At 49.0% G+C, this 57,671-nt stretch carries 51 protein-coding genes (1 of these 51 running past the window's edge); 21 read left to right on the top strand and 30 right to left on the bottom strand.

Annotation, left to right across the window (positions count from 1 at the left end):
- Positions 1–1,420 carry the 5' portion of a sugar porter family MFS transporter gene (locus ACFQ45_RS07750; protein WP_377366433.1) on the bottom strand. The gene continues 71 nt to the left of window position 1, outside the view, so 1,420 of the gene's 1,491 nt are visible here — the first part of the coding sequence; the start codon lies at positions 1,418–1,420; its stop codon lies beyond the left edge, outside the window.
- A 534-nt stretch (positions 1,421–1,954) separates the two neighbouring features.
- Between ACFQ45_RS07750 and ACFQ45_RS07745 the strand changes: the two genes are divergently transcribed.
- Both ACFQ45_RS07745 and ACFQ45_RS07740 read left to right on the top strand, forming a co-directional pair.
- Positions 1,955–2,851 (top strand): aldo/keto reductase, encoded by an 897-nt coding sequence (locus ACFQ45_RS07745; RefSeq protein WP_377366432.1) that lies wholly within the window; start codon positions 1,955–1,957, stop codon positions 2,849–2,851.
- 126 nt (positions 2,852–2,977) lie between these two features.
- Positions 2,978–3,985 carry an LLM class flavin-dependent oxidoreductase gene (locus tag ACFQ45_RS07740; protein WP_377366431.1) on the top strand — a complete coding sequence of 336 codons (1,008 nt, stop codon included), beginning with the start codon at positions 2,978–2,980 and terminating at the stop codon, positions 3,983–3,985.
- Here ACFQ45_RS07740 and ACFQ45_RS07735 read toward each other — a convergent pair.
- Positions 3,982–4,890, bottom strand: coding sequence for an alpha/beta hydrolase (locus ACFQ45_RS07735; protein ID WP_377366430.1), 909 nt, complete (start codon positions 4,888–4,890; stop codon positions 3,982–3,984). The two genes, ACFQ45_RS07740 and ACFQ45_RS07735, sit on opposite strands and share 4 nt — an antisense overlap.
- Positions 4,877–5,914 (bottom strand): helix-turn-helix transcriptional regulator, encoded by a 1,038-nt coding sequence (locus tag ACFQ45_RS07730; RefSeq protein ID WP_377366429.1) that lies wholly within the window; start codon positions 5,912–5,914, stop codon positions 4,877–4,879. The genes ACFQ45_RS07735 and ACFQ45_RS07730 overlap by 14 nt, the downstream gene beginning before the upstream one ends.
- A gap of 210 nt (positions 5,915–6,124) precedes the next feature.
- On the opposite strand from ACFQ45_RS07730, the gene ACFQ45_RS07725 reads away from it, so the two are divergent.
- Positions 6,125–8,242, top strand: coding sequence for a TonB-dependent siderophore receptor (locus ACFQ45_RS07725; RefSeq protein ID WP_377366428.1), 2,118 nt, complete (start codon positions 6,125–6,127; stop codon positions 8,240–8,242).
- 52 nt (positions 8,243–8,294) lie between these two features.
- Here ACFQ45_RS07725 and ACFQ45_RS07720 read toward each other — a convergent pair whose 3' ends face one another.
- Both ACFQ45_RS07720 and ACFQ45_RS07715 read right to left on the bottom strand, forming a co-directional pair.
- Positions 8,295–9,674, bottom strand: coding sequence for a sensor histidine kinase (locus tag ACFQ45_RS07720; protein WP_377366427.1), 1,380 nt, complete (start codon positions 9,672–9,674; stop codon positions 8,295–8,297).
- Between the two features lie 15 nt (positions 9,675–9,689).
- Positions 9,690–11,246 (bottom strand): HD domain-containing phosphohydrolase, encoded by a 1,557-nt coding sequence (locus ACFQ45_RS07715; protein ID WP_377366426.1) that lies wholly within the window; start codon positions 11,244–11,246, stop codon positions 9,690–9,692.
- Positions 11,247–11,570: 324 nt separating this feature from the next.
- On the opposite strand from ACFQ45_RS07715, the gene ACFQ45_RS07710 reads away from it, so the two are divergent.
- Together ACFQ45_RS07710 and ACFQ45_RS07705 are read left to right on the top strand one after the other, a co-directional pair.
- The gene (locus tag ACFQ45_RS07710; RefSeq protein WP_377366425.1) at positions 11,571–12,605 is read left to right on the top strand and encodes an MBL fold metallo-hydrolase; all 1,035 of its coding nucleotides are present in this window, start codon (positions 11,571–11,573) and stop codon (positions 12,603–12,605) included.
- A gap of 128 nt (positions 12,606–12,733) precedes the next feature.
- Positions 12,734–13,282 carry a YaeQ family protein gene (locus ACFQ45_RS07705; protein WP_377366424.1) on the top strand — a complete coding sequence of 183 codons (549 nt, stop codon included), beginning with the start codon at positions 12,734–12,736 and terminating at the stop codon, positions 13,280–13,282.
- On the opposite strand, the gene ACFQ45_RS07700 is transcribed toward ACFQ45_RS07705, so the two are convergent.
- The 4 genes from ACFQ45_RS07700 to ACFQ45_RS07685 all read right to left on the bottom strand — a co-directional run bounded on the left by ACFQ45_RS07700 (position 13,276) and on the right by ACFQ45_RS07685 (position 15,716).
- The gene (locus ACFQ45_RS07700; RefSeq protein WP_377366423.1) at positions 13,276–13,593 is read right to left on the bottom strand and encodes a hypothetical protein; all 318 of its coding nucleotides are present in this window, start codon (positions 13,591–13,593) and stop codon (positions 13,276–13,278) included. The genes ACFQ45_RS07705 and ACFQ45_RS07700 overlap by 7 nt on opposite strands.
- A gap of 2 nt (positions 13,594–13,595) precedes the next feature.
- Positions 13,596–14,018, bottom strand: a complete 423-nt coding sequence (locus tag ACFQ45_RS07695) for a hypothetical protein (protein ID WP_377366422.1) — start codon at positions 14,016–14,018, stop codon at positions 13,596–13,598.
- 26 nt (positions 14,019–14,044) lie between these two features.
- Positions 14,045–14,347 carry a hypothetical protein gene (locus tag ACFQ45_RS07690; RefSeq protein WP_377366421.1) on the bottom strand — a complete coding sequence of 101 codons (303 nt, stop codon included), beginning with the start codon at positions 14,345–14,347 and terminating at the stop codon, positions 14,045–14,047.
- A gap of 136 nt (positions 14,348–14,483) precedes the next feature.
- On the bottom strand, positions 14,484–15,716 hold the full coding sequence (locus tag ACFQ45_RS07685; protein ID WP_377366420.1) for an NAD(P)/FAD-dependent oxidoreductase: 1,233 nt from the start codon (positions 15,714–15,716) through the stop codon (positions 14,484–14,486).
- A gap of 231 nt (positions 15,717–15,947) precedes the next feature.
- On the opposite strand from ACFQ45_RS07685, the gene ACFQ45_RS07680 reads away from it, so the two are divergent.
- Entirely contained in the window at positions 15,948–16,379 is a 432-nt protein-coding gene (locus ACFQ45_RS07680) for a DUF7282 domain-containing protein (protein ID WP_377366419.1), read from the top strand.
- A 42-nt stretch (positions 16,380–16,421) separates the two neighbouring features.
- Here ACFQ45_RS07680 and ACFQ45_RS07675 read toward each other — a convergent pair whose 3' ends face one another.
- Positions 16,422–17,297 (bottom strand): DMT family transporter, encoded by an 876-nt coding sequence (locus ACFQ45_RS07675; RefSeq protein WP_377366418.1) that lies wholly within the window; start codon positions 17,295–17,297, stop codon positions 16,422–16,424.
- Between the two features lie 125 nt (positions 17,298–17,422).
- Between ACFQ45_RS07675 and ACFQ45_RS07670 the strand changes: the two genes are divergently transcribed.
- The 3 genes from ACFQ45_RS07670 (at position 17,423) to ACFQ45_RS07660 (ending at position 20,967) form a co-directional block, all read left to right on the top strand.
- Positions 17,423–18,073: a 2OG-Fe dioxygenase family protein gene (locus ACFQ45_RS07670; RefSeq protein ID WP_377366417.1), complete on the top strand. Its 651-nt coding sequence runs from the start codon at positions 17,423–17,425 to the stop codon at positions 18,071–18,073.
- 171 nt (positions 18,074–18,244) lie between these two features.
- Positions 18,245–19,261 carry an amino acid ABC transporter substrate-binding protein gene (locus tag ACFQ45_RS07665; protein WP_377366416.1) on the top strand — a complete coding sequence of 339 codons (1,017 nt, stop codon included), beginning with the start codon at positions 18,245–18,247 and terminating at the stop codon, positions 19,259–19,261.
- A gap of 20 nt (positions 19,262–19,281) precedes the next feature.
- Positions 19,282–20,967 carry a GGDEF domain-containing protein gene (locus ACFQ45_RS07660; protein ID WP_377366415.1) on the top strand — a complete coding sequence of 562 codons (1,686 nt, stop codon included), beginning with the start codon at positions 19,282–19,284 and terminating at the stop codon, positions 20,965–20,967.
- Here ACFQ45_RS07660 and ACFQ45_RS07655 read toward each other — a convergent pair.
- Entirely contained in the window at positions 20,954–21,550 is a 597-nt protein-coding gene (locus ACFQ45_RS07655) for a DUF2057 family protein (protein ID WP_377366414.1), read from the bottom strand. The genes ACFQ45_RS07660 and ACFQ45_RS07655 overlap by 14 nt on opposite strands.
- A gap of 205 nt (positions 21,551–21,755) precedes the next feature.
- Here ACFQ45_RS07655 and ACFQ45_RS07650 point away from each other — a divergent pair, with 205 nt between their 5' ends.
- The 3 genes from ACFQ45_RS07650 to ACFQ45_RS07640 all read left to right on the top strand — a co-directional run bounded on the left by ACFQ45_RS07650 (position 21,756) and on the right by ACFQ45_RS07640 (position 23,877).
- Positions 21,756–22,421, top strand: coding sequence for a 7-cyano-7-deazaguanine/7-aminomethyl-7-deazaguanine transporter (locus tag ACFQ45_RS07650; protein WP_377366413.1), 666 nt, complete (start codon positions 21,756–21,758; stop codon positions 22,419–22,421).
- A 154-nt stretch (positions 22,422–22,575) separates the two neighbouring features.
- Entirely contained in the window at positions 22,576–23,409 is an 834-nt protein-coding gene (gene yghU, locus ACFQ45_RS07645) for a glutathione-dependent disulfide-bond oxidoreductase (RefSeq protein ID WP_377366412.1), read from the top strand.
- Positions 23,410–23,523: 114 nt separating this feature from the next.
- Complete coding sequence (locus ACFQ45_RS07640; protein ID WP_377366411.1) at positions 23,524–23,877, top strand: FlxA-like family protein; 354 nt, start codon at positions 23,524–23,526, stop codon at positions 23,875–23,877.
- A gap of 27 nt (positions 23,878–23,904) precedes the next feature.
- Here the strand turns inward: ACFQ45_RS07640 and ACFQ45_RS07635 are convergent, their stop codons facing one another.
- Entirely contained in the window at positions 23,905–24,417 is a 513-nt protein-coding gene (locus ACFQ45_RS07635; RefSeq protein WP_377366410.1) for a M48 metallopeptidase family protein, read from the bottom strand.
- Between the two features lie 239 nt (positions 24,418–24,656).
- Between ACFQ45_RS07635 and ACFQ45_RS07630 the strand changes: the two genes are divergently transcribed.
- Complete coding sequence (locus tag ACFQ45_RS07630; RefSeq protein ID WP_377366409.1) at positions 24,657–25,403, top strand: DUF481 domain-containing protein; 747 nt, start codon at positions 24,657–24,659, stop codon at positions 25,401–25,403.
- 65 nt (positions 25,404–25,468) lie between these two features.
- On the opposite strand, the gene ACFQ45_RS07625 is transcribed toward ACFQ45_RS07630, so the two are convergent.
- The 8 genes from ACFQ45_RS07625 to ACFQ45_RS07590 form a co-directional block, all read right to left on the bottom strand.
- Positions 25,469–26,338, bottom strand: coding sequence for an NAD(P)-dependent oxidoreductase (locus tag ACFQ45_RS07625; RefSeq protein WP_377366408.1), 870 nt, complete (start codon positions 26,336–26,338; stop codon positions 25,469–25,471).
- Positions 26,339–26,462: 124 nt separating this feature from the next.
- Positions 26,463–27,086 carry an SGNH/GDSL hydrolase family protein gene (locus ACFQ45_RS07620; RefSeq protein WP_377366407.1) on the bottom strand — a complete coding sequence of 208 codons (624 nt, stop codon included), beginning with the start codon at positions 27,084–27,086 and terminating at the stop codon, positions 26,463–26,465.
- A 39-nt stretch (positions 27,087–27,125) separates the two neighbouring features.
- On the bottom strand, positions 27,126–29,117 hold the full coding sequence (locus tag ACFQ45_RS07615) for a methyl-accepting chemotaxis protein (protein WP_377366406.1): 1,992 nt from the start codon (positions 29,115–29,117) through the stop codon (positions 27,126–27,128).
- 194 nt (positions 29,118–29,311) lie between these two features.
- Positions 29,312–30,424, bottom strand: coding sequence for an ABC transporter ATP-binding protein (locus ACFQ45_RS07610; RefSeq protein WP_377366405.1), 1,113 nt, complete (start codon positions 30,422–30,424; stop codon positions 29,312–29,314).
- A gap of 10 nt (positions 30,425–30,434) precedes the next feature.
- Positions 30,435–31,394, bottom strand: coding sequence for a carbohydrate ABC transporter permease (locus ACFQ45_RS07605; protein ID WP_377366404.1), 960 nt, complete (start codon positions 31,392–31,394; stop codon positions 30,435–30,437).
- Between the two features lie 5 nt (positions 31,395–31,399).
- Positions 31,400–32,266, bottom strand: a complete 867-nt coding sequence (locus ACFQ45_RS07600; RefSeq protein ID WP_377366403.1) for a carbohydrate ABC transporter permease — start codon at positions 32,264–32,266, stop codon at positions 31,400–31,402.
- Positions 32,267–32,333: 67 nt separating this feature from the next.
- A complete protein-coding gene (locus tag ACFQ45_RS07595; RefSeq protein ID WP_377366402.1) occupies positions 32,334–33,692 on the bottom strand; it encodes an ABC transporter substrate-binding protein in 1,359 nt (452 codons plus the stop codon).
- A 42-nt stretch (positions 33,693–33,734) separates the two neighbouring features.
- On the bottom strand, positions 33,735–34,727 hold the full coding sequence (locus ACFQ45_RS07590; protein ID WP_377366401.1) for a LacI family DNA-binding transcriptional regulator: 993 nt from the start codon (positions 34,725–34,727) through the stop codon (positions 33,735–33,737).
- A gap of 304 nt (positions 34,728–35,031) precedes the next feature.
- On the opposite strand from ACFQ45_RS07590, the gene ACFQ45_RS07585 reads away from it, so the two are divergent.
- Entirely contained in the window at positions 35,032–35,985 is a 954-nt protein-coding gene (locus ACFQ45_RS07585) for a sensor domain-containing diguanylate cyclase (protein ID WP_377366400.1), read from the top strand.
- Here ACFQ45_RS07585 and lhpI read toward each other — a convergent pair.
- Entirely contained in the window at positions 35,969–37,642 is a 1,674-nt protein-coding gene (gene lhpI, locus ACFQ45_RS07580) for a cis-3-hydroxy-L-proline dehydratase (protein ID WP_377366399.1), read from the bottom strand. The two genes, ACFQ45_RS07585 and lhpI, sit on opposite strands and share 17 nt — an antisense overlap.
- 147 nt (positions 37,643–37,789) lie before the next feature.
- Between lhpI and ACFQ45_RS07575 the strand changes: the two genes are divergently transcribed.
- The 3 genes from ACFQ45_RS07575 (at position 37,790) to ypfH (ending at position 40,286) form a co-directional block, all read left to right on the top strand.
- Positions 37,790–38,503, top strand: coding sequence for an AraC family transcriptional regulator (locus tag ACFQ45_RS07575; protein WP_377366398.1), 714 nt, complete (start codon positions 37,790–37,792; stop codon positions 38,501–38,503).
- Between the two features lie 97 nt (positions 38,504–38,600).
- Entirely contained in the window at positions 38,601–39,536 is a 936-nt protein-coding gene (locus ACFQ45_RS07570) for a DMT family transporter (RefSeq protein WP_377366397.1), read from the top strand.
- Between the two features lie 129 nt (positions 39,537–39,665).
- Positions 39,666–40,286: an esterase gene (ypfH, locus tag ACFQ45_RS07565; RefSeq protein WP_377366396.1), complete on the top strand. Its 621-nt coding sequence runs from the start codon at positions 39,666–39,668 to the stop codon at positions 40,284–40,286.
- Here the strand turns inward: ypfH and ACFQ45_RS07560 are convergent.
- Positions 40,283–40,942: a glutathione S-transferase family protein gene (locus tag ACFQ45_RS07560; RefSeq protein WP_377366395.1), complete on the bottom strand. Its 660-nt coding sequence runs from the start codon at positions 40,940–40,942 to the stop codon at positions 40,283–40,285. The genes ypfH and ACFQ45_RS07560 overlap by 4 nt on opposite strands.
- A 120-nt stretch (positions 40,943–41,062) precedes the next feature.
- On the opposite strand from ACFQ45_RS07560, the gene ACFQ45_RS07555 reads away from it, so the two are divergent.
- Entirely contained in the window at positions 41,063–41,908 is an 846-nt protein-coding gene (locus tag ACFQ45_RS07555) for a LysR family transcriptional regulator (RefSeq protein WP_377366394.1), read from the top strand.
- Here the strand turns inward: ACFQ45_RS07555 and ACFQ45_RS07550 are convergent.
- Complete coding sequence (locus ACFQ45_RS07550; protein WP_377366393.1) at positions 41,905–42,804, bottom strand: LysR family transcriptional regulator; 900 nt, start codon at positions 42,802–42,804, stop codon at positions 41,905–41,907. The two genes, ACFQ45_RS07555 and ACFQ45_RS07550, sit on opposite strands and share 4 nt — an antisense overlap.
- 109 nt (positions 42,805–42,913) lie before the next feature.
- Here ACFQ45_RS07550 and ACFQ45_RS07545 point away from each other — a divergent pair, with 109 nt between their 5' ends.
- Entirely contained in the window at positions 42,914–43,639 is a 726-nt protein-coding gene (locus ACFQ45_RS07545) for a sulfite exporter TauE/SafE family protein (RefSeq protein ID WP_377366392.1), read from the top strand.
- A 46-nt stretch (positions 43,640–43,685) separates the two neighbouring features.
- On the opposite strand, the gene rarD is transcribed toward ACFQ45_RS07545, so the two are convergent.
- From rarD to ACFQ45_RS07525, 4 genes are all read right to left on the bottom strand, one after another.
- Positions 43,686–44,582 (bottom strand): EamA family transporter RarD, encoded by an 897-nt coding sequence (gene rarD, locus ACFQ45_RS07540; protein WP_377366391.1) that lies wholly within the window; start codon positions 44,580–44,582, stop codon positions 43,686–43,688.
- 130 nt (positions 44,583–44,712) lie between these two features.
- Complete coding sequence (locus tag ACFQ45_RS07535; RefSeq protein WP_377366390.1) at positions 44,713–47,076, bottom strand: ATP-binding protein; 2,364 nt, start codon at positions 47,074–47,076, stop codon at positions 44,713–44,715.
- Between the two features lies 1 nt (position 47,077).
- Positions 47,078–47,905 carry a substrate-binding periplasmic protein gene (locus tag ACFQ45_RS07530; protein WP_377366388.1) on the bottom strand — a complete coding sequence of 276 codons (828 nt, stop codon included), beginning with the start codon at positions 47,903–47,905 and terminating at the stop codon, positions 47,078–47,080.
- The gene (locus ACFQ45_RS07525; RefSeq protein ID WP_377366387.1) at positions 47,902–48,627 is read right to left on the bottom strand and encodes a response regulator; all 726 of its coding nucleotides are present in this window, start codon (positions 48,625–48,627) and stop codon (positions 47,902–47,904) included. Before ACFQ45_RS07525 ends, ACFQ45_RS07530 begins: the two co-directional genes overlap by 4 nt.
- Positions 48,628–49,179: 552 nt before the next feature.
- Here ACFQ45_RS07525 and nhaC point away from each other — a divergent pair.
- Positions 49,180–50,700, top strand: coding sequence for a Na+/H+ antiporter NhaC (gene nhaC / locus ACFQ45_RS07520; protein ID WP_377366386.1), 1,521 nt, complete (start codon positions 49,180–49,182; stop codon positions 50,698–50,700).
- 80 nt (positions 50,701–50,780) lie between these two features.
- Here the strand turns inward: nhaC and ACFQ45_RS07515 are convergent, their stop codons facing one another.
- Entirely contained in the window at positions 50,781–52,094 is a 1,314-nt protein-coding gene (locus ACFQ45_RS07515; RefSeq protein ID WP_377366385.1) for a Na+/H+ antiporter NhaC family protein, read from the bottom strand.
- Between the two features lie 230 nt (positions 52,095–52,324).
- A complete protein-coding gene (locus ACFQ45_RS07510) occupies positions 52,325–54,241 on the bottom strand; it encodes an FAD-dependent monooxygenase (RefSeq protein WP_377366384.1) in 1,917 nt (638 codons plus the stop codon).
- 96 nt (positions 54,242–54,337) lie between these two features.
- On the opposite strand from ACFQ45_RS07510, the gene ACFQ45_RS07505 reads away from it, so the two are divergent.
- Entirely contained in the window at positions 54,338–55,258 is a 921-nt protein-coding gene (locus ACFQ45_RS07505; RefSeq protein ID WP_377366383.1) for a LysR family transcriptional regulator, read from the top strand.
- Between the two features lie 72 nt (positions 55,259–55,330).
- On the opposite strand, the gene ACFQ45_RS07500 is transcribed toward ACFQ45_RS07505, so the two are convergent.
- The gene (locus ACFQ45_RS07500; protein WP_377366382.1) at positions 55,331–57,670 is read right to left on the bottom strand and encodes a glucose/quinate/shikimate family membrane-bound PQQ-dependent dehydrogenase; all 2,340 of its coding nucleotides are present in this window, start codon (positions 57,668–57,670) and stop codon (positions 55,331–55,333) included.
- Position 57,671 lies beyond the last annotated feature (1 nt).

The following is a 57,671-nucleotide window of genomic DNA, read 5'->3' as shown; positions in this document are numbered from 1 at the left end:
CCAAGATCTGCTCCATTTTCTCTAGAGACACACCTTTGGTCTCAGGCAAGAAGCGACCGACGAACCAGTATGCGCACATCATAATACCGGCGAATAACCACATAGGTGCCGCACCGTTGAAGTTTTCCACCAAGTAGGTGTTTTCGTTCAAGATTGGGAACAGCAAGCTGATCAAGAAGTTACTGACCCACAAGATCGTCACCGCAATGGACATACCAAGTGAACGCATTCGGTTCGGGAAGATCTCTGAAACGATGATCCAAGCCCCTAACGCCCAAGAGAAAGAGAAGAACACCATGAAAATCAGCATTCCTATCAATGTGAGGTAACCATATAAAGTAGCGCTTTCAGGTCCCACTTGACCACTTTCGTACAAGAAGTAGGAGGTAATCAACAGACCTAGAATACAACCAAGGGAGCCAATTCGAAGCAGTGGAACACGTCCGACGCGGTCCATCATAAAGGAACCAATCGCTGTACCCACCAACTGAATAACACCAATCCAAATGGTCATGAACAATGCGGTTTCTGCATCCCCTGTGACACCTTCAAGCAAGACTGGCGCGAAATACATCATCACATTCACACCACTGGCTTGCTGGAACACAGCGATCATACAGGCGATCACAGCCACCAACCAAAAGCGGCTTTCCCGTAACAAATCACTGGCTCGAGACTGGTGCTGTTTGCATTCTTGTTGCTCTTCGATACTGCGCTCGATGGCCTCTAGCTCTTTGTCTGCATAGGCCTCACCACCGATCTTTTTCAAAATCTTGTGGGCACGCTTCTGGTTACCCTGCATCACCAACCAACGGGGAGACTCAGGGATCAAAAACACCACCATGCAGAACAAGGCACAAGGAATCACCTCAGAACCGATCATGATGCGCCAGCCAACCGTATCAATCCACTCGGTAGCGGCGCCTTTAGCGATCATAAAGTTACCGAAGAAAATCACCACCTGACCAAACACGATGGCAAAGTTCTGCATCCCCACGGCACGACCACGAATACTCTTTGGCGACACCTCACTCATGTACATAGGCGACACACTTGACGCGATACCCACTGCCAAACCACCAATCAAACGATATACGATGAAAGAGGAGAAGGTTGTCGCTACCGCAGCACCCACTGCGGAAATGGTAAACAGCACCGCAGAGAGGATAAGGGTTTTCTTACGCCCTAAGCGTCCCGCTAACCAACCGGATGTGAGGGCACCAACGATACAACCAATGGCCACATTTGAAACCGCCCAACCGGTTTCAAATGGGGTCAGCTCGAAGTATCGAGAAATAGGATTTACCGCACCGGAGATAACGGCCGTGTCGTAACCGAATAACAAACCACCTAACGCGGCAATACCGCAGATCAGTAGTAAGTAACGAATGTTGTAAGCTTTGATTTTTTGATTGTCCATAAGATCACTGTTTAGTTATTAAAAGAAGGTAGAAGATCAACGAGGGACTGATTTAAATGGGGGCTGGATCGAAAAGTAGCTCGTATAACAAGCCTGCAAAGGCGTACTTTTTTACGGGATGGTAAGGATTGTTAGCAGAAGGCAAAATGCAACTCCAAATGGCTAATGACACTTTAAGGCTATCACAACCTTTTGACATAAATGCCGCATTTGATCGATTTCCAATCAAAAACTATCATCATTAAATAATTAATATACGCTTAGATGACCAGACAAGCACATTTCTTACACATTAATTCACCCCTGCTATCCTTTCCATAAGTCTCAATTGAGACACTTTCCAACGTGAATTTTCCCAAGCCTCTTCGGGCCCCTTTGGGGATCAGGCCATTAGTTTGTGCAAAAAATAAGAATAAGCCCAATAAACGCCCATTTCATTGCCTTTCAAGCGTCAATTTCTGAGCTAGGCAGTGGCGATTTGAGTTGCTAGAGTAGGCGCAAATACATAATAAAACCCATTAGGAGAGCGTTCGTATGACGCATCAATATCATCCACTTGGATTTGAAGGATCACGTATCGCGCAGGGCTATTGGCGATTAAACGAGTGGGGCATGAGCGACCAAGAGTTGGTCAGCTTTATCGAACAAAGCATTGCGGCTGGCATCACCACGGTGGATCATGCAGACATTTACGGGGATTACCAATGCGAAAGCTTATTTGGTCAGGCTCTTAAACTAAAGCCATCCCTAAGAGATCAACTTCAGATCGTCACGAAATGCGGGATTTTACTGCCCAGCAAACACCGCCCAGACATCAGCAGCCACCGCTACGACCAAAGCACCCAACACATTATCCAAAGCGTTGACCGCTCATTACAGAACCTAAACGTCGACAACATCGAGCTATTACTGCTGCATCGCCCCACACCTTTAATGGACGCAGATCATATTGCCGAAGCATTTGAGCATCTCTTCACCGTGGGCAAAGTCACCCACTTTGGTGTGTCTAACTTCACCCCACAACAGGTTGATTTGCTGCAATCTAGACTGCCTATGCCTTTAGTCGTAAACCAAGTGGAATTGTCGCCTTTAGAACTCAAGCATTTCAAAGATGGCACCTTAGAACATGCCCAACAACACGCGATCACACCAATGGCTTGGTCACCATTTGCTGGAGGGGACTTGTTCAAGCTAGAGGGCATTGACCCGACCTTGCATCAAGCCATGACACAAATCGCTGAGACTCATAATGCCAGCCTAGATCAGATCGCCCTCGCTTGGCTTATTCGCCATCCATCTGGTATTGCACCTGTCATCGGCTCAGGCAAAATTGAGCGGGTCAAGGCCGCACAACAAGCACTGACGATAGAACTGTCCGATAAAGAATGGTTCGAAATCTGGGTCGCATCCCAAGGCCATCCCGTCCCATAACCCATAGTTATATCCATTGGGGAGCAAGGACAAATAAGTCAAAATCAAGACAGTCAAAATTTGTGCCTTGCGATCCCCGCTACCTGCCCTCATGGTGACATCATATTGATGACACTGGAGAGGATTATGTCCATCCCATTTTCTATTCTTGATTTGGCACCCGTAGGGGAAGGCCAAACCATTTCAGACGCGATTGAAAACAGCAAAGCCGTGGCTCAAGCGGCAGAACAAAACGGCTACCAGCGAGTATGGCTTGCAGAACACCATGGCATGCGGGGGGTGGCCAGCGCCGCCACCGCTGTTTTATTAGCGGCTATTGGTCAAGCCACCAGCAAAATACGTATTGGCTCAGGGGGCATTATGCTACCCAACCACGCGCCATTGGTGATCGCAGAACAGTTCGGCACTTTGGCGGCCATGTTTCCTGATCGAGTTGATCTCGGGTTGGGGCGTGCGCCAGGCACCGACATGGCCACCGCCCGCGCTTTACGACGCACCTTAAGTGGTCATGTGGATACTTACCCGGACGATGTGGAAGAGTTGCAGGCATATCTAGCAGACAAAAATACGGTGAACCCATTGATTTCAGTACCGGGTCAAGGCACCAATGTCCCTATTTGGTTACTTGGTTCGAGCTTGTATTCGGCACAGTTGGCGGCCCATATGGGATTGCCATTTTCCTTTGCTTCCCACTTTGCACCAGACATGTTGTTGGAAGCCATTAGTGTTTATCGCGCCAACTTCCGCCCGTCTGCCCAGCTAGACAAACCTTATGTCTCCGCTGGGGTGATGGCATCTGTGGCAGAAGATCAGCGGGAAGCGGAGTACCTGTTTACCTCAGCGCAAATTAAGTTCTCTCACCTGCGCCGCAATGCCAACTTACCGTTTGCCAAGCCTGTGGAAGACTTGCAAAGCGCGGTGGCGGCGGCAGAAATGCCCATGATCAATCAAACCTTACGCTACGCGATGGTGGGGTCACCGGAAACAGTCGAGACCAAATTACAACAATTCATTGAGCAAACAGGTGTGGATGAGATGATTTTCTCCTTCCCTATCCACGATCCTGTGGCACGGGTCAAAGCCATTGAATTAACCGCCGGCATTGACTCAATCATGCAAAAACAAACCTATTAATTATGGGATTGTGCGTCCGCTGCGGGGAGCAATTCCCGCAGTGCGATGGCTAACGCTGGGATAGACACTGTGCCATGATCCATGGCCTCTAACACAAAGCGCTTACTGCGAACGCCTTGCTGCAATAGCCAATCATTGGCTACATTTGAATCCTGCAACATAAAGTCCTTTTCTTCTGCGCCAACAACCATCACCACTTGTTTGTCTGCAATCACAGAAGTCTCCACTTTTTGCCAAGGAGTTTTAAGGTAGCCTTCATTCCACCATAGGGATGGGCTTATGGCACCGTAGCCTGAAAAGGCATTGGGATGCTGTTGCAAGGCATAAAGGGTAAACAGTCCTCCTAGAGAATGTCCAAACAGGATCTGTTGTTCCGGATTAATGGGGTAACGCTCCGCCAGCCAAGGGCGCAAAGTGTGTGTCATGAATTGCAGCACATTCTCCGCGCCACCGTAACGAATGTCTTTATAACGAGCCATGTGTTTCAGCGGCACGGCGGGAGGCTCCGGGGTCGGTGGCGTCAGGTCGTACCAACGTCGTTGATAGTCGTAAGCCCCATCAATGGGATACCCCACAGCAACAATGATAGCGGGCTGTTTGGGACTTTTCAGGGCATGACTCAATTGGCGCGACAAGTCCACGGCGGTGGTAAAGAAGGCATTACCATCCATTAAATAGACCACCGGAAAGCCGGCGGCAGGCACTTCCCCTTCTGGCACAGAAATAAATAGACGATGATTAGGGTCGCCTTCCGCTAACGGCCAATCAAGATAAAAGCTATTGGGCACGCGGATCTCATCATGACTGCGCACTGGGCCAGCAAACACCTGACTCATTAATGTTCCTACTATGATAACAAAGACAATCGCTTTCCAAATCCAGCGACGGGTTTTACGACTTAACACATGGGACTCCTTCTGACGCTGAATAGCGTGTTAACAAGCTATTCAGAGAGCGCTGATGCACTTCTGTGGGAGGCACACCAAACTGTCGTTTGAAGGCGACGGTAAAATTATTTGGATGACTATAACCCGCAATATGAGCAGCCTCCATGATACTGGCCTCTCCTCGATGCAAGGCTTGGCAAGCTCGATTGAGACGCTGCTTGCGCAAATACTGTGTGAGGCTCATCCCTAGATGCTCTCGCGCATAGCGCTGCAAGGTAGCAGAACTCATCCCGAGATGGTTGCCGATCATATCTAAACTTAATGACCATGACGCTTCATCCGAAAGATACTGAACAAAACGCTGCACCTGGCGACTCACCGAACGCACAGGAGTCTGGTTAGCCTCTTCTATAGACGCTAACCACTCTCCGATTAACGCTATCCCAAAACCTTCACGCACCAAGCGCCCTTTGGGGCTGGTATCCTGTTGCTCGAGAAGCTTGCGAGCTTGTAACCATAAATGACGTGGCAATACCCAGTTTTGAATCGACAAATGTTCCTTTAGCCGTTGTAGCAAGTTCACATCACTGAATCCGTGGGAGGCAAACCACTCAGGTGTCACCGCCACATACAAGCCATAACGACGATCTCCGTCACGGATACTCATGCGGCATTTCTCATCACGGCTAATGGTCATTACCTTAGCTTGCTGAGAGTCTTTTTCTAAGGTTAAGGTTTGCTCGCCAAACTGAAAGCGCGTCTCTCCTTCAAAAAAGATGGTCACTTTTAAACACGCCGATACCTCTGCCTCCACAGTAAAGTCCTGCATTGCCAAAGCATCCACCAAATGCACCAACATGCCGCTAGCACTTTTTTCCGTTAGTACCGTTCCCCGTAGCACGGGATGGGAGCTACTAACGGACTGGGGCGTAGCAAAGCGTTTTGCTGGCACTCGAATACGATGATGCTCAAGATGTTGTGCTTGAGCAGCTAAGTCACTCGGCGCCACAAAGTGGTCTTGACTGGTAATTGGGGGAGCCATAATAAGTATCCTCGGAGCGTGAGTGTCAGCAAATCACTCACCTGTGTATAGCGATAACAATGGAATTGATGCTTAGTCATAGCTAGTTGAGCTATTTGCATAGGCATGAATGATTCCGCATGTGGAATAATGATCCCAACAAAACATAAATGCAAATCATTATCCTTTGCATTTGTAAATTTACGACTATTCCATCGTTGAGGAACCCCTATGCGTTCGCTGACCTTCCTAAGTGCCACCTTGTTAATTCCCTTTTCAATGACCGCCATTGCGGAAACTGTTACCACCTCTACCCGCCTACCTGCCTTATCAGTGGAAGGTAATGCGCTATATGGCATGGAATCATCTGAAGAAACGGAAGGTTATGGGGTTGAAGCCGCGACCATAGGTACTAAAGCTCCTGCGTCTTTAAGAGATATTCCACAGTCCATTACTGTGATCACCAATGACTATCTTGAAGATCGCGATCTAACACACCTTGATGATGTGGCAAAAGTCACTCCGGGGTTACGTACTTTGTCTAACGACAGCGGCCGCTCGTCCATTTATGCTCGAGGCTACGAATACGATGAATACAGCATCGATGGCCTGGCAGCGCCGATGCAGTCTATTAACGGCACTTTGCCTTCATTGTCTGCCTTCGACCGAGTAGAAATCATGCGTGGGCCTTCTGGTCTTTTTAATAGCTCTAGTGAACTGGGTGGCGTTATCAACCTAGTCCGCAAACGAGCGACTTACGAAGACCAAGCCAGCATTTCCGCGGGCGTAGGTAGCTGGGGACGTAATGAACTGGGCGCCGACGTGTCTGGCCCATTGAACGAAGACGGTACGGTACGCGGTCGAGTGGTACTGTCCCGTGAAGACATGCCTAACGAAGTGGATGGCAATGAAAACCTAGACCAAAGTGTCTACGCTACCCTGGAAATGGACCTAGATGAACGCACTGAATTGTCCCTTGGGCTCCTTCATCAGAAAAAAGACATCACCCCCGCTAACGGCTATCCAGCCTACAGTGACGGCACTTTAGCGGACTGGGATCCTTCCACCTTCCTTGGGGCAGACTGGAACGACTTTAACAACACCACGACCGATGTGTTCGCTGATTTGACCCGTGAATTCAGCAATGGTGGCTATGGGCGCTTTGCCCTACGTGCGTCTGACCGTGCCACAGATTACTACTATGCTTTCACTGGCTCGGCCCTAGGGAGCGATGGTTCAACGTCTTTAAACACCACTCAGCGTGACTTCGAGCAACAAACCCTTTCCATGGACGCGAGCTACAGCCAACCGTTTAGCACCTTTGATACGGTGAGTGAGTTTGTAGTGGGAACGGACTATAAGCATTACGACACTGACTACCTAAACGGCGCGACACGTAACTATGTCAGCAGTATCAATGTGAATACCTTTGATTCCTCATCTGTGGCTTACACAGCACCCACTTACTCTACCCGCGTGCAATCGGAAGAAAGCGAACTAGGTACCTACGGTAAACTAACCTTCCGCCCGGTCGAATCTTTAGCCTTGATCGCAGGGGGGCGCTTTAGCTGGTACGACCTAGAAAGCTCTGAGACGACCTTGTCTTCCGGTGCAGTCAGTCAATCTGAATACAGTGATGATGGTCGCTTCACAGCATACGGCGGTACTGTTTGGGATTTGGACGATCATCACTCTGTCTATGCCAGCTACTCTGAAGTGTTTAAACCACAAACGGATTTGGATGCCAATGGTGAAATGTTAGCTCCTCGAGAAGGCGAGCAATTTGAAGTGGGTATTAAAGGCAGCTACGACAATGGCCGTCTAAACAGCCGCGTGACCGTATTCCAACTAACGGATAGCAATCGTGCTGCATCGGTTACTGGCGAAAGCTATTCAGAAGCCACAGGTAAAGCCCGTGTAACCGGTGCTGAGCTGGAGCTTAGCGGACATTATGGTGCTATTGAGATGATTGCAGGGTACACCTACCAAGAAACAGAAAACCTAGCGGGCGATGAAAATACTCTGTTTATGTTGATGCCTGAGCACACCGTCAATCTATGGGGTAAATACACCTTACAAGGAGGAGCTCTGGTAGGTACTGAGCTGGGGCTTGGGGTAACAGCCATGAGCGATTTCTCTTTAACCCGTGGTAGTACCACTATCACAGCGCCTGAGTACGCGGTGGTTGATGCCAGCATCAGCAAAGACGTGACAGAGCACCTTAACCTTTCTCTTAACGTTAATAACTTGTTTGATGAAAAGTACTACTCTCGAGTGGGCAGTGTGGCGACCTTTAACTTCTATGGTCCAACACGTAACGTGATGGCTAAGGCAACTTACAACTTCTAAGCCAAAAAAGGGGGATCTCTGGAAAAGAGATCCCCCTTTACGTTTGCTCCAATCAATGGGTACCGTGATGCAGCATGGGCAGCTTAATTTGAAAATGCGCACCGCCGCTAGTGGCAGGCAGAACCTTGATCTCCCCACCTAATTTTTGCGTCACTAGGTTATAAGTGATGGACATCCCTAAACCTGACCCGCCATTTGCTCGGTTGGTGGTATAAAACGGCTCAAATACCCGACGGCAAATATCTTCATCCATCCCCACCCCATTATCACGGTAATCTACTACCACTTGTTCCCCCACCTGCATGGCACTGAGGTAGATATCATTTTCATCGTTAACAGAACGAAATCCGTGAATACAACTATTGCTGATAAGGTTCGTTAGCACCTGATCAATCGCCCCTGTGTAAGTCACCAAAGATAAATCTTCAGGTATGGTGGAAATGACCGTCGCGTTCTTTTGCTTATAGATGGGATTCAAACTGGTAATCAAGGAGTCTACGGTAGATTTGAGGTTCACAGACTCTACCACACTAGAACTTTGGTCCACTGCGGTTTTCTTAAAGTCAGACACCAACTTAGCCGCCCGCTCTAGGTTTGACGTTGCTATCTGATACGCACTGTCGAATTCACTCAAAAAGGTGATAAAGCCATTTTCATCCAAGGAACCCGTTTCATAGGCTTTACGCAGGGTGTGCACTTCCTCTTTGATATGACTTAACGAGGTGATCGAGACTCCAAGAGGTGTATTCACTTCATGGGCCACACCAGATACCAAACCACCTAAAGCCGCCATTTTTTCCGACTCAATCAAATGATCTTGAGTAGCTTTCAAAGTTTCTAAGGTTTGATTAAGGGTTTGGGTACGCTCTTCGACTTTACGCTCCAAGACAGCATTGGCATCACGCAGGGCATGTTCCAACTGCAGACGTTCATAGGCAGAAACAGCACGTCCATAAAGATCCGACAACACCCCAGAAAAGGTCGCTTCATCGTCTGTCCAATTGCGATCACGTTCTGTGCCTTCAGAGCAAATGATGCCCACCATTTTGCCTCGGTGGCGAATAGGCGTATCCAGCATAGAGCCGATACCGAGGGGATTCAGATAAGACTCAATGAACTCCGCCGTCACAGGATCGGTCAAAGCGTCATTCACACGAATCGCTCGCTCAGTATCTAAAGCACTGAAATAAGTAGGAAAGTCAGAGCGAGTAAGGACTATGTCTTCTACTTCAGTGTTGTTATGCACATCAATAAGTAAGCGACATACGATGGATTCTCCATCTTCTGCAAGCAACCAAATGCCTGTACGTTTCACCCCAAGGCCCGTGACAACGGAGTCGAGGATTAAGCGCGCCGCCCTATCCAAATCCCCTTCATCAATATAAGGGGACTGGGACACCTGCAATAAGATGTTTTCAAATTCGATATTCAAAATCTTCTCTCTTTATCAATCTGGAAGGGTGGCACGTAACGCCATGATTTGATCGAACTTTTCAATGGCGATATCACACAGGGTCGGGTCAAAATGACGACCGCGCTCTTCCTTAAGTAAATTGAGAATTTTTTCCTCTGACCAAGGCTCTTTGTAAGAGCGACGGGCAGCCAAGGCATCAATGACATCTGCCACGGCCATGATGCGCCCTTCAATGGGGATGTCTTCCCCAGACAAGCCCACTGGATAACCAGAACCGTCCCACTTTTCATGGTGGTACAAGGCAATGCTGGCACCCACTTGAGGCAAGGCTCGTTTTGAGTGACTCAGTAGCTCAAAGCCAACTTGAGCGTGAGTTTGCATGGTTTGCCACTCATCCGAATCCAACTTCGCAGGTTTATGAAGAATGTTTTCTGGAATGGCGATCTTACCAATGTCATGCATTGGGGTAGCATGCTTTATGAGCTGAACAAACTCTTCATCCAAACCGATTTCTCGAGCCAAAAACTCACTAAGTAAGGACACACGACGTACATGGGAGCCGGTTTCTTTACTGCGTTGTTCAATGGCTTCACCTAGGACAAACATGAGCTCTTGCTGGGTACGTTCGATTTCTTCTCGGCGGTTCAAGTTCTCAAAAATGATCGACACCTTGGTCAGCAACACATTCAGTAAGCGTTTCGTTATTTCTGGCAGTGGTGAGGCGAAGGTTACTTGGGTGACGCACTCACTTTGATTCCCCAGCGCGGTGTAACAGTAAGAGCTGTTATCCGTCATTAAATCTCGCCTAAACTGGAAAATATGGTCCATCATGGCGCGGGTTTCAGAATCAAAAAGCTCACTGTTTAAGTCTGTTTTTAACGTAAATTCACCTCTGTGCGCATGCATCAACAAATGCTCTTGATGCCCTAAGGCATTGCGAGCACGGTAGTGAATATTCAACCCCACCTCTTGATCTTGGGTAAGAGCGCGCACTTCTTTAAGTACTTGAACACTAAACTCTTCACTGTTGTTGGCTTGCAACACACGCGTGGTCGCACTGACTACGTCTTCAAGGCCTTTGCTACTTTGCTCAATGGCCTTAATATCGCGATAAGAGCGAATCGCCGCATAAATAGTGGTTTTAAGGCGAGTGGAATTTAGCTCGGTTTTGTTTTTGTAGTCATTGATATCGTAATCACGAATGACTTCTTCTTCTGGCGCTTGACCTGGCTGCCCCGTACGCAGCACAAGACGCGTAGTGGTATTTTTATTGCTCTCGCGAATCCACTTCACTAAATCCAAACCCGCATGATCGTCTTCCATCACCACATCCACTAACGCAATGGCAATGTCGTCATTATTTTCAAACAGCTCTCGGGCTTCTTTAGCAGAGTGAGCTTTGAGAAATTCAAGGGGGCGCTCGTCCACTTCCAAACGTTTCAACACCATTTCAGACACGGCGATCACATCGTCTTCGTCATCAATCAATGCCACTTTCCATGGCGGAACAGCGCTCTGCAGCTTACCCGCAATGGACTGGGCTGCGACACTGGAATTAGATGGACCTTTAGAGAAAAGCGGATTTTGCATGGTAGCGACCTATAAAAAGCGAACTAATTTATCCTTGTTGTGACTCTAACTTTGGTCAAAAAACAGTCTTTCTTCAATGTGGTTTCCGCGCATTTGCGTATCAAAAGGTTGCCAAGTGTTGCTAAATGCAAACACTCAAACCGCAATAGGTTTCACAGTTTAGTCACTTTTGCTACGGCATAGGCTGATTGCATTTCGTACAATCACCCTAAATATATAGCTCTTACCTGTATTACTTGCACCCTTTCTTGGACAGATAATTTTATGATGCGAATCATCGCTTACCTCGCGGCTGCCATTGGCGTACTCGCGTTTGGAGGATATATGCTCAACAATTCAATCAAGGCGGATACCTCCCATATGGAAGTCCCTCAGTCTAGTCATTTTGAAAATGGTCGATTTCACAACGTGCCTCCGGTCCCTCAGCGCAGCACCTCTGAAAACCTTGCCCTCTGGGTGCGTTTTTTCACAGAGAAAAAAGTCGATACGGTGCCCGAGTCCGCCATCCCTGTGGTAACTGTCACTCGAACACAACTGAATGCATTACCCAATGACGACCTCTTTGTCATTAAATTAGGCCACTCATCCGTGCTACTAAAAAACCATGGTGAATACTGGCTGTTTGATCCAGTATTTGGTGAACGGGCGTCGCCGTTTTCTTTTGCAGGGCCTAAGCGATTTCATAACCCGCCTATTCAGTTGGAGGACCTGCCTGAGATCGAACGGGTATTCATTTCCCATAACCACTACGATCATTTGGATAAGCCCAGCATCAAACTTTTAAAAGATAAAACCCAACATTTCTACGTGCCTCAGGGGGTAGAAGGGGATCTGCAAAAATGGGGTGTCGCAGAAAGCAAGATTCAGGTGTTTGATTGGTGGCAAGAAACAACATCTGGGCAACACACCATTCGCTTCACCCCGACCCAACATTTCTCTGGGCGAGCAATGGGGGATGGCAACCAAACACTTTGGGGCTCTTGGGCCATTACCTCCCATGGAAAATCTCTCTATTTCAGTGGTGACTCCGGCTACTTCAAAGGCTTCAAAGCCATTGGTGAGCGCTATGGGCCATTTGATTTGGCCATGATCGAGACAGGTGCCTACGATAAAGACTGGGCGCATATTCATATGACTCCGGAGCAAAGCGTTCAAGCACACCAAGATCTCAATGCCAAGGTCATGGTACCTATCCACAATGGCACCTTTGATTTGGCGTTCCACACTTGGAAAGACCCTCTAGATCGTGTGGCGGCTGCCGCAGAAGCGCAAAATGTGACCTTAAGCACTCCCATCTTTGGGGAAGTGTTTACCGTAAAAGACGTACAAACCAAGCGCTGGTGGCAGGGCATGCCCTAAACTTTTCGGATCTTATATTCACTCTTTGGCGTGCCCAAAAAGCACGCCAATCTTGATATAAAGACTACGCGCCCGTCGGAAAATGAGAGTACAATACGCGCCTTACTTTTCAGATAAGCAGCTCAAAAATGGCCATTAAAGCAACGATTTACAAAGCATCTCTACAAGTTTCAGACATGGATCGACACCATTACCAAAGCTATGATCTCACTCTGGCTTTACATCCTTCTGAAACCGAAGAGCGCATGATGGCGCGGTTAGCTGTGTTTGCTTTGTTAGCAGACGAAAAGGAAGGTGATGAGCAATTAGCGTTTAGCAAAGGCATCAGCACTGAAGACGAGCCGGATCTTTGGCAAAAAAACTTTTCGGATGAGATTTTAATGTGGGTAGAACTGGGACAACCAGACGAAAAACGCCTACGTAAAGCCTGTGGTCGTGCGCAAGATGTGGTGATTGTTAATTACAATGACAAATCGGACATTTGGTGGGAACAAAATAAAGGCAAAGTCAGCCGTTTTGATAACCTGCGCATCATGAAGTTTCCAGAAGTGGACATTCAAGCCCTTGAGCAGCTTTGTGCTCGTTCCATGCAGCTAAATGTGACGGTTCAAGACGGTGAAATGTGGGTTTCTAGCGACAAGGGTGAATGCGTTCTTCATCCAAGCTGGCGCTATTGATCTCCTTTAGACGGGTCCGTTGAATCATTGGCTGGGGACTGAGGTTGCATCTTGCTGGCAAAGTACTGGCTAATTATGCCAATCAGCTCCGACTGAGCACTTTTTAATAAGCTATTGCGAGCCTTGGTGGCGGCATCACACTGGGTAGTCATTCCTAAGCCAAAGCTCACCAACAAACCTTGAGCGCTCGAAAGCGTACTCAGCACTTGGGATTTCATGGCAATGCGTTGGTCACCAGCCTGATCCTCAAGTCTCAATGCTCGTTGATAAAGACGCTCCCGCTCTCGATACATGTGCTTTAAACCAAACATAATCAATCATCCTCGTCATCATCAGTGGGGATGGCTGCATCCAAAGTGCGGGTAAAATTCATGTGTTTAAGGGTGCGTTTAACCTGCCAGATCAACACTAGAATTCCCACAACCGTTAAGCCAATCGCCGATAAAAAGATGGCAATTAACGAAATACCACTTTGCCAAGCAAACACTGCTCCCGTCGCAATGATTAGCAACCAACAGGTCACCAACAAAAATACAACGCCACACATGAGTGCCAGCAGTTGAGCCCCAGACGCTACCCAAATCTTAGCCTCTAATGCCCCTAACCCGATCACGCTTTTTAACCAACGTTGGTGGGTATTGGATAGCTCGGCCACACTCACGTCGTCATCCTTGATCGACGTGTGATCTTCCGCTTGCCGGGAAGCAAAGGTTGGATCAGCGTGGGACGAATTCATTCGTTCTTCCATGAGTCATTTCTACCTTATTTTCGTTTGCACAGTAGGCTTGCTGCGACGGCACCCGCTAAAAATGCAAAACCAACTGTTTTCAGTGGATTCTCTTTAGCATAGTCACCCACTGCGGTGGAGACACGTTCGGACTGAGCTTTTGCTGTATCTGCAATGGCTTGGGCTTGCTCGCTGACTTGGCGGGCAATGGCTTCAGCACGCTCTTGACCATGCTCTGCGGCTTCTGCAGCGTTGTCCACACCCTTGTGAGCCGTATTTGCTGCCTTATCTACTGCGTCATGAGCTTTCGTCTGTGCATTGCTTTTTGAAGTTGCCATTTCCTGTACCTCCGTTTAATGAATTCGCTATTTAAGCTAGCGCCTATTCATACGATTAGAAACATTAGACCTCTAATCTTCTCTTTGTTTACAAGTTGGCAAAAAGCGTCCACACAATCAGGCTAACACCCTTTTATTAAAAACGATCGTCCGGAGACAAGCTGCTCAGTAAATCATTTTGTTCTCCAGCCATGACGTCCAATAACAGCTCAGCCGTTGTGGGGCCTTGGGTAAAGCCTTGATGACCATGCCCAAAATGAAACCACATGGTCGGATGTCGAGGTGCTTGCCCCACCACTGGTAACATATCTGGCATACATGGACGGGTACCAAACCATTGAGGCTCTTGCACTTTTTGACCTAGCGCTAACATATCACTGAGGGCTTTTGTGCCGCGCTCTAACTGCACCGGGTTGGCTTTTGCATCCATTTTTACCAGCGCTGCGCCGGTCGTTACGCGAATGCCTTTAGTCATTGACGATGCCAACACGCCATTCTCCACATCCAGAAACGGTCGAGTGAGAGCCATAGGTGCATCATAGTGGCCGTGATAGCCGCGCTTATAAACCATCGGAATGAAATAACCAAAGCGCTGTAAGAATGCTGGCGCCCAAGGCCCCAGAGCCACAACGATCTGTTCCGCCGTCAGCAGACCTTCCGCCGTATTAGCTTGCCAACCATGAGCGGCTTGGGTCACCTGAGCCCCATCACATTGGATGATTCGCCCACCACGGGATTGAAATAACTTCCCATAAGCTTGGGTCAAAGCACCGGGATCACTACAACTCCAGCTTTGTAGCCAATGCACCGCACCGGTCGGAGTTTTAAGCAACGCGGGCTCTTCTTTACGGTAGTCTTCACCAGACAAGGTGCGTGAGGTAACGCCATATTCTCGATCTAAGCGTTGTGCCCGGGTGGCCGCTTCATCAAAACTCTGTTGATCTCGGTACAGCATCACCAGACCCTCCCGGCGGATCAAGTGCTCACTGTTAGAGGCTTCAATCAAGGGTTGATGATCCGCGGTAGCGCGCGCGGCTAACTGTGAGTAGGACGCGGAAATCCGTTGATAAGGTTTGTCGGCGGACAACTTTAAATAGCGCCACAGGGCCGGAGCCATTTTTAAGGTGGCACCAAGGGACCACACCACATCGTTGGACAGTCCCACCCCGTATTTGAATAGAGTGCCAATATCCCGAGGTAAGGCATAGGGTTCTGCGGCCTCTGTCTGAATGATACCGGCGTTCCCGTAGCTTGTTTCAAGACCAGGGGAAGTACGATCCAGCACCACCACATCATGTCCCTTTGCCTGCAGTGCTAAAGCGGTAGAGATGCCAACCATCCCTGCACCCAACACAAAAAACTCTGCCATACAGCCTCCATAAAACCGTTTGCCCTATGGCTATTGTTAGACGCTTTTACCTGTCGGTGCAACCAAGTTATGACGCAAAAAACACTCTTTTTAACCGCCCTAGTGATAAGAGGTCAAAACTTTTTAAAGGAGTAGTGAAACTTTTTTGAAAAGCCACCGTGTATAAGAAAACTAACTACAAGAACGTTAGTGTTTTAGTAAACAGAGAACTGTCATTACAGGAAGGTAATTATGAACACTACAACATTGAAAACCGTTAAAAATACCGCACTCTCTTTGGCTTTAGTGGGCGCAGCGTCATTCGCCAGTGCTGCTCACCATGGCATGTCCGTTAAAGGCATGGACCAAGATGTTTCCGGTGGCACAGTCACTGCTAGCATGATCAGCGCCGAAGCCAATGGCTGGCTCGTGGTACATCGCACCGATGCCAACATGAAACCTGGCCCAGTTGTGGGGTATGCCCCTCTAAAAGCGGGCAAAAACAAAGACGTGACTGCGATTCTACAGGAGCCTGTGAAATCCGGCGAAATGCTAATGCTGATGCTTCATGGGGAAGAAGGCGGCATGAAAACAGGCGTTTTTGAATACACCCTTGGGGCAAAAGAAGATGGCCCTGTACGTAAAGATGGCAAGCTGGTGATGGATGTCATTAGCGCCAAATAAGTTCGACCTGCGTTTCGATAGACTAGGCATGCTTTCGCATGCCTAGTTTCGTTGGGGAGCCAGCTTATTGCTCATGAGCACTAAAAACACACCCCCTAAAATCATTAGGGCACTCACTACCAGTCTTTGTTCAAGGGTCTCTCCTGCCCAAATGATCCCACCCACGGCCGCAATCACAGGGACCGATAGCTGTAACACCGACGCCTGAAACGGCATGATAAATTTCAGCGCCCCATACCAGAGGGCATAGCCGATTCCTGAGGCAAGGGTGCCAGACAAAACCGCGAGCCAGATCCCTGATGCACTCAAGCGCCATTCAGGCAAGGCGAAAGCGAACCAGATCAATGCCATGGGCACAGCTCTCACAAAGTTATAGGCGGTATCTTCTAATGGCTTAGTAGAACCTTTTCCAACAAGGGTATAAACGCCCCAAGCCATACCGGCGATGGCCATTTGCACGGCCCCAATAAAAGAGGGGGTACTTAACGTGGGCAATACTAAGTAAACAAACCCAACAAAGGCTACTGTGGCTCCCAACCATTCAGGTAAGCGAAAGCGCTTACCACGAGAGACTTCTACAGCAATAATGGTGAACTGCACCATACCAAATAAGATCAAAGCGCCAATGCCTGTTTCGAGGGAGACATAGGCATAAGAAAAACCCAGTGCGTACACAAACAACGCCAAGGCTCCTGACCAGCTCCCCTTCCCCCGAGCCATACCTTTAATGTTAGAAGTACTGGGGCGGAATTTGGCTTTTAACAGCAACAAGATCGCCAGCATCATGGCTCCCGACAAGATCCGCACCGTGGTAAAACTGGCCGCATCAATCACCTGAGCCCCTAGGGCAAGGCGACATAAAATCGAGTTTGCGGCGAACGCTAACAAGGCTGATATCGTCATGAAATAGGCTTGCATGCCCTGCTCCTTTACTGGGTTATATGGCGAAAAACCGTCTACACTAGAGGATGAGTTTACCGACTCTACAATAAAAATCTGCAAACGTTGCGCATGATCTGCCGACGCTATTGGAGGATACCTATATGTTGACCACAAAATCAGCACAGAATGCTTTTCGTATCGAGCTTGGCCAACTAGACGCCAACACCGTTGACCATCTTGCCCCCTCATTTGATGGCTTACCACCTAACCCTTACGCCGACGGTTCTTATCGCTTACGCCGTTATTCGCGTTTTATTTTTAAAGACGACAAGCTCGCACGTCTGCCAACCAAGGCCTTCGTTCAAGACGCCAGCATTAACCACTTTCAAGGAAATGTAGAACGCACCTATCCTGAAATAGATGACGAAACAGTAAAGGACACCGGCTTCCTTGCTCTGTTTGAACATTTTCAAAATATGACCAATATCGCAGACGGTGCCACCATTGAGGTTCATCAAATGCGCATCTTTGCTGATCACCATTCAGTGGATGTGGCCCCTGAAGGCATTCACCAAGACGGCTTTGACCGCATTGGCATTTACATTATTCAACGCCATAACATTGGCGGGGGTGAAGTCAGTGTGCACCCGGATGAGCAAAGCGACGCCATCGTAAAAGCGCCCTTGGACCATGGTGAGTTTGTGGTGATTAATGATCGTCAGTTTTTCCATTATGCATCGCCTATCACGCCCCTGGATGGAGAGCGTGGCTATATGGATGCCTTTGTATTAACGGCGAATCTTGTTCACTAATTTCCTGCCTACATTTGAACGACCGTTTTCCCGCAACGAAAACGGTCTAACTTCATGACAAATAAGATTTAACCAGTCCGTCAGATTTGTGGTGATCCGGAAAGTTATTCGTTATATTAAAGTGACTACTCCGGCGTAACATTGCGTATCACTTCAGATAAGGACATTCACATGAAAGCTCCCCTGTCTTTGCGTACTGCTGTTTTATCGGCCTCTTTACTAACCTTGTCTTCCATGACATTCGCGAGCACCTTAAGCACTGTCAAAGAACGAGGAGACTTAAATTGCGGCGTCTACCCAGATGACCCTGGCCGAAGCGCAATTAACGAAGAAGGTCAGTGGGAAGGCTTCTATGTGGACTTTTGTCGGGCCACTGCCGCCGCCGTATTAGAAAACCCTGACTATGTACGTTACCTAGAAGTCGGAGCCACCTCTCGTTTCACCTCCCTTGTGGAAAAATCCACTGATGTGGTCATGTTCAGCTCCACTTGGACCCTCGGCAGAGAAAACACCTATCAAGTCAGCTTCCCCACCTTGTACCTTTTTGACGGACAAGGTTTCGTGGTGCGCAAAAGCGCAGGCATTGACTCGGTAAACGATCTCGACGGTAAAACGGTCTGCGTGACTGGCAACACGACCACCCAGCGTAATCTAGAAGATTTCATTAAAGCCCAAGGGTTTGATACGGAAGTGGTATACACCAATGGCGATCAGTTTTTCCGTGGCAGTGTCTGTGACGCCTACAGTGCTGATCGTATGAATCTAGCCATCAACTTGGCAAACCGCGTGGAGCAAAAAGACGACTACAAGGTACTTCCTGAGACCTTCTCCCGTGAACCTATCGGCCCAACGGTGCGCAATGATGACGACCAATGGGAGCGCATTATTCGCTCCATTGTCCACGCCACCTTTTTAGCGGAAGAAAAAGGCATCACCCAAGCGAACGTCGATCAGATCAAAGCCTCTTCCAAAAATGTAGAAGTACGAAACCTATTGGGAGAATCTGGGGATATTGGTGAGCAGCTGGGACTAGACCCACTATGGGCTTACCGTGTTATCAAAGCCGTGGGTAATTATAGCGAAATCTACGACCGTCACTTAGGTCTCGACACCCCCATCGGGCAAGAACGGGGACTAAATGCCCTATGGCGTGATGGCGGACTCATGTTTGCACCACCGTTTAAATGATACAAAAGTGATTAACTAGAATGATCCAAGACGATTTCAAAGTATCCAAAACACAGCGAATAGGTTTACGTCTGAACATTGTGTTATTGAGCATTATCGTCTTCTTTCTAGTGGCGTCTGGCTTTGGGATCTGGACATTACAGCAACAAACCAAACAATTTAACGCCATCACCCAAACTTACTATGACCGTGCCATGCTAGCAGCAGAGCTGTCTCGAGACGCGGAGCTGATCGCCACCCAAGCCATGGAAAAAACCGTCACCCAGCGACTTGGGAAGATCGACGCCAACGTACTGCAAACGGACATTACCAAGATCTTTACCGTAGCGCGGGACTCATTGGTGGCACACAGCGATCGGGAAGCCGAGCTAATCGATCGTGTTGACACCCTCACTCGACCTTATTTCGAGCAAATACTGGCGTTTTATAAAATGATTGAGCAACAGCTCAGACAAGAACTGCGCCTTAGAGATATCGAACGTGGCCTTGCTAGATTGCAGCCATCCCCTTTTACCGATGTGCGTAATGAGCTGACGCCCTATATTTCTGATACGACCAGCGCATTATTGTTCATGCTGCGAGCTGACAGCCCTGGCCTGCTTTCTAGACGCACTCGGGATGTAACCTACCAGCTGGAACAATTAGCTGCTTTCAGAACCGATGACCCAGCTCAACAGCAGACTATTGCTGAGCTTCAAGATCTAGCGTCCCAAGCGCTTTCTCTTAAAATGAACATTGATCAGACCCGTATGCGTACCTTAGCCGCCATGCGAGAAACACGCCTCTATGCCCAGCGCCTGAGTGGCGCAAGCTATGATTTCTATCTGTACGTAAAATCCGAAGCCGATACCGCCGCACTTGAACACAGCCGCCATATTGAGTCGGTATCAAAAATGATTGTAGGATTTTGTTTGATATTCCTACTCCTAATCGGTGTGGCATATTGGCTCATTCAGCGCATTTTGATTCAACGTCTAAACCGACTCAGCAGCGTCATGCTGCAACATGTGGAAGGAGAGCCCGTCCCTATCCCCCAATCGGGGCAAGATGAAATTTCCATTATTGGGAAAGCCTTTTCAGTCTTTGTGGAAGCGAACCAAGCATCCCATCAAAAAGCTCAAGAAGCACAGCACCAAGCCGAAGAAGCGAATCAAAAGCTGCGTAAGCTGAATGCCTCCTTACACGAACAAAGTAATACTGACGAACTTACCGCCACCGCCAACCGTCGCTCATTCTTTAATTGGTTGCGTGCCACTTGGCCAACGGCCAAAGACAAAGGGTCGAGCTTTGGTGTCCTGATGATCGACATAGACTGGTTTAAGCGCTACAACGATCACTATGGCCACTTAGCCGGGGACTTGTGTTTGCAACAGGTGGCAAAAATACTGCGTACGACAGTGGGGGCTAATCAAGGGATGTTAGCGCGCTACGGCGGGGAAGAGTTTATCGTTGCCGCAGCAGGCGTTACCCAAGCCCAGATTAACAAGTTGGGGCACGCATTATTGAAGGGGGTGGTCGATGCCCAATTACCTCATACCCGCTCCCCAAAACAGCACATCACCATCAGTGTGGGTATCGCTTATTTTGACAAGCTTTCGGCGGAAGACACCTCTGAAAAAGTCATCGCATTGGCAGACCAAGCGCTGTATGAAGCGAAAGCCCATGGTCGAGCCAATGTGGTAACTCTGAATACTACTGATTCATAATCCAAGTGCGAATTTCTTCCCGTTGAGTTTCATTGGCTTGGATATACAGTAACTGGACGGAACGCAACAAATCGTTCGTTTGTTCTGGCGTAGGTTCTGGTTGCGCAGGGACAAATTCATTTTGGTGGGTTTTATTGTATTCCGCCACCAAGGTATGAATCGACTCTTTTGGCAAATTGGTCTCTTTGCTCAGTACCTCAAACTTCACTGTTTTTACCGTGCCGTTCTTGTATTTAACGCGCCAAAATTGGTTGTTTGTCAGATATAAATCCGCCTGGCTCTTGGTGTTTAACTCTGGAGCCAAAACAACAATGTCATCACTGGACAACATGTTAAGAGTGATCAGCAAAGGTGGTGTCTTATAATCCACTTCTCGCCCACCGTCTTGTAAGCGCTTAGCGTAACGAAACACCAATTGGTGCTCCCCAGACTTTACCGAGCGTGGGATCCAATAGTTCTCTTTCACTGCTACACCATCCAATGTGAGCAATTCAATATCTTTTTCAACACCTAAAGAGCCCGCTTGAGCAACGGAGGATAAAAAAACGGCCAATACTAGGCACAATCGTTTGCAGTACATCATGGGTAACTCCTTTCAATCAAAGATCTGGCAGGCGCTTCCTTCCTGAACTGCTTGGCTGCCATCAGTGTGAACTAGACACACTTAGTGGTTAATGTATAATCACCCGCCGTTGTTTGACTACACAGTTTTTACAATAGATTCGCCAAAGAAAGTGAAACTTTCTATTTGGGTTCCCTTACCCCAAACTAACCAAAAAGGTCTGAAAATGAGCCAATTTTCCCCTGAGCAGCAAGGCAAGGCGCTGCGTTATCTCGTTGCCTTCCACCTACTGATCATCGCATCCAGCAACTACTTGGTACAGATTCCATTCACAGTGTTTGGATTCCACACGACCTGGGGTGCCTTCACCTTCCCATTTATCTTCCTAGCCACTGACCTGACCGTTCGCATATTCGGTGCAGCACTGGCACGTAAGATTATTTTCTTGGTAATGCTACCATCCTTGGCAGCATCCTATGGCCTATCGGTTCTATTCTACGAAGGTCAATTCCAAGGGTTTGGGGCACTCGGTGAATTCAATCTCTTTGTGGCCCGTATTGCGGTGGCCAGCTTAATGGCTTACTTGTTGGGACAAATCCTAGATGTGCATGTGTTCAACCGTTTACGCAAGCTTCGCAGTTGGTGGGTCGCCCCTGCCGCTTCGACTGTCATTGGTAATGGTTTGGATACCTTAGCGTTTTTCGGTATTGCCTTTTACCAAAGCCCAGATCCCTTCATGGCCGAACATTGGCAAGCCATTGCTTGGGCAGATTACGGATTTAAGTTATTGATTAGTCTTGGGTTGTTCATACCTATGTATGGGGTTTTATTAGCTTTTATCATCAAAAAAATCACCCATGTGAAGCCCGATTTTTCCTTAGCAAAGGCTTAATAAATCACTTTCAAAAGAGCACTTAGGTGCTCTTTTTTACTTCCAGTACCTTGCGTTCCTCATTCACTGCAAACTATGTCCCTTTAAAGCCCAGCCCTTAGTCTCTATACCTATAGGTAACAGATTAATTTATGGATCTTACTAGGAGGGTCTTATGAGTTCTGAAAACGAATACGTACCACCAAAGGTTTGGAAATGGGATCTTGAAAGCGAAGCAGGGCAGTCAAAAATCAACCGCCCTTATTCCGGCCCAACCCACGAAAAAGCACTCCCCCGTGGTGAACATCCGCTGCAACTTCATTCCCTTGCGACACCCAACGGCCAAAAGGTCACCATCATGCTGGAAGAGCTGCTGGAGCTAGGAATAAAAGAGGCGGAGTACGATGCTTACCCCATTCGCATTAACGAGGGTCAACAATTCTCATCTGGCTTCGTGGACATTAACCCGAACTCTAAAATCCCAGCCCTGTTGGATACCTCAGAGTCCCCAGAGCTTCGAGTATTCGAGTCTGGCTCCATCCTGCAATATCTAGCCGATAAGTTTGATGCCCTAGTGCCAAAGGATTTAAAAGCGAAAACAGAATGCCGCAACTGGCTGTTTTGGCAAATGGGCTCTGGTCCATACATCGGGGGTGGTTTTGGTCATTTTTACGCCTACGCACCACGTAAAATGCAGTACCCAATTGACCGCTTTGCCATGGAAGCTAAGCGCCAGTTAGATGTACTGAATAAGCACTTGGCAACGCATAAATACATGGCTGGGGACGAATACTCTATTGCCGACATTGCCATCTGGCCATGGTATGGGGCGCTGGTACTGGGACGTTTATACGATGCCGCAGAATTCCTACAAGTGGAAGACTACACCTATGTTAAACGCTGGGCAGAAGAGATCGACCAACGTCCCGCCGTAAAACGAGGCATCCGAGTCAATCACTGGGGTGATGGAAGCGTGTTAGAACGCCATAGCGCTGATGACTTAAATTAACATTTGGTTGACCAAATCAACTTTTTGTAAATTTAAGTAAAAATGCTTAAGCCTCCTGAAAAATGTGTCGATACTTAACAAAGTATGACCCAACACATTTCAAGGAGGTTTTTTATGAGCAGCGTCTCAATGAATCTGAGTAGCATCACTAGCCAAAGCAGTAGCGCTTCTCAATCATCATCGTCATCTCGGATTGATACTCTTAAGGAGAAAGTAAAAACGCTTCAAGAGGAGCTTACTACTATTTCTACGAGTACAGATAAAACAGAGGAAGATGAAGAGCAGGCAAAGCTGTTACAGCAACAAATTCAAATGCTACAACAACAAATCACTCAACTTGAAATGCAAGAGGCCCAAAAAGCCAAGCAGCAGGAATCCAACTCATCTTCTGAAGAAGACGAAGAGGCTACCGTTAGTGAAAAAGATCCTGATGACCCGTTGGGCCAATCAGTTGATGCTTATGCTTAATCAGCATTTGGACTCTTTAACTCATACTTAAAGAGTCCAAAGCTCTCCAAACCTATCTCTATGGCAAAGATACACCCTTAGCTCGAACTCTAGTTGATGGTAATCCGGCTCCATGTAGCAACACAGATTGTAGAAGGCTTTGTTGTGGGCTTTTTCTTTCAGATGAGCGAGCTCGTGCACCAAGATCATTCTCAAAAAAGGCTCAGGAACATTGCGAAAAAGCGCTGACACTCTGATTTCATGCTTAGCTTTTAGCTTGCTGCCCTGCACCCGTGAGACAAAAGTATGCAACCCAAGGGCATTGTTAATCACATGAATTTTATCGTCATAGACTACCTTACTGATCGGAGCCGAACTTTTCATGTAGCGATTTTTAATCCCCATGCCATAGTCAAACAGCGCCTGAGCGCCATTAATGTCATGACGTTTGGGGTATTTCCCTAGCAACCAAGCCCCTGTCTTTTCTTGCTCCAGCATGGAGATTACGCGCTGTTGAATATCCACTGGATAAGCATTCAAGTATTGGGGTGACTCAATCATAGGCACTCTTCATTAATGACCTAAAGGTTAAACATTCACTGTATTATGACCGTTTTCTTACTTAGCGACTAAATAAGAACCCAAAGTGCAGCTTTAGCAAACTTACCTATCTATTCAGGCGCTAATTAGGAAAATTCGCTGGAATATGCAATGTCCTAGCAGATGCCTCTCGAAATGAAGGTCTGTGTGATAGCTTTTTAAGAACCTATAAACACACCGACTCAAAGAGGCCATGAACCATGAAACGAGTATTCATACCGGTCATGTCTGCTTTGCTAGCGACGCCGCTAGCCTATGCAGCCGACCAACCCGTCGTAGATCCAAAGCCTATCTCCGGCTCCGCAGAACTTGGTTACATCGCCACCTCTGGGAACTCAGATACCAACAACCTAAATGGTCGACTCGCCATCACTCAAGAATCCCTAAAATGGCGTACCGATTACTCCCTAAGTTCTTTGTTCAGCAGCGCTGATGATGACACTACTGCGGAAAAATACTCGGGGTCGGTACAGAGCAACTACAAATTCAACACAGAAGAGTTCTGGTATGTCCGTGGCACCTATGACCGTGACCGCTTCGGTGGCTACCGTCATCAAAGCTCTGTTTCCACCGGTTATGGTAATCGCTTCTGGCAACAAGCGGACGGCTCTTATTTGGAAGCCTCCGCTGGAGTAGGATACCGTGATTACGGCATCGACAGAGACATAGACCCTGACGGGAAATCAGATCGTGGCTCCTTCGTCCGCCTGGCGGCCACCTATGAAAACAAACTCACAGCCAATTCCCTATTTCGTCAGGATTTAACTTCGGAAATTAGCACGAGCGGCGGTAGCACCGTTAACGAATCCGTTTCTGCAATCCAAGCAAACATCTTGAATGATCTTGCCATGAAGCTAGCTTATCGCATCAAACATACATCTGATGTTCCAGCAGATACAGAAAAAACAGATACAGAAACCACTGTATCAGTGCTGTACTCTTTCTGAGACACAAGACGCGCAATCAAGCCTATGGTCTGATTGCGCGTTTACATCTCAAGTCCTTAAGAGTCCTACTGGTCTTTATCCAAAGACTTAATCAACACGGACGTATCCTGACGACCTCGCCCTTCTGCCATCAATCCCTGATAAGCGTCATCTACCGCTTTAGTATGGGGAATCTTCAAGCCCATGGTATCAGCCTGCGCCAAAGCGATGCCTAGGTCCTTATGCATCCATTCAATGGCAAAACCAAAATCAAACTCATCTTTCGCCATGGTCTGACCACGGTTTTCTAGCTGCCAAGAGCCTGCCGCACCGAACTTCAAGGTGTCTACAAGGGTTTCAATGTCTAACCCTGCTTTCTGAGCAAAACGAATGCCTTCTGACAGTCCCGTCAGCACACCACCAATTAAGATTTGGTTGACCATTTTCGCCATTTGACCAGCTCCCACATCGCCCATGCGAGTCGCCGCTTTGGCGTAACAATCCAGCACTGGCTGGGCACGATCAATTAAGGCTTGGTCGCCACCAATCATGACTGTCAAAACACCATTAACCGCACCAGCTTGACCACCGGATACAGGGGCATCAATGAAATCACATTGCGCTGCTTTGGCTGCTGCATGCAGCTCTTTTGCAACTTCCGCGGAAGCCGTAGTGTGGTCGATAAAAAGGGTGCCTGGCTTGGCTTGAGTGAGAGCACCTTGCTCACCGAGGTAAAGAGAGCGCAGGTCGTCATCATTACCCACACAGGTGAGCACAATGTCTGTTTGTGCCGCCGCTTCAGCAGGGGTCACCGCGACACGCCCTTGATAGGTTTCACACCAGTTTTCAGCTTTACTGGTTGTCCGGTTGTACACCACAACCTCATGGCCAGCCTTGCTCACATGACCCGCCATAGGGTATCCCATGGTGCCTAATCCTAAAAAACTCACCTTCATTATCATACTCCTTGAGTGACTTGGTGTTAGCGTAACCAATTATTCAAGGACATACGAGGGACAAAGACAGGCAAATTTACCCATACAGATGCCATCAGTGTGACGCTAATCGTCACTGTATGGCTTATTTAATTAGACCTGTCACCTTAGGGAGTAAAGCGTGGGCTAATTGCTGATTAGCTTCTGAATCAAGATGCACGCCATCCACAGTGGAAGCAGACACTAAGCCTGCTGCATTCAGAAACTCACAATGATTGGCCGCTGCTACATTTTGATAGTACTGATGAAAGAACTGGGATTTTTCTTCTGCGCCGGCAAAGACGTCCCGCATTTCCCCTTTCGGGTCATGAATATTCGGTGGAGCTACTACAATGATCTCGGGATAAGGAAAGCCCACATCCGATGGCAAACGAGCCCGCTGGATGATCTTTTCAACGCCTTTAGACGCTTCATAAGCCCCCACGTTAAAATAACGTTTCAGGTCATTAGTGCCCAACATAATGATCAAGACTTTGACCGGGCCAAAAATCTCCAACGCTGCTTGAATATAAGTGAGACCGTTACGACCTTCCCGAAAGGGGTCGTCCCAAATTGTGGTACGACCCGGAAGGCCATTATTAATGACTTGATAGGACTCACCTAGCTCTTGCTGCAACAATTGCGGCCAACGTAAATGGGCTGGGAAACGACCACCATTGGGAACACTGCCCCAAGTTAATGAGTCGCCATAACACAGTACTGTTGTCATATAGACCTCCGTTGGTTAAGCCAAGCCCAATGTCCGTCATTATTTCAGGGAGTTTAGACGTCTCGCGATCGCATCTATTTCCTCACTCATACGACTTAAACGGTTAGAGTCGTCCGCATTACTGCTGGTCAGCCCTTGTAAACGGGCCACAAACTCACTCAAGTCGCTAGAGACTTTCTGCTGCTCGTTAGCAGCAACAGAGATTTGGGTCGCCTGATCCGTTATTTGTGAGAAGGCATTCACCACATCATGAAGGTGCTGGGCCGTAGACTCGGCATTGTTCACGGCTTTTTCTGTCTCCGCTTGTCCCAAAGACATGGAGCTGACGGATTCTTTCGACGTTTCCTGTAGTCGGTTTAGCACCTGCTCAATTTCCACCGCAGAGCTTTCACTTTTCGCGGCCAGATTACGCACTTCATCCGCCACCACAGCAAAGCCACGGCCTGTTTCCCCTGCTCGGGCCGCCTCAATGGCGGCGTTCAGGGCTAACAAGTTGGTTTGTTCCGCAATGTCTCGAATGACACCCAGCATGCTATGAGCTTTGCGGCTGTCTTCATCCAGTTGCAGGATATTGTTTTGAGCCTTGTCCATGGTATTGGACAAGGAGCGCATAGTATCAATAACACCGGACATCTCACGGCCACTGCTACGCACGTCTTGGTGAATCCGCTCCACGGTTTCTTTGGTTTCGTTGGAATACATGGCCACATCTGCTGAGGTAGAGCCAAATTCTTCGGTCGCCGCTGCCAAGGTCAGGTTTTCATCACTCAAGCTGTTGGCTTTATTGAGGAATTCATTGCTAAATAGCTTCAACTTGCCCGCATCATCCACCAATTTGGCGGACTCTGCGTGAATACTAGTAAGCAGCATTTTCAGCTTGCCGCCATAAGCATTTACCGCCTGGCGCAACTCACCTATCTCATTAAGCGTGCCTTCTTCTAACTCTTGAGCATTATCGCCGGACACCAGCATGTTAATCTGTGATGTGGTTTGTTCGATCTTAGTAAGTAGGCTTCTGAAGAATACAAACGCGGCAATGCCAACGACTATGAGCAATCCGCCCACCGCCAGCATGATAAAGATGCCCATGCTTTGAGCCACTTCTGTCATCACACCACGGGGCACCACAAGGCCTATGGTCCAGCCAGTTTTAGGCTCTTTCACCAAGTCCACATAGGTTTTTTCATTCAAAATGCCGTCGTTCTCGATCTCCATCAAGGTGGAGCCTTTAAGGGTCTTAGCCGCATTTAATACGCCCGCCATCCAAGGGAGCTTCTTCGCCAAATCCGCTGCTGTCACCATGGTGTCGTCCGGATTTACGATTTTAGCCGCCGTTTCAGGAAAGCTCAGCATTTGTCCTTGCGCGTCCAGAGCAAACACATACCCTTCATGCTCTTGGCCGTGTTCTTTCAAGATGTCGCCGATACCGTCTAGCATCATGTCTACGGTGGCCACGCCGGCAAACTTACCGTTTTGCTTGTAGGGCACCGTACAGGTGACCATAGGAATCTTGGTTACTGGGTCAGTGTAAGCTTCTGACCAACTACAGCGATCCAAAGGTGCATTACGTCCAACTGTGTACCAGCCTTCATTGTGATATCCAGAACCGTTTGGGTCGTTGTAATCCTCCAGTAGCTCAACGCCACTGTCGCTACGCGCCCAAAAAAAGCTACGACGATCCACACCGGCGGTAAACGCATTAGGTTCAGGCCAAATACCTCCACCCGCGATGGCTGAATCACCATGGTTATCAATCAAGGGCGGAAAGACTTTTTTAAACAGGTCCACATCTTTTGGCAAACCACTGGTGCTCAGCGCTAAAGAACTGGTCAACAACTGGACCTGATCTAGCTTAGCTCCAAGCAAATCGATGAGTCCCTGCTGACTCGCTTGAATCTGAATTTGACGCTCTTCAATGAGGTCTGATTTCACCTTGCCTTCCACGACTAAGTAAATAACAACCAGTGCCAATACTATGATGGCAGCTAAACCAAGACTGATTTTTTGACGAATCATTAATGCAGGTTTCATAGGTGTGCAGATCTCCCAACACATTTGAGAAGGATCATAGAAGCAGAGCTTCTTTGAAAGGGGTTATATAAGTTGTAGCACAATTCTAAAAAAGTGTCGCAAGAACAATAACAAAACCCTGCCAGAGAGATGGCCAGCGCTGGAAAAGCGCGTGCGCACGAGCACAGAGCGCTCGCCGCACGCTTTTATGCCGCTTACCCCAGATGACCTGGGTTAAGCAACATGCCTTGGGGATCAGTGTCGAACAGAAGCACCCGCTCCAAATTCACCTGTAATGTGCTCAACACACCCCGATCTAGATGTGACCTTAAGTCTAGACGAGCTTTGCAATCTTCGCCTCCCAGCTTAAATAAGGTTTCCTGATCAAACCCAAGATTCTCCACCAAATCAATGGTGATATTTTCAAACTGAAAACTGTCTTCATCCGCAGGATGCAAGGTGGCATCTTCGAAAAAGTCAGGGCGAATCCCCACCAACACCGTCTCATGTTTGGCTAACGTCGCCATATCCACATGACCAATTTTGGCGGCTGGCAATCGATACTGATCGATCACCAACTCTTCCCCTTCCACCTTGGCTTCGATTAAGTTCATCGCCGGAGAGCCAATAAAGGTCGCCACAAAGGTGTTAGAGGGCTGCAGATAAATTTCCATGGGTGTACCCACTTGCTCCACAATACCATCCCGCATGACAACAACTCGGTCTCCCAAGGTCATGGCTTCAACCTGATCATGAGTCACATAAATGGCGGTCATGTTGTACTGATGCTGAATCCGCGCAATCTCTGTGCGCATATGATGGCGTAGCTTGGCATCAAGGTTAGACAAAGGTTCGTCAAATAAGAACACCTCCGCATCCCGAGCCAATGCCCGCCCCATGGCCACCCGCTGACGCTGACCGCCGGACAAATCCGAGGGTTTGCGATCCAAGTAGGGCTCCAGCTTCAGCATCTCGGAAACTGCGTCCAAACGGGACTTAATGGTCCCTTGATCGGCCCCGGACTTTTTCAGACCAAATACGATGTTTTCCCGTACTGACATGTGGGGATACAAGGCATAGTTTTGAAACACCATGGCGATGTTGCGTTTATGGGGCGGCAGATCATTCACCGCTTTGCCCCCTATTTGCGCTTCCCCAGAAGTGATGTCTTCCAGCCCTGCCACCATTCTCAAGGTGGTGCTTTTGCCACAGCCTGAGGGGCCAACTAAGACGACAAACTCCCCGTCCTGAACTTCCAAATTTAGATTTTTAACAATCGGCAAGTTGCCGTAGGACTTATTCACATTACGAAGAATGACTGAACTCATAATCTGCTCCTTATCCTTTTACACCGCCGTCTGTTAAGCCCCCTGACAAGTAACGATTAGCCAACATAAAGCAAATCACCACTGGCAATAGGGTCAACATAGACGCCGCCATAATGCGGTCCCAAATGGCGTTTTTAGAGGTAAACAGGGTTTGCAATGCCAACGGCAAGGTATGGAAATCTTGGTACTGTTTCAAAAACACTGACGCGAATAAATACTCATTCCACGCAATCACAAAACAGTAGATAAACACGGTAAACAACATGGGCTTAGAGAGGGGCAAAATGATTCGCCAGAATGCTTCCACCCGAGAGCAGCCATCCATCATGGCCGCTTCTTCTAAGGAAAAGGGAATGGTGCGAAAGTAATTCCCCAGCATATACATGGCCACCGGCATGGTCTGAATCAAATAGATCAAGAACAAGCTGAAGATGGTCCCTGCAGAGCTAGAAGCCAAGCCCACACTCACGCTCATTTGATATAAGGGCACCATCAGCAATACGCCCCCCACCATGTACACAAACAAAACCCCGTTGGCCATCAAGGACTGACCGGGGAACCGTAAGCGAGCGATAGCATAGGCAGCAAGAGAGGCTAAAAAGGTGGCACAGATACCCGTCACAAAAGAAATCACGAAGGTATTCAACATGTAACGCCCAAACGGAAAGACGCTCTCAGTGGACGTAAATTTGGCTAGGATCGCCTGCCGCTGGGCATCCGATAAAGCAGGGTTTTCCAGCAGTCTCTGAATGCTCGCGGGCACCTCCACTTCCTGGGCGGGCATCAACCCCAAAAGCTCTTTGTAGGCATCCAGATGCAATACTCTGGGGATCAGAGAAGGGTTCCCCCAGTCGATGGGATGTTTCAAAGAGGTGGATAAAATTTGTAAAAATGGAAATAGGCAAAACAATACGAGCAGCAAAACCAGCCCATACAGAATCACCGATTGCAAAGGTGTTCGTCTGTTCATTGTCATCACCACTTCAGCACTTTGCGAACGTATAGCCAGATCAAACCGACCAATACCAGCAGTTGAATAACAGAAATCGCTGCGGCCATACCTTGATCCACAATGCCAGCGAAGGCTTGGTAGTAGGTAAATATGGGCAGTGTTTCAACATTAGGCGCCAGCAGATACACATCCTCAAAGCGATTTAAATTCCAAATCACCCGCAACAGAATCACAGTCGCAAGGACAAAACGAATCTCCGGCAAGGTCACGTGCCAAAAGCGCCCAAGGGCATTTTGCCCATCAATCGCGGCCGCCTCATAAAGCTCTTTGGGGACACTTTGTAATTTGGCCAGTAGCAACAAATACGCGATAGGGAAGTGCTTCCAAATATCGAATAGAATCACCACAAACAAAGCGGAATCCGGCTCTCCAATCCAGTTGGTGCGTGTCTGAGTCAGCTGCATCACATCCACCACGAGATGGTTAAAAATGCCGTTCACTGGATCAAAGATGAACTGCCAACCAAACACCACACTGATCACAGGAGCGAAGTAAGGCAGCAGAATCAAGCCCCGAGCCATATTGCGCCCGCGGAATTCCTGATTCATCAGAATAGCCGCCCCAAGCCCCAATAAGGTGGTGCCCGACACAGTACCAATCAGATAAATGATGGATACGCCTATGGAGTGGTAATAGCGATCATTGCCTAACAGAACACTGTAGTTTTCAAACCCAACAAAGGTTTTCTCCCCGTTGAGCTGCACGTCGAAAAAGCTGAGATAAATGTTGAACAGAATCGGGTACAACACCAGCAAGCCGATGATGCCCACCGCAGGTGCAATCAACTTCAACCCTAACGACGCTTCGTTTTGCTTCAATACCGAAGACATAACGACCTCCTTGTAATGAGCGCCCACCCCACCCGAGGGGTGCAGGGCGCTCTAACTCACAAATGGTTTATTCGCCGACGATGGCTTGCATTTCTTGCTCTGCTTCATCCAAGGCAGCTTGTGGGTCTTGTCCCTCAATGGCGACGCTGTAGACCATGCGGGGAATCACAGACTTGGAGAAGATTTCCCCTGATTTCGGGAAGGTGCGTCCTTCCACTACGGAGAAGGAACGAATGTCCTCAAACCCTGACACGATCTGAGTCATCTTCTCAGGACCGTATAGTTCAAACACACCGTTAGGATCGTTTAAGTACACAGGATCTTCGGCAATGCCTTTTAACATGGGGTTCATGCCACCCGGAGCCATGTGCAAGAAGCTGATGTAACTGGCGGGTTCATACAAGAACTCCATAAACTTAGCCGTAGCCTGCGCTTGCTCATCTGAACCAGCGTCCAAGGCCACTAACCCAGAGATGGTGCCGTAAGACGACGGCGACTTGTGGGTAATAATGGGCGCAAAGCCGGTTTTCTTAACCAACTCAGGGTCAAAGGTACCCCCCACCAAATCTTTAAAGTTCTCCGCTGTCAAAGAGCCTTTGGCCACTTCCGCCAAAGCCAGATCATCCATTATGTAGGACGAGTAAAAGAACATGCCCATTTTGCCCTGCATGTAATAATCTCGGGCTCGCCAGTTTTGTGGTCCCGGCGGGTTGTATTGCGCCAGACGATTGTAAAATTCTAGGGTTTCTAGCATGGCTGGGCTGTTAAACACCAAGTTCCCTTCAGCATCGAATTGTTGCGCATCATTGGACAGTGCCAGTTGAGTAAACACCTGCTCCGTGTAGCTGTCCTGTTTAGTACCGACAAGGATGCCGTATTGATTCGCTCTACGGTCTGTCAAAGCCTCAGCCGCGGCTTCGATGCTTTCCCAAGTGGTCGGCGGCTCCAGTCCGGCCTCTTCGAACCAATCCGTGCGATACCAGATACCTTGGATCCAGCCATGGTACGGCAGGCCGTAATAGGTATTATTGGGGGATTTTAAGGAAGTCAGCGCCCCTTCATGAAAACGTTCCGCGCCGATATCGTTCAGCACTTGTTGGTGCAGATCCGCATCCACGATGCCTTCCTCACCAAACGCCATGATGATTTCTGAGTTCACTTCAATCAGATTAGGCTGAGTGCCTGCCGCCACTGCGGCCGCCATTTGCGTGGCCATCTCGTTCTCATCTACGGGCACCACTTTAACGGAAATACCTTGGTTCAAGGCTTCAAAAGTAGAGGCCAATACCTGAATGGTTTGCATCCGATCCGATTGGGTTTGTGCGGTCCAAAATTCCACCGTGGTGGCCGCCGCAGCAAGGGGGGAAAGCATTAGCCCATTCACCACTAGGGCGCTGGCAACGAGAGTCGATTTGCTAGGTGTCATGTTCGTCTTCCTCTTATTGTTATCCTTCACGGTAAGCAAAGCTTACCCAGACGTTACAACCCCGGGGGACAGCTCGACCTGTAGGTCTTTCACCGGAGTCCCTTGAATGCGCGCCAACACCATGTCAGCCAAACGCTCACCAATCAAATGGGGTGGCGCCTGTTGCAAGCCAATAATGCCGAGACTTGCCCGTTGCTCATCCAAGGGCGTATCACAACCAAGAATGGCCACTTGCCGGTGTTGATCTCCAACACGCAGTGCCGCCATTCCCGCACTGTTGGCTCCCACACTGGTCAGGGCCAACACTGCTGTGATTTCAGGGTACTGAAGAAGCCGCTCAACGCAGGCGAGATAGCAAGCTTCTTCGTCAAAATCCATCTCGATCCAATAATCCGAAGACAAAACCAAACCTTGGGCGGCGGCCTCTTCAGCAATCCCCCGCAAACGCTCCTGCACAAAGAAGTAACGCTTGTCAGGGGCAAGAATCGCCACCTTGTGGTGTCCAAGCTCAGCGAGCTTAGCAATAGCCATGCGCCCCATGTGGTAATTATCTAAATCCAACCACGCAAAATGCTGGGCTAGCTCCATTCGGCCGTAACACACAAAAGGCACATTAAGCTTGAGTAGACGATGCACTTTGGGGTCATTCACCCGCGTGCGTAAAAGAAGAAAGGCATCTTGATCACCGGAGCGAATTAAGCGCTCCAGTTGGCTCAACTCTTCGCGGCCTTGATCAAGGGCTATCACCTGCAGGAGATAGCCATGTTGCTGAAGATGCTGACGGGTTCCCGCTAGCACCTTAGAAAGAATGGGGTCGATTAGTTGCGACTCATGACTTGGCAATAACACACAAACGGACTTCTTCGTTTGCGTCCATTGGGTATTATCATCTCGCTTGAGCTTGTAGCCTAAGGCTTGTGCCGCTTTCCATACCCTCTTTTTTGTCCGAGGGCTGATATCTGGGTAATCATTCAGCGCCCGAGACACCGTAGAGACGGACAAGTCCAGCTGCGTCGCTATATCCTTTATCGACATGGTAACTCTGCACTCTCACCATTCTTATTCTTTTACTGTCTATGATTCAGGCCCATATTGAAAGCCTAAGTGTGCATTTATTGATCGAGCTTAAAGAAGCTAAAGCCGAAAATGTTTCGGTGCAAACATTTATTCGCGCACCAAAAAGACGCGTTTCGCAACATATCCCAGCAAGCTGATAACAAAACAGAACAGTGATTTTTGCACAAAATGCTAGTCTAATTAGATTAGATATTGCTTTGATACCTGTCATTCATGTGCACAAAGCAATGCCAATGCAAGCCCTTTAAAAGAGCCCCCGCTTATGACATCAACAGATATTGAAATAGGGAGCGAGCTAGATCGACCACTTCACCAAGACGTAGCCATCGATCAACCTGATACGGACATTAAACAGCTGATTAGAAACGAAAAATCCGCATGGCACTTTTTATTTGAAAGTACCCGTGACCCTGTTGCTTTGGTGAATATGCAAGGGGAAGCTGTGGACATTAACCAAGCTTTTCTGGACCTGTTGCACTACCAACGGGAAGAAGTTTATGACATGCACATATGGGATTGGGATGCAGATTTTTCCAAGCCCGAAATCATTCGCTTATTGACCGAAATCGATTTTGAAGGGGTTACCTTTGAAACGCGACATCGCCGAAAAGATGGCGTCATACTGAATGTTGAAATCAGTAGCAACACCACATTTTATGACGATGAACCTCTGTTGCTCTGTATTTGCCGAGATATTACCGAGAAAAAACGTCGCGACCTTGAATTGCAAGAGCTGGTCTCGAAAGACCCTCTCACAGGCCTGCTGAACCGTCGCGAATTCACCTATTTACTCAAAGATGCCCTCCATAAAAGCAACACTGGTACGATCCAATCCTCCATTTTGTTATTGGACTTAGACCACTTCAAGAGCATCAACGACGAGTTTGGCCACCTAGTGGGTGACCGGGTACTGACTTATGTTGCCGGTCTTATGAAAGAGCTAACCACTCAGCGTTATCATGTTGCTCGATGGGGAGGCGAAGAGTTCACCCTATTGCTACCCGATGTAACCAAACAAGATGCCATTATGTTTGCCGAGCAGCTGCGTCAAGCAATCACTGTTGCATCACCAGAGGGATTACCCCCTGTGACCGCCAGTATCGGCGTGGCCACCAGCTACCAAACGGACGATTTTAACAGCCTGTTTAAACGGGTTGACGATGCTATGTACCTGGCGAAACGTTCTGGACGCAACTGCGTTATGCCAACCAGCTAGGCATATTTGAAGGCGATCGGCCCGTCATGGCCGCTGCCACACAGTCCGCTAAGCTACCAAAGCGGATCTCTCGCTGGCTCAAACCTGGACCATAGTGGGCGTACTTACCTGAGTTCGTCATTAGGGTCTGGGTTGCCACAGGGAACACCGGCTCGGAGATAGAACACCAGCACAAGTCCCCGTGAATCTGAAAACCCGCCGATTCGATCTTGCCTACCAAGCCCTCGGCTCTCGCTTGAGTTAAGCTCCCTTGACCCATGGTGATCATGCCCACCACGCCCTCTTTACAGGCTTTCCCCTCCAGTAGTTCAGCCAAATCGCGGCATTCTGACACCGAAAAATGCGGACTCCCTAAGGCCACTAACTGAACTGGAGCCACCTTTGGATTGAACTGTTGCCAAACCCGCTGCAATGACTCTTTATCCGCTTTTACTATCTGGGCCTCAGGCAGAACCTGATCCGCCTCAGGGGTGATGCCCTCCACATGCAACATAGGCGCCCCAGATGTTGTGCCAAAGGCACCACAAAGGGCTTTTAAGTTATCTTCATTTGGGGATAAGTGCGCCACACCACGGATCAGAGGAATACAATCTGGGGCCAAACTGCCCGCTAAGTAGCCCAACATGGGCCAGAAGGCGTCATCCACCGTCTCAAAATACGCCATCTCAATGATACGCTGGGCACTGCGTTGTTCTGTTTGGTACATAGCCGTGGCGGGTGAACGGCCTGTGAGAGCAATGCAGAGATCTAGGAAATCTGGGTGCTTGGCGGTACGCGCCCCCAACACGCTGTTGGCGTAAATCACGGCGTTGGATTCTGCCCAAGCAATGTTCTCGCCCACCTTAGGCGGGTTTTCTAATAGATAAGGTGCGCAAGTAAATGTTGGCTGACAGCCCATATTTAAGTATGCATCGGCTAGGGCTTGGGCCGCCTCGCCAAACCCTTCGTCCATCCCCTGCTGTCGCCATCGAGCATACTCAACGGAGATGGAGTTCATAGTGGTGGGAACGGTGACCTTAGCGCCCATCTCATCAAATACTTGAGCAAAGCGTCGCAAGGCATCTCCCGCATAGATACAACCGTCAATGTGCACTTTCGACACATCTAAAAAGCCCGTAGCGCCTTCGTTCTGGGCCATGGCACACAAGATCTGCATGGCAATACGAACCGCTTCCCCTTGGCCACCAGCGAGTCTATTTTTATCCGCTTCAGTCAGTTGTACTGCCCCTTCTGACGCAGGCTCCAAACCTATTTCGCCCCCTTCAAACAGGATGCGATCGGATTGAATGTGCGCACTAGTCTGCTGGCTTAGCAGATCAAATTCTAAGGCCGAAAGTCGAATCACGGGCAAGGACAAATCAAACACATAATGGGCCACCAATGCCCCTAAGGTCAGAACACTTTCCGCTTCCCGAAAGATCAAAGCGGCAGGGGCATTGCCATTCTGAATCAACTCCAGCAACACACCACTACCGGTACAAGAACCTCGACTGGTTGGCAGCATGACGAGCTTTCCGGCCAGACTCTGTTGGTGCAGCGGATGGTGAGCGTCCACCACTTTGCCCGAAGCCGAATCCACGCCCCCCCAAAAGCTTAAACCTTCTTGTGAACACAATAGGGAACCTTGTGTTTCCCCTGCCACCATTTTACGTGCCATGAATCCTACCTAACTGTTCGTGTTATATTTTGTATGTTGTATCCAAGTTAAGAATGAAACACAACTATGAAGCCAATGTCGCATTACAATATGCCACCGTTGTACCATGACATGACCACTTAACCACCATTATGAGCTGAGCAAGCCATGCAAAACAGCCTAAGCATTCGATCTTACACTCGGCAGAGTCGCACCCATCTGCACGACTACCATCAATTGGTACTGCCTACCCAAGGTGTCATCATGATCGAGATTCCCACCTATCAAGGGGCGGTTGCAGTGGGAGAATGTGTGGTGATTCGTAAGGGGCAGGAGCATCATTTTCGCGCTGATGAATCGGCTCGCTTTGTCGTCGCAGACATGACGGACTTACCCGATCATCTGGCCACCAGCACAGAGCAGGTATTTGCCACCAATGGACCTCTGCAAAGCTTCTTAATGTTTGTGGAGAAACAACTGGCCCATCAGGTACACCCTGATATTGAAGCCTCCTTGTTCCGGTTGTTTAACCAGCTGCTGAACGAACAGAACCTTAACGTGCACATGGACCCGCGAATTCGCAGAGTGCAAACCTATATTTTGGATCATCTGGCTGCGCCCCTTAATATCAACTTGTTGGCCGACCTAGCCCATCTCAGCCCAACCCAGTTTAAGAAGCTGTTTAAAGAAAACACTCAACACAGCCCCTTAAGCTATATAACTGAGCAACGCATGGAGCGAGCTAAAGCCCTGCTCATTCACTCAGACATCCCCATTCGTTTGGTAGCTGAGCAAGTAGGCTACGGGGATTTCTCTGCCTTCAGCCGACGTTTTCGACAACATTTTGGTGTCTCCCCTAGAGAGCTATCGGTGCCCCATTAGAAACAGCCAATCACCCTAACAAAGCGTCCGATCTGCACAAAATTAAGCTCTAATTCATCGTATGCTATGGGTCTAACGTCATTCACTAGGTTACATCATGTCTACCATTACACAGGCATCCCCTGGGACCCAGATGGGTCATATTGCCATCCTGATTGCGTCTTTTTTGTGGGGCACCACAGGAACTGTCGCAAGCCTTGCCCCAGCCATTAGCCCATTGGCGATTGGCGCTTTTGCCATGGGCATTGGCGGCCTGCTACAAGCCCTCGTAGCAATGAAAAACTTACAGCAAGACAGAAGTCTACTTTGGCAACATCGACGCTTGGTGGTATTGGGGGCATTAGGAATAGCCACCTATCCATTGGCATTTTACAGCTCCATGCACCTTGCAGGGGTGGCCATAGGTACCGTGGTCACCATCGGCAGTGCGCCCTTTTTTACCGCCTTATTGGAATGGCTCATCAGCAAAAAAAGCCCCGTGACAACTCGATGGCTAATCAGTCTTTCCCTAGGCATTACCGGCATATTGCTACTGGCATTTTCTAACGATGCCAGTACTTATCACACCAGCACCCAAGACACCCTTGTAGGCATTATATTGGGCTTGGTGGCGGGCTTGGCTTATGCCTTATATGCCTGGATTGGCAAACATTTGATTGAGGCAGGCATTCACTCGAAAGCTTCTATCAGCAGCATGTTTGGGGTCAGTGCCTTGGTCTTACTGCCATCACTTTGGTTCACTGGAGATCATCTGTTTGCGGATCTACACAATGCCTCCGTAGCACTCTATATGGCCATTGTGCCCATGTTTCTTGGCTATGTGTTATTCAGTTTTGGACTGAAAACCACCCATGCCAGCACCGCCACCATCCTGACACTGTTCGAGCCGGTCGTCGCGGCAATGTTCGCCGTCACCATTGTGGGAGAGCACATTACTACTTGGGGATGGATTGGGATGTTGCTGATCGGCGTGTGCCTAGTCTTACAAACTTGGAAACAAAACACCCAAGCCCTTCAACCCAGCTTGGATTGATTAAGCACAGCAAGGAAAAAAGTTCCCAGCTCATTATTGCGATTTAAGAAATAGACTGTTCGGTTTTTAGCTATTTATTCATTAAACCGATGGCATTACAGTGGCGTCACTGTTTTACAGGAGTTATCCATGAGCCACTCTCTTATCATTCAAAAGCCGGTTGTTGCGAACCGATTAATCCTGTTATTCCACGGCGTGGGCGCCAATCCTAACAGTCTTGCACCGCTTGGTCGTTGGCTGGCGGATGCTCTAGATCGCGCAATGATCGTCGCTGTGGCAGCCCCGGATCGTTTTGATTTTGGTGAGGGTTTTCAATGGTTCTCCATTAAGGAAGTCACCGAAGATAATCGCTTGGAGCGCATCAAAACCGCCATGCCAGCCTTTATTAAGACGGTGCATGAGTGGCAAGCCACCGCAAACGTGGGGGCAGAAGACACGGCTATCGTTGGCTTTTCGCAAGGGGCCATTATGGCGTTGTCTTCGACACAATTAGAGAACACTCAGTTGGCACGAGAAGTCGTATCACTCTCTGGTCGATTTGCCGTGCAACCAACGCAAAAGCCAGCAGGCACCAGTGTGCACTTCTTACATGGCACTAAAGACCCTGTTATTCCCGTGATCCACGCGGAGCAAGGCTTTAACTGGCTTGAGGCCTTAGGTGCCAGCACCACACTGGAAACCTTCGACGGCCTCGCACACAGTATCAGCCAAGCAGAAGCCGAGCATTTATTGGCATTGTTGAAGGGTTAGATCGGCTCACCCGCTTCGTCTTCTTCCACCACATCGGTTTCGGTTAGAGCATCCGCGAGCCAACGCTTCATTGCTGGGTGTGCCAACATGGTTTGTTGGTACGCCTTGGCGGCATCAGACAGCTCTACCCCGTAGGTCACAAAACGGAAGACCACTGGGGCAAAGAACACATCCGCCAAACTGAATTCACCAAACAAGTACTCACCCTGGTCTGCGTACGGTAGGCGCTTTTCCCCCCAGATGGCATCAATGGCGGCAATGTCTTTGCGCACCGCATCATCGATTGCCACATGGCGACGAGCACGACAGTTCATAGGCATGGCACTGCGTACCGCGGAATACCCACAATGCATTTCTGCTACCGTGGCACGGGCCACTGCTCGAGCGGCTCGATCCGCTGGCCAGCCCTTGCCATCTAAGTAGGTTTCATTCACATATTCCGCAATAGCGAGGGAATCCCAAACACTGAGGTCACCATCCACCAACACAGGCACCTTTTTAACCGGTGTGTATTGCGCCAAGGTATCGTAGAAGGTGTCCGTAAACAGGGGCAGTTTCACTTCTTCAAATGGCACACCAAACGCTTCTAGCGCCAGCCAGCCACGCAAAGACCAAGAAGAGTAATTTTTGTTTGCGATGATGAGTTTCATGGGCATTTCCAATTCCTTGTGATGTAAATGACAGCTCAATCATTGTGCAACCTTGCTATTCATTTGACTAACGAATACTTTTGAAGAATCTCTTTCGATTTACGAATAGGTTTAGCAAGACTCATCATGGATATTGATGCATTAAGAAGTTTCATCGCTTTCGTCGATACGGGCAGTTTCACCCGAGCAGCCAAACAAACGTTCCGCTCCCAGAGCGCCATCAGCATGCAAATGAAAAAGCTGGAGGAAGACACTGGGCAGCCCTTGTTTGTTAAGGAAGGCCGTAATGTGGCACTGACCGAACGGGGACAAGAGCTGGTGAGCTATGCACGCCGGATACTCTCGTTACACGACGAGGCCGTCAGTCACTTTAAACACTCTACCCACCATCGCCCCTTGGTGATGGGCTGCCCAGATGATTATGCAGAATCCATATTACCCACGGTCACCGCTTTGATTCGTGAACTACTGCCTAACCAAGCGTTTAAAATCGTCTGTGATTGCAGCACGGAATTACGCCTAATGTTGGATGCTGGGAAGATCGACATAGCCATACTTACCCGAGCACCGGACGCCGAAGAAGGGTATCTGCTAAAACATGACCGAGGGGTCTGGGTCTACGGTAGCGACCCAAGCGTCCTCGAGCAGAGCCCGTTACCACTGGTACTTTATGAGCCAGATTGTAAGTTTCACAGCGCCGCCATTGATGGCATGGAAAAGCAAGAAAGGGACTATTCCCTGATGGTCAGCTCATCCAGCGCCACGGCGATTAAAAGCTTGCTGCGACGGGGCATAGGCGTCAGTGCTATGGCCGTGTCGAGCGTGTCACATGGCATCAACATCGTTCAGGACAATCACTGGCCAGCCCTACCCGCGGTAGACATAGTATTGTCCGTGGCCCCAGTGCCTCACCCTGCGTTCGGGGTCAACCTAGCAGCTAAAATCAGCCAAAGGTTTTTACAAGAGCATTAGGCGTCGGAACCGGAGGATTTGAGGGTGTTTTTCACGTAACGCCAAAAGACATTGGCCTCATGACTCAAGGTCTTGTTGCGTAAGCGGATCATAAACAAGGGGAACTGACTATGGGAGGTAAAGTTCTCCACATCCATCAACACCAACCGTCCTTCCTCTAGGGAATCCTTAATCATGTAATGGGGAATCCGCGACCAACCCAAGCCCGCCTGCACTAGGGTTTTCTTCACTTGAAAGTCGTTCACATGCCAGCGTTTCCCGGTGGGCAGTACAAACCTATGTTCATGCTCCGCACCGGATCGACTGACCAAGATTTGTGGCAGGGAGTACAGGGCCTGTTGCTTAACTTTTTGCGCCCCTGCTTGCAGTCCAGGTAACAAGTCCGGGTGGACGACACAGTTCATTTCTAACTTGCCCACTTCCACAAAGATGTGTCGGTCATCCAAGCCATAGCTGGGGCCAATGGCAATATCAGAACGCTCTTTGATTAAGTGATCCTGCACCCCATGAAGGTGGTCTGAAGTGACTTCTAAGGCGATATTAGGAGCATACTCTTGAAAGCCTTTAAGCAACGCCACGATCTGATCCGTTAACCCCATTTGGCTCACACACAAACGCAGGGGCTGCTCGGCTCCTAACGCCAAATGATGGCCTAAACTCTCCAGCTGGTTTGCCTGTAGCATGAGCTTCTTACTCTGACGAAAGAAGGCTTCACCTTCAGCCGTGAGGGTGGGTCGGTAACTATCTCGATCCAGCAACTGAATACCATACTGATCTTCCAGCGCTTTCACCGCGGCGCTGATGCTGGGTTGGGTCTTATGGATGATGTCAGCAGCGGCCCGAAAGCTGCCAGTTTCCACCACTGCAATAAAGGCTCTAATCTGATCCAACTTCATAACTTAAACCTTTCATCTTGATCAAAAAACGAAATTATTTTTATTTCATTATTCAGCGTATTCTATAGCCAATCAAGTAACACATCTTATTCATTGAAAGGAGGACCATGTGACCACTGCTCTCGTGGTAATGTTTATCGCCGGTTTGATCACTGGCTTTTCAAAATTTTCGGTAGGCGGAATGGGTCTACTGGTGTTGCCAATCGTGATGATTGCCTTCCCTGGCCCTGAAGCGCTGGGCGTTTTACTGCCTTTGTATTTAATTACTGACGTGATGGCCGTGTACAGCTATCGCAAGAACATCTCTTGGAGCGTGTTAGCACGTTTCTTGCCACTGGGGTTACTCGGTGTCTTAGTGGGGGCTACCCTCTTATCAGGGATGGACTCTGACCAATTCGTCACCCTTCTGGGTGTGATCATTGTCGCCATGATTGCCCTAGGTTTTTATCTGGATGCACGACCAGCCACCTTTATGCAGAAGCCGATTACGGCCTACTCCATGGGTTTTGCTGGGGGCTTAGTGAGTATGGTGGCAAACGCCGCTGGCCCTTTGTTCAGCTTGTTTCTCTTGGAGCAGAAGCTCAGCAAAGAAAGCTATGTGAGTACCCGAGCATGGGGCTTCTTCATCATCAATATTATGAAGTTCCCAATGTACATTGGCTTAGGATTGTTTAGCCAAGAAAGCCTGACTATCTCCACCTATGCACTGCCCGGGTTGATTATCGGTGCCCTAATCGGCTATCACTTTTTGAAGCATGTAAAACCAGCTCACTTCAAATGGCTGATTCGTATCATGTCGACACTGGCTGCCATGAAGCTCATGCTGTTCTCTTAAATCCTGCCTAGATTACAGCACGCCTCTCGCCTAATGCATCAAAGCATTAGGCGTCTGTTTTTAAAGGCGGCTTACGCATGCTGCGAAGGGAGCTAAAGACCAGCACCAGCAAGGCGGCCCAAATCAAACCAAACGTGATGAATTTAGAAGGCGAGAATGTTTCCCCATAGGCAAAAACCGCCAACAAGAAAATCCCACTCGGGCCAATGTACTGGAAGAAACCTAAGGTCACCAAGCTAACCCGATTTGCCGCTGCGGCAAATAACATGAGCGGCACCATGGTCACTGGGCCTGCGGCAAACAAGAGCACATTGGTCCAAAAATCATTGGCAAACATGTTACTCATAGGGTCGCTGGACCACTTCAGCTGCATTAAGGCAAATGGCAACATTAATAGGGTTTCAAGTGCCATTCCTGTGAAACTGTCCACTGCCAGTTTCTTACGCACCAAGCCATAAAATGCAAAAGTGAAGGCAAGAGCCAACGCAATCCACGGCAAACGGCCAAACTGAATCACCTCAAACACCACGGCAGCCACACACAGAGCAGCGGCAATTTGTTTCGCACGATCTAGACGATCTTTAAAAAACACCATGCCGATGATGATGCTGATCAGCGGGTTGATGTAATACCCTAAGCTGGCACTGAGCATTTGGTCGCTGTTGACCGCATAAATGAAGGTGCCCCAGTTTGCCGCGATCAAAGCGGTGGATGCTGCCAACGCCACTAACGACTTTGGAGAACGCAGCACCTTGATAAGCACTGGCAACTTACCCATCACTAGGATCAAGGCAATCACGATCACAAAAGACCAGAGTACGCGATGGGACAAAATGTCCATTGCGCCAATGTCTGAGACAAGCTTGAAGTAAACAGGAGCGATGGCCCACCAGACGTAGGCAGTAATGCCATACGCGAGGCCAGTTTTGGTAGACTGATCCATGGAATTCTTCTTATAAGTAGAGTTTGAACAACTGGTTCAAAAAGAGCATCGACTATAATCTCTAGGGACGATAAAACACACTCCTTTACGTATTTTGCTCTTTTTTTACACGATTGTTTTCATTGGCTTTTTAGGCGTCTTCCAAAACTTGCCCATAGACGGTAACCGTCTTTTGATAAAGGGTCTCTAGGGCATCCAAATCTGCAAGATAATCTCTATGCTCTCCAGCACTGGCCTGTTGCTCAATCTCTCTGAGCGCTTGAGCCACTTGCTGTGCTCCCACAGCATCTGCGTCTCCCGCTAAGCGATGGGCGATCTCAGCCAATTCATAATCGTCACGCTCTTGGTTCATTTCCCTAAGCTCCATCAGCCCCCGTTGTAAGGCTTGAGAGAAAGAGGTCACCAGCTTAGATAGGCGCTGCTTACCTAGGGCCGTCAAATGGGAGCGAATCAGAGTCATGTCGAGCAGATCTTGACCCACTTCAGGCGCCACAGCAATGTCACTGCCATGGGTTTGGGCACGCATCACTTGATGAAGCAGCTCACGACTGAAAGGCTTAGGAATGACGGCCCAGATGCCCGCATCGTGGCATTTTTTCACATTGCTTGGCTGAACATTCGCAGTCAGAGCCACAATCGGTGTCTCTGCATTGAGGCCGCCGCCTCCACGAATCTCCTGCGCCACATCTAAACCGCTCATACCCGGCAAATGAATGTCTAACAGGATCAATTCAAAACGTGTCTCTGCTGTCAGCTTTAATGCCTCTAGGCCGTCTTTCGCCAAGCGGACCCTGTGGCCATCCTGCTGCAATAGCTCAATGGTCACCGCTTGGTTAATCGGCGTATCTTCCACCAATAAGATGGACATGGGAGCCAGAGTTTCATTGGCTTCCACCGGTGGCACAAGAGGCGCTTGATGACGATCCCTCATGGCAGTCAAAGGCACATAGAACCAAAACACACTACCATGACCTTCTTCACTCTCAACGCCGATCTCGCCCCCTAGTAAATGCACCAACTGCGCTGTAATGGCGAGCCCTAAGCCAGTGCCTCCGAAGCGACGGGTAATACTCTCGTCCGCCTGACTAAAACGTTCAAAGATCTGGGCTTGAAACACCTCTGAAATACCGATCCCCGTGTCTTCAATCTCAAACACCACCCCTTCGTTCTGATTATGATCACTGTGAACCGGATCATCTTTCGCTGGAATCACCGAAATCGTGACAACGCCCTTTTCAGTAAATTTGATAGCATTGGACACCAAATTAGACAGAATCTGACGTAAAGCACCGGCGCCACCTTGATAGTAATCATCCAACTCAGGGCTGATGTTGACCCGCACTTGCGTGTCTTGCTCTTGGGCTTGGGCCGAAAACAACAAACAGGTGGAATTCACCAGATCCTGCATTGAAAAAGGCAAGATCTCGGGGCTGTACATGCCCTCTTCTAATCGAGCGTAATCCAGCAAGCCATTTAGGATCTCTAACAGGGCTTCACCGGATTGATAAATGGCCGCCAGTTTTTCCCGACTGTCTTCTGGCTGGGGGGCGCGCTGCAGTAGCTCCACCATGCCTAGGATGCCATTCAATGGGGTTTTGATTTCATGGCTCATGGTCGCCAAGAACTGACTCTTGGCCACGTTGGCTTCTTCTGCCGCTTCTTTTGCCCCTTGTAAACGTTGGGTGCGGCGACGCACTTGTTCTTGCAACTGATCCCGGTGGAAGCGTAGTTCTTCCTCGATACGATCCTTTTGCTTAATGTCCGCAAGGATGGCTTCGCGCATTTCATTCATGGCGTTCACCACCGCATCAATCTCGTCTTCTTGGCCCGTTCGAGCTTTATGAGGCAGCACCAGTTTGAGCTTCAGATTACCCGCGCCAATGGTACGAGTGTAACTGGCCATGTATTCCAAATGTCGCGTCACCATCAGGTGCACGATCAACAGCAACACCAGTCCATTAATCAACACTAACCCACTCTGAAACAAAGCAATTTCTAGAGCGGAGCGGAGCAATCGAGACTGGATCGCCGCCATATCGTGGTACACGGTGAGTTCGCCCAAAAGACGATCCGTTTCCTGCCCCTCGCGGTCCACATAATAAATGGAAAAGGTGGTGCCATAGCCCTCTTCTAAGGTGTCCGGGGGAGTACCCACTACTATGTCCCCATCACTCCAATCCACGGAACGCAGAGTAACCGCATTCACGTTGGAGAAGTTCATGATGCCTTTGAGCTGTAGTAAAAGTTGCTCACTGTCTAGATCCCACAAACCTTTGCGAATCCCTTCAATATGAGAAGAGGTAATAAAGTCCGTTTGCTGCTGCATGGAATCCCGCTCCCGGCGGTACTCGTTGTACACCTGAATACTGGTGGAAATCAGAGCGAGTAACAGACTCAAAGCCAGCAACTTGATAAAGATGCGGTACGCCAACGGGCGGTTTTGCTTGTAACGCACTAGGCTAGAAAACAAGGTGCGGCCAGACCATCGATTCATCTTACTTAGCCTCCTGTGACGGCCTCTGCATGGTACGCAGGTATAGGGTTTTCTGGCGGGCTAACAAGCTAGGAATGATGGCAGGATTTTTTAACAAGCGTTCCAACCGCTCATTCAGCTCTGGTAACCATTTCATTAACGGAGATTTTTTAGAGATGGCCACATACCAGTAATCGTTTACATCAGTAGCCGTATGTCCCACTCGTCCATTTAGCCCTAGCGCGGCGGTTTGTAGCTGCCCAGAGAGCTTCCCCATGGGCACAGCATCGAGACGACCATCGGCAAGCTTAAGTAGGTTTTGATTTTGCGTGGATACCCATTCCAAGTCTGGGTAGGTTTGCAACGCCGCATCGGGGCCATCTCCAAAGCTGTCCCCGCGCATCACACCAATGCGCATACCCGTCAGATTTTCCCAACGGGTAAATTCAAAGGGTGCCCCTATGGGGTAATAAAAGTAGATGGATTCTTCGATGATAGGGGTGTCGAGATAGGTGACAAATTGCAAACGTTCTTCATTGCGAAACCCTGAGATCACATCCACATTACCCAGCTCCACCTCTTTAAGACAGCGACGCCAATTACTGTTTTGTTGATCATCCACTTGCACCCCTAAGGGTAATAACAAGGCTCTAATCAGAGCGGCATTGACCCCTTCCACACGACCATTAGGGGCGATCCAAGACACAGGAGGATAGGCGGGAGTGCCGCAAATACGAACCTTAAGGTCCCCTAGAGAGTCCGAAGAAGTATCTTCCGCCCGACTGACTGAAGATCCGAGTAGCATACCGAGAGCCAAAACATAGGCGGCTGTTCGGCACGTCAAAGTCATGGAGTGTCCGAATGGCTTGGGGTGCTAAGTAAGTAGCCCACCCCATGAACCGTTATGATCAAAGAAGGGCAAGACTCGTCTTCTGCTAACTTGCGGCGAATGCGTCCAATGAGCACATCAATGGTTCGATCCGTGGCATTCCAAGTACGGTTTTTAATGCGATCCATTAGTTGGTCACGGGTTAACGCTACCCCTTCACTCTCAAGCAAGGCCGTCAGCAGTTGGAACTCCCCTTCGGTTAACTGGCTAACACTCTTATCACGACCTACTAAAACCCGACGGGACATATCCAGTTGCCATGTACCTAACTGACGAATAGGCGTTTCTTCCGCAGGTTTTTGTTGCTCCCGCTGCTTGTGCACACGGCGGATGAGGTTTTTGGCTCGAGCGAGCATTTCGCGGGGGTTAAAAGGTTTGCAGACATATTCGTCCGCACCACATTCTAATCCAATGATTCGGTCAATTTCGTCTTGTTTACCCGTGACCAGTATGATCCCCACTTCCGAACGGGAACGCAGCTCACGGGTTAAGGTGAGTCCATCTTTTCCAGGCAAACGTATGTCTAGCAGAACCAAATCAAACTCTTGATCTTGCATCAAGCGCTCGGCTTCTTCAGCGGTATTCACACCATTAACAGAATAGCCTTCCTCGGCAAAGTAACTTTCCAATGTTTCCCGTGTAACACTTGAATCGTCTACGACGAGAATTTTGATATCTGACATCAACATAAGCTATGCACTGCAAAGGGTAAGAAGTTCGAGGTTGCTAGGGGCGCTACGCTGGTTAAGCCGTGTGCTATGCACCTTAGTTTCATAACTATACCAAGTCACTCCACAAAAAATAAGAGCTTCAAAGAACGCACAAATTTAAATGAAATGTAAACAAGAGCACCAGTTATAAACAGTCATTTACAGGCTATTCAAACCCGTCTTAAGGGTTAACTAAGTTACCCCATCTATGGGGTAAAAGAGACGGAGATTTGACAAAATGCCAAGCACTTACAGGCTTACCGCGCCCCAGCATTTTAGACTAGTGACAGTTTTTCACATGACCTCATGCCTTTAAATCGCATCAACTGACAAAATACGTCAAAACAGCCTCGATAATCTGTCACAAATCCGTGAATTGGAGTTCACATTGTTCATACAAAGTATTACGACCTGTTTGCGAATTCATTCTTTCATCCTGCTAAAACGTTAGTCATCGAAAGTGCATCATCATTTTCGGTGGCACTTTATAACAATCACATAACACAAAACCGCAGGAACAAATCTATGGCTAATACCAACTCAAGAACGGCGGAGATGCCTAGCTTAGGGCTAGCATTGATTCCGGTCGTCTTAACACTAGCGCTTCTGGGCGTACAAATTTTTTACTTCGGTGACTTCACCCCGCACATTCCTTTAGCCATTGGTCTAGCGATCACGGCGCTGGTAGGTATTAAACAAGGATTGCGCTGGAAAGACATCGAAGAAGGCATTTTTCACGTTATTCACGTATCCATGCCGTCGGTTTCCGTATTGATCCTTGTGGGTATGATCGTAGGTGTGTGGATTGCCTCAGGTACAGTGCCAACACTGATCTATTATGGTCTAACCATCCTATCGCCACAGGTATTCTTGGCTGCGGCAATGATCCTGTGTTCGGTTGTCTCCCTATCTTTGGGAACCTCTTGGGGGACTGTTGGTACCGTGGGTCTGGCCTTGATGGGCATAGGTGCAGGTTTTGAGATTCCCATGTATTGGACTGCGGGTGCTGTAGTTTCTGGTGCCTTCTTTGGTGACAAGGTATCGCCACTTTCTGATACCACCAACCTAGCGCCTGCGGTGACTGGCACAGATGTGTTCTCCCACATCAAAAACATGATGCCAACCACAGTGCCATCCATGCTAATCGCTTTGGTGATCTACTTGGTGGCAGGGTTCACCTTAATCGATAACGATAACGCTTCCTTCGAGCGTATCAACGCCATCACTACTTCCCTACAAAACAACTTCGAAATCTCTGCTTGGTTGTTACTACCTGCCCTAGTCGTGATCGTCTTGGCTGTTAAACGCATGCCGCCGATCCCTTCTTTGTTTGCGGGTGTACTAACGGGTGCCGCTGTGGCCATGTTCACCCAAGGCGCTGGGGTACACGATGTACTGACTTACGCCAACAGCGGTTACTCTATCCAAACCAGCTCTGATGCCATCAACAGCCTACTCAACCGTGGCGGCATTCAGTCTATGATGTGGACCATTTCTTTGATCCTAATCGCTTTAGGCTTTGGTGGAGCCCTTGAAAAGACCCGCTGTCTAGAAGCCATCATCCGCGCCATCATGTCTAAAGTGGACTCGTTCCGCGGTGTGCAATCTTCTGCCACACTAACGTCTGTAGCGACCAACCTTGTGGCAGGAGACCCGTACCTATCTATCGCCCTACCAGGACGTATGTACGCACCAGTTTACCGTGGTATGAAATACTCTACTTTGAACCTATCCCGTGCCATTGAAGAAGGCGGTACCTTAGTGTCTCCACTGGTGCCATGGAACGCCGGCGGTGCCTTCGTAATTGGAGCCCTAGGTCTGAGCATTGGCAACGGTAACTTTGAAAACTTGTTGTACATCCCTCTGGCCTTTGCGTGTTGGATTTCCCCAGTATTGGGTCTGATCTACGCTCAAATTGGCGCTTTCTCTCCTAAAGCTACGGCAGAAGAGCAAGCACAATGGGAAAAACAAGGGGAAGCCATTGCCGACTACGCAACCGGCTCCGCTAACGAGCAGAACGCATCGGGCGCCTACAGCACTCGATAATGTAATCGGCTCTCAGCCATAAAAAATCCCCGCCAAGGCGGGGATTTTTTGTTTAACCTTTTTGTTCAAGCCAGTGCGCGTTATGCATTGACGCGAGGACGGCCAATCACAATCGAAAGCAAGGCAACCAAAGCCAGCACCCAGCTGTATTGCACATGGGTGATGACCTCAAGCGGCGACAATCCAGCCAAAGAAGATGCCAGTAGAATCTGAGCACCGTATGGGATCAAACCTTGAATCACACAAGAGAAGATATCCAACAAGCTGGCACTGCGGCGAGGATCTACGTTATAGCGCTGTGCCACATCTTTCGCCACGGAGCCGTTAATCAAGATGGCAACCGTATTGTTTGCGGTACATAGATTCGTCAACGCCACAGAAGCACTGATACTCATCTCACCTGCCCGGCGTGAGCCATCTTTTGCACCCAAGGCACGGCTAATCTTTTCGATACTGCGAACGATCCACTCCAGACCACCTTGAGACTTCATCAGCGCCCCTAGACCACCGATCAATAAGGACAAGATCATAATCTCTTGCATGCCGGTGTAGCCCGCGTAGATGTCCTTAGACCATTGCGCCACAGTGTAATCAGCCATGGTCACCAAGCCCAAAATGCCCGCAAGCAAGATGCCGGTGAACAACACTAACAACACGTTTACCCCAAGGATCGCCAATACCAAAACCGCCACATAAGGCAATACCAGCCAGATATTGTAGTCTTCTACCTGTTCAAGCTGTGCTTGGGAGCCTTGGAAGAACAACCAGATCAATACCAGTACTGCCGCTGGTAAAGCGATTTTAAAGTTCATGCGAAACTTATCACGCATGTCACAGCCCTGAGTTCGAGTGGCCGCAATGGTGGTATCAGAGATAATCGACAAGTTATCACCAAACATGGCACCACCAATGACCGCCCCAACAGTGGTCAACAAAGGCAGATCCGTCGCTTCTGCGACGCCAAAGGCAATCGGTGCAATGGCGGCAATGGTGCCCATGGACGTTCCCATAGAGGTCGCCACAAACGCAGTGATCACAAAGATACCCGGCAGAATCAAGCTCGCAGGAATCACACTCAAACCGAAGTTCACGGTGGCATCCACGCCGCCTACCGCTTTCGCGACACTGGCAAAGGCACCCGCCAATAAGTAGATCAATACCATGGTGATAATGGTCTGATCGCCAACGCCCTTCATGAAGGTTTCAATCCGCTCATTCAGTGCGCCACGGCTCAGTAGAATGGCTAACACCAAGGCTGGCAAAATCGCCACAGGGGCTTGGATTTGATAAAAGGCAAAGTCCACGTCTTGGCTCTGATACCAAAGACCGCTGCCCACAAACAGGGCTAAGAAAAGAAGTAATGGCAACAAGGCCAAAGGAGTAGGTTTCGTCATGATTACTGATGTTTCCAGCTTATTTTGCTTTTACGGGGCTTGTGGCCACGATGAAGGCGGCATGATAAGGAAAGTGACTCTGACGCGCCAATATTAAATTGGTCTTTTTAAAACCCTTTTCGTTATAACTAAAAGGACTATTGGTTTACATATACAAATCAATTATGGAATAAAGAAGCATGTAAAAAAACCCAACCTAAGGCTGGGCTTTTTCAACACTTTGCCTAGGATTACTGAGGGACGAGTACCTGCTCAAAATACGCATTCATCCCTGCCAAATCTGTTAACGGCAGGACGGCGGCGACATATTGATCAGGACGTACAATCACTAGGCACCCCTGCTCACGATCAATGCCACGCAAATCATAAATATCAGGCCCTGTTAAGTGATCCGCACAATACACCTTTTCAAAATCTTTCAGCCCCAGTTTGCCCTTTACCGGAGTCAGCAGCGGGTCTAACTGAGACCGCTCTAAGGCATGATGATGACAAGGGAAGATACCCCGCAGGTCAATCACCGAATCCACCTCAGCACCAGCAGGGGTGTATTTCTTCACAGGCGAGTCCCCATGATTCATCATGAAGTCAGCCAACTGACGAACTCCACAGCCCTCGGACATGGGCGCTTGGTTACCGGCAAAAGCATACACCCTGTAAGCACCATTCACCGTATGGCAATGGCCCAATTGCATCGGCTTAGCATCCCCATGACGGATCACTGGGGCCGAATGGAAGCGGAAGCCTACTTTTAATCCCGTTGCCAAGTCTTGATGCTCATTTGAACCGATCACTGAGGATTGGCGATACTGGATCGACACTCCAGCGGTGTAATGCCCAAACAATTTAAAATAGCGCTGAAACTCTGCCGGATCGACTCCGTCAGGGTTTTCCGCCGATTTCGGTTTAGCACTGAACATAGATGACCACTGACGATCAAAGTCGATTAAGGCTTGTCCGTATTCATGTCGTTCTGAAGAGTAAGTGGACAACAAGGACACATCCGCTAAACCACGAAGCACATGAGCTAACTTCCAACCTAGATTCCAGGTATCCATTACCGAGGTATTTAAGCCTTGTCCTGCTTTGGGACTGTGGGTATGGCACGCATCCCCCGCTAAAAAGACCCGTGGAGCGCGCCCTAGTGCACCATCATCAAATGCCGTAGTAATACGCTGACCAATCTCGTACACCGACCACCAAGCCACATCTTTCACGTCCATGGTATAGGGTGCAATGATGCGATTGGCAGCGGCCACTAGAATGTCCGAAGTCATCTCATCCCGTGACACACGCTCGTTTTCCTTGAGCTTATCCAGCTCTACATACACCCGCGCCATATACCCCCCTTCCCGTGGGATAATCAGCATGTTGCCTTCTTTATGGGACTGAATCAGAGACTTAATGCGGATATCAGGGAAGTCCGTGTTCACCAGCACATCCATCACCCCCCAAGCTTGGTTCAAGGCATCGCCCACCAGTGTTTGCCCTATGGCAGAACGCACCCCAGAGCGGGCTCCGTCACAGCCCACCACATACTTGGCTTTTACCGTTTCCACTTCTTTGGTGAACTGGGAATAATTCACCATGCGCTCAAACTGAACAGTCACCGGGTATTCCTCTGTTTCGTCCACGGTTAAACCGAGAAATTTCCGCTGGTAATGGGGCTCTAACTTGTTTGGCGAGTGTTTCATCACCCGCAAGAACTCATCGTGAATGCGGGCTTGGTTGATGATCATATGGGGCATTTCTGACAAATCCTGCTCCACATCCTCCACCTTCCCTGTGCGGGCAATATGGTTTGGATGGGTTGCATCGGGCTTCCAGAACGCCGCTTCGTTCACTTGATACCCTTCTTGCTTGATCTGATCTGCGAAACCATAGGCCTGAAACATTTCCATAGTGCGGCAAGCAATACCATCGGCCTGCCCCACTAACAAACGGTCGTCCTTCAAATCGGCAATGCACACCGAAATATCGCTGAATTGAGACAGCTGCGCTGCAAGATTTAACCCTGCGGGACCACAGCCAACGATCATCACATCTACCTGTTTTGGCATAGGACGCTTAATCGGTGGCGGCACCACTCGATCTTGTGGATCTGAAATACGTGGGTCTCCAGGAAAAAAACCGTCTTGATGGAATTGCATGGCACTGACTCCGATTTGTTATTTTTCTTCACTTTAGAGTAGATTAAATATAAGGAAAAATAGATTTATAGAGCCAGACTAAAAAGAAACGCATACATGAATCCAAACCTACTGAAGCAATTGGCTATCATCATCAAACAGGGCTCCATCTCTGCCGCGGCAGAACAGCTGTTTGTCACCCAACCCACACTCACCCGTGCGATTCAACAGCTAGAGCAAAAAGTCGGCGCACCGGTCCTAAAGCGCACCCGGTATGGGGTTACCCCGACTGAAATTGGGGAGCGGCTGGCCGCCATTGGTGAAAAGATTCTTGCGGAGTCAGAATACAGCAACGAAGTTATCCGCCAGTGGAACAGCGGCTTTCGCAACGAGTTCACCGTGGGCATTGATCCCCTTTGGGAGTATTCTACTGTGGCACAAACTACTCGCCATTTTATCGATGAGCCCAGATTTGCCTTTCACCTTCGCACTGGTTCCGCAGCGGCACAAATCCAACTACTCAAGGAGGAAGAACTGGACTTTTTGTTGGGGCCAGCCCATGTCACTGTTGCCCAAAGCACTTTGTCTCGAACCATAGTTTTCAGAGACCGTTCCGCCATTTTTGCGGGTAAGCACTCTCCTCTGCTACAGCACAAGCAATTGATCGAAGAACCGGTGTTGCAACGACAAAAGTGGTTTGTGGCCGGGGCCAGCGCAGGCTTTATGAACAGCAATCTTCCCATCCAAGACAATGCAGCCAAGATCACCTTTACCAGTAGCATTCGTTCAGTGATCCACCTACTCAATACAACGGATATGTTGGTGTCTTTACCTGCACGATTGGCCTTGATGAGTGGCGAGATCCTCCCAGAACAAATGTTGCTCACAGATGAACGCTTTATGCCGCGACGGGATATTGCATTATGGAGCCGCCAAGAACACAACGAGCGACCGGATTATCAACGCATTCATAATGACATTTTGACCTTTGCCAAGGGTTTAGATGAGCACACACCCACCTATGGTTTAGCCCTATAATCAGACACAAAAAAGCCCAGCAGCTGCTGGGCTTTTCTAGCTAAAGTGCTATTGCAAAGGCTGCTCTGAGGGTTATTTGGCGAGCTTGTAAGCCACCACATAATCACCAATGGTGGTGCCAATAGAGCCATGGCCACCAGCCACTTGAATCACCATTTGCTCACCCTTGCTGTTCATATAGGTCATTGGGGTTGCTTGACCACCCGCAGGCAAACGAGACTGCCAAATCTGCGCACCGGTTTTCACGTCGTAAGCACGGATGTAATCGTCCACAGACGCGGCCATAAAGGCCACACCGCTGTCTGTTAAGATAGGGCCACCAATGCCCGGCACACCCATTTGAATGGGCAGAGCCAGTGGTGTGAGGTCTTCGATGGTGCCGTTTTTATGCTTCCAAGCGGTTTCCCCTGTGCGTAAATCCACACCGGCAACATAGCCCCAAGGTGGCTGCTGACAAGGAACACCTAATGGCGATAGGAAAGGTCCCATTTCCACCGCATAGGGCGCGCCAGCGTTTTCATTTAAGCCTTGTTCCCCTTGGTTGGTTTCCCCTAAATCTTGTCCCGTTTTGGCGACTAATTTTGAGGTAAATGCTAGGTATAAAGGCATGCCAAACATCACCTGACGTTTAGGGTCTACCGCGACACTGCCCCAGTTGAATACCCCAAAGTTGCCCGGAAACACAATGGCGCCTTTCTCTGACGGTGCCGTGTAACGACCTTCGTAATCTAAGCTGTTAAATTCGATGCGACACAACATTTGGTCAATTGGGGTGGCCCCCCACATTTTCGCCTCGGTTAATGGCTCGGGCTTAAAAGTTACCGCAGAAGTAGGCTGTGTCGGTGCCGTAAAGTCCCCTGGAATAGATCCCTGGGGCGCTGGCTCTTCTGTAATTGGGAAAATCGGCTCACCGGTGCCTCGGTTTAAAACGTATACGTCCCCTTGCTTGGTGGGCACCACCAATGCAGGTTCCACACCTTTGTCCGTGTTCAAGTCCAATAATACCGGCTGAGCAGGTGTGTCCATGTCCCATAAATCATGGTGCACAAACTGCTGCACCCATTCTGCTTGGCCCGTTTCAAGGCTCAAAGCAACCACTGAGGTGGCGTATTTTTCGTCCGCAGGTGAACGGTACATACCAAGCTGATCCGGTGTACGGTTGCCCATTGGGAAATAAGCAAGCCCTAGCTCCTCATCAGCACTGGCCACAGACCAGCTATTAGGGGAGCTCACTGCGTAAGTTTCGTCTTCGCCAATCGGAGTTGTGTCTTCTGGATGACCAGCATCCCAGTTCCACATCAACTCGCCGGTTTTGGCATCGTAGGCACGAATAACACCCGACGGAGAATTAACGGCATAGTTATCATTAACTGAGCCCGCCACAATCACTTTACCGCCCGCGACTAATGGGGGCGAAGTAGAGTAGTAAAAGCCGGACTGCTTGTAAGGCATGTTATGCATCAAATCCAAGGTGCCGTTATCCGCGAAGTTAGAACACAAAGCCCCAGTCTCGGGGTCAACCGCTAGCAGACGAGCATCTGAAGTGGGTAAGAAGATCTGAGCATCACATTGCATGGACGCCAGCTCTTGTGCAGGTTGGTTTTGTTTCTTGGCTAGATTTTGTTTACTGCTGTCGGCAGCAGGAAGATAAGACACGCCCCGACAAGTTTGGTGCTGTCGCTGACTCTCTGCAGGCACTTTGGCGTCGTAGACCCAAAGCTCTTCACCGCTATCAGCATTCAACGCAATCAACCAGTTGTGCGGAGTACATAGATACAGGGCATTGCCGATTTTGAGGGGCGTGGCTTCATAGGTAGTTTCGGTCACATCCTCAGGGCCTTTGGTGTCCCCCGTTTGATACTGCCAAGCTAAGGTCAGATCATCAATATTGTCTGTGGTGATCTGATTTACTGGCGCATAACGCTGACCTAAATTACTACGGCCATAGGCGTGCCATTCTTCTGGGTTCGCTAACCCCGTTGCAGCAGATGGGTTGACGACAGACTCCGCCATGGTGCCTTTTACGGCAGTGGGATCGTCCATGGCGAGTGGGCTCAAGGTAAGCACAGTACAAACGGCCCAAGCTGGCAATAATAGACGCTGGGCTGCACGCCCTTTGCGGCCAACAAAGATCATTAATGGTAGGGCCAAAACCAACAAGGTGCCCATTCGGCTTGCCAGTGGCCACCAGCTGAATCCTGACTCCCATAGGGACCAAGCCATGGTTCCTATGAGCAATAGGGCATACAAGCTGTTTGCAATCACTCGGCGACGGCGTAAGGTGAAGCTGACGGCCAATAGAATAACACCAGCAATCACGTAGTAGGGGCTTCCATCGAGAGCTAACAGCCAGATACCACCAGCCGTCAGCACAAGGCCGATCATGAAAAAGAGGATCGATAGAATAAACATT

Origin of the sequence: Rhodanobacter aciditrophus, from assembly GCF_042679525.1 — a bacterium.
Lineage (GTDB): Bacteria > Pseudomonadota > Gammaproteobacteria > Pseudomonadales > Marinomonadaceae > Marinomonas > Marinomonas aciditrophus.
Note: the sequence above shows the minus strand (reverse complement) of the source record. Positions and strands in the feature narration are given on the sequence as shown.

Bases quoted from the DNA above. Each gene is read 5' to 3' on its own strand.
- ACFQ45_RS07535 (WP_377366390.1), bottom strand. From the start codon at position 47,076: ATGAATCGATGGTCTGGCCGCACCTTGTTTTCTAGCCTAGTGCGTTAC.
- ACFQ45_RS07510 (WP_377366384.1), bottom strand. From the start codon at position 54,241: ATGCAATTCCATCAAGACGGTTTTTTTCCTGGAGACCCACGTATTTCA.
- ACFQ45_RS07695 (WP_377366422.1), bottom strand. From the start codon at position 14,018: ATGAATTCGTCCCACGCTGATCCAACCTTTGCTTCCCGGCAAGCGGAA.
- ACFQ45_RS07660 (WP_377366415.1), top strand. From the start codon at position 19,282: ATGATCCAAGACGATTTCAAAGTATCCAAAACACAGCGAATAGGTTTA.
- ACFQ45_RS07705 (WP_377366424.1), top strand. From the start codon at position 12,734: ATGGCCATTAAAGCAACGATTTACAAAGCATCTCTACAAGTTTCAGAC.
- ACFQ45_RS07745 (WP_377366432.1), top strand. From the start codon at position 1,955: ATGACGCATCAATATCATCCACTTGGATTTGAAGGATCACGTATCGCG.
- ACFQ45_RS07625 (WP_377366408.1), bottom strand. From the start codon at position 26,338: ATGAAGGTGAGTTTTTTAGGATTAGGCACCATGGGATACCCTATGGCG.
- ACFQ45_RS07505 (WP_377366383.1), top strand. From the start codon at position 54,338: ATGAATCCAAACCTACTGAAGCAATTGGCTATCATCATCAAACAGGGC.
- ACFQ45_RS07630 (WP_377366409.1), top strand. From the start codon at position 24,657: ATGAAACGAGTATTCATACCGGTCATGTCTGCTTTGCTAGCGACGCCG.
- ACFQ45_RS07585 (WP_377366400.1), top strand. From the start codon at position 35,032: ATGACATCAACAGATATTGAAATAGGGAGCGAGCTAGATCGACCACTT.
- ACFQ45_RS07650 (WP_377366413.1), top strand. From the start codon at position 21,756: ATGAGCCAATTTTCCCCTGAGCAGCAAGGCAAGGCGCTGCGTTATCTC.
- ypfH (WP_377366396.1), top strand. From the start codon at position 39,666: ATGAGCCACTCTCTTATCATTCAAAAGCCGGTTGTTGCGAACCGATTA.
- ACFQ45_RS07570 (WP_377366397.1), top strand. From the start codon at position 38,601: ATGTCTACCATTACACAGGCATCCCCTGGGACCCAGATGGGTCATATT.
- nhaC (WP_377366386.1), top strand. From the start codon at position 49,180: ATGGCTAATACCAACTCAAGAACGGCGGAGATGCCTAGCTTAGGGCTA.
- ACFQ45_RS07590 (WP_377366401.1), bottom strand. From the start codon at position 34,727: ATGTCGATAAAGGATATAGCGACGCAGCTGGACTTGTCCGTCTCTACG.
- ACFQ45_RS07555 (WP_377366394.1), top strand. From the start codon at position 41,063: ATGGATATTGATGCATTAAGAAGTTTCATCGCTTTCGTCGATACGGGC.
- ACFQ45_RS07525 (WP_377366387.1), bottom strand. From the start codon at position 48,627: ATGTCAGATATCAAAATTCTCGTCGTAGACGATTCAAGTGTTACACGG.
- ACFQ45_RS07575 (WP_377366398.1), top strand. From the start codon at position 37,790: ATGCAAAACAGCCTAAGCATTCGATCTTACACTCGGCAGAGTCGCACC.
- ACFQ45_RS07740 (WP_377366431.1), top strand. From the start codon at position 2,978: ATGTCCATCCCATTTTCTATTCTTGATTTGGCACCCGTAGGGGAAGGC.
- ACFQ45_RS07595 (WP_377366402.1), bottom strand. From the start codon at position 33,692: ATGACACCTAGCAAATCGACTCTCGTTGCCAGCGCCCTAGTGGTGAAT.
- ACFQ45_RS07500 (WP_377366382.1), bottom strand. From the start codon at position 57,670: ATGTTTATTCTATCGATCCTCTTTTTCATGATCGGCCTTGTGCTGACG.
- ACFQ45_RS07675 (WP_377366418.1), bottom strand. From the start codon at position 17,297: ATGCAAGCCTATTTCATGACGATATCAGCCTTGTTAGCGTTCGCCGCA.
- lhpI (WP_377366399.1), bottom strand. From the start codon at position 37,642: ATGGCACGTAAAATGGTGGCAGGGGAAACACAAGGTTCCCTATTGTGT.
- ACFQ45_RS07605 (WP_377366404.1), bottom strand. From the start codon at position 31,394: ATGAACAGACGAACACCTTTGCAATCGGTGATTCTGTATGGGCTGGTT.
- ACFQ45_RS07690 (WP_377366421.1), bottom strand. From the start codon at position 14,347: ATGGCAACTTCAAAAAGCAATGCACAGACGAAAGCTCATGACGCAGTA.
- ACFQ45_RS07685 (WP_377366420.1), bottom strand. From the start codon at position 15,716: ATGGCAGAGTTTTTTGTGTTGGGTGCAGGGATGGTTGGCATCTCTACC.
- ACFQ45_RS07700 (WP_377366423.1), bottom strand. From the start codon at position 13,593: ATGTTTGGTTTAAAGCACATGTATCGAGAGCGGGAGCGTCTTTATCAA.
- ACFQ45_RS07530 (WP_377366388.1), bottom strand. From the start codon at position 47,905: ATGACTTTGACGTGCCGAACAGCCGCCTATGTTTTGGCTCTCGGTATG.
- ACFQ45_RS07600 (WP_377366403.1), bottom strand. From the start codon at position 32,266: ATGTCTTCGGTATTGAAGCAAAACGAAGCGTCGTTAGGGTTGAAGTTG.
- ACFQ45_RS07730 (WP_377366429.1), bottom strand. From the start codon at position 5,914: ATGGCTCCCCCAATTACCAGTCAAGACCACTTTGTGGCGCCGAGTGAC.
- ACFQ45_RS07715 (WP_377366426.1), bottom strand. From the start codon at position 11,246: ATGCAAAATCCGCTTTTCTCTAAAGGTCCATCTAATTCCAGTGTCGCA.
- ACFQ45_RS07725 (WP_377366428.1), top strand. From the start codon at position 6,125: ATGCGTTCGCTGACCTTCCTAAGTGCCACCTTGTTAATTCCCTTTTCA.
- ACFQ45_RS07680 (WP_377366419.1), top strand. From the start codon at position 15,948: ATGAACACTACAACATTGAAAACCGTTAAAAATACCGCACTCTCTTTG.
- ACFQ45_RS07550 (WP_377366393.1), bottom strand. From the start codon at position 42,804: ATGAAGTTGGATCAGATTAGAGCCTTTATTGCAGTGGTGGAAACTGGC.
- ACFQ45_RS07640 (WP_377366411.1), top strand. From the start codon at position 23,524: ATGAGCAGCGTCTCAATGAATCTGAGTAGCATCACTAGCCAAAGCAGT.
- ACFQ45_RS07710 (WP_377366425.1), top strand. From the start codon at position 11,571: ATGCTCAACAATTCAATCAAGGCGGATACCTCCCATATGGAAGTCCCT.
- ACFQ45_RS07635 (WP_377366410.1), bottom strand. From the start codon at position 24,417: ATGATTGAGTCACCCCAATACTTGAATGCTTATCCAGTGGATATTCAA.
- ACFQ45_RS07670 (WP_377366417.1), top strand. From the start codon at position 17,423: ATGTTGACCACAAAATCAGCACAGAATGCTTTTCGTATCGAGCTTGGC.
- ACFQ45_RS07615 (WP_377366406.1), bottom strand. From the start codon at position 29,117: ATGAAACCTGCATTAATGATTCGTCAAAAAATCAGTCTTGGTTTAGCT.
- ACFQ45_RS07560 (WP_377366395.1), bottom strand. From the start codon at position 40,942: ATGCCCATGAAACTCATCATCGCAAACAAAAATTACTCTTCTTGGTCT.
- ACFQ45_RS07515 (WP_377366385.1), bottom strand. From the start codon at position 52,094: ATGACGAAACCTACTCCTTTGGCCTTGTTGCCATTACTTCTTTTCTTA.
- ACFQ45_RS07655 (WP_377366414.1), bottom strand. From the start codon at position 21,550: ATGATGTACTGCAAACGATTGTGCCTAGTATTGGCCGTTTTTTTATCC.
- yghU (WP_377366412.1), top strand. From the start codon at position 22,576: ATGAGTTCTGAAAACGAATACGTACCACCAAAGGTTTGGAAATGGGAT.
- ACFQ45_RS07620 (WP_377366407.1), bottom strand. From the start codon at position 27,086: ATGACAACAGTACTGTGTTATGGCGACTCATTAACTTGGGGCAGTGTT.
- ACFQ45_RS07610 (WP_377366405.1), bottom strand. From the start codon at position 30,424: ATGAGTTCAGTCATTCTTCGTAATGTGAATAAGTCCTACGGCAACTTG.
- ACFQ45_RS07665 (WP_377366416.1), top strand. From the start codon at position 18,245: ATGAAAGCTCCCCTGTCTTTGCGTACTGCTGTTTTATCGGCCTCTTTA.
- rarD (WP_377366391.1), bottom strand. From the start codon at position 44,582: ATGGATCAGTCTACCAAAACTGGCCTCGCGTATGGCATTACTGCCTAC.